Raw genomic sequence first — 56,409 nt, forward strand, 5'->3', positions numbered from 1 at the left:
GGGCGCGGCCGGGGCCGCGGGCGGGCGGGCGCGGGCGCGGGCGACCGCTAGCGGCGCGGAGTGCTCGCGCGCAGGACAACCTCGGCGCCGACCTGCGCCGTGCCGCCCCCGCCGAGCGCGAGGGCCACGGCGGCAGCGCCGGCGTGCTCGAGGTCGACGCGCACGGTCGTCAGCGCGGGGGTCACGTCGCGGGCGGTGGAGATGTCGTCGTACCCGGCGACCGCGATGCGCCCCGGCACGTCGATGCCGCGGTCGCGCAGCGCGGCGAGGGCCCCGATGGCCATGACATCGTTGACCGCGAAGACCAGGTCGATGCCGTCCAGTCCGCGGTCGATGAGCTCGAGCATCCCGGCGTAGCCCGCGTCTCGCGAGAAGGCGCCGTGCACCACCGCGACCGGGGCCGACGGAAGTGCCGCCGTGAACGCGGCGGCCCGGTCCTGCGCCGTGACGAGCGTCGCGGGGCCGGCCAGCACCGCGAACCCCCGGTAGCCGAGATCGACGAGGGATGCCGCGAGCGCCGCCGCGCCGCCCGTGTTGTCGATCACGACCGTGTCGAAAGAGAGCTGGTGCCTGCTGATCAGCACGACGTGCCCGCCCGACGCCGTGTACGAGTCGAGCTCGGCGGCGAGAGCGGCGTCCCCGCTCCCGTCGGTGAAGCGCGAGCCGGCGAGCACGAGGATGCGGGGCCGCTGCCCGCGCAGGAGCCGCACGAGGTCCAGCTCGCGCTGGGCGTCGCGCTCGGTCACAGCCATCGTGACGTTGAGGCCGTGCTCCTCGGACTCGCGGATCACGCCGGCGGCGATCGCCGAGAAGTACGGGTCGGCGATGTCGCTCACGAGCAGCGCGACTGTCGCCGAGCTGCCCCTGGCGACGGTCTGCGCGGAGACGTTCGGGGTGTAGCCGAGCTGCTCCGCCGCGGCGAGCACCCGCTGGCGGTACTCCTCGTTGACCTTGCGCGCGCTGCCGTTGAGCGACCGGGAGGCGGTCGCGAGCGAGACGCCCGCGGCACGAGCGACGTCGTAGAGCGTGGCATTTCCGGTCACGCAGCGAGCCTAGCCGCCGGGCACTCAGGGAACGCCCAAGGTTCTGACCTACTCTGGCCGGCGGCCTTCCGTGGCCCTACCGCTATGACACTCAGACACTCTCCGCGCCGCCGACTCGAGACGGCGAAGCCCTCCCTCCGCCTCCTGGTCGAATCCGCCCGGCCCCTGCCGCGCCGCTTCCTCGACGCCGTGCGCAGCTCTCCCCGCCGCCTGCTCGTCGGCGCCGGTGTGGGGGCCGTGGTCGTGGCCCTCATCGCCGTCACCATCGTCGCCGTGCCCAAGGGCCCGAGCGTCGACGAGCAGCTGAGCGCGTACATCGACGCGAACGCCCAGAGCCTGACGGTCTCGCCCAAGGCCGAGATCACCATCGTGCCGCGCGACGCGTACGCCGCGACCCCCGGCATCGACAGCCTCAAGGCGAGCGGCACGAACTACGACTTCGCCAAGCTGGTGATGCTCTACGCGGGCTGGCCCCAGAGCGAGAACAACATCACGGTCTTCACTCGTTGGATGCGCCAGGAGAACGGCGTCGACGACTGGTGGAACCGCAACAACCCCCTCAACAACGGCTGGGGCTCCGGTGGCGGCGGCGGAACCGGCACCTACGATTCGCTCGACATCGCGGCGCAGAACGCCGCGGAGGCACTGCTCCAGAACGGCGGGTACTCGGAGATCGCGGCGGCGTTCGCGTCGTCCGCCGAGACCAGCGTCACCGAGGCCGCGATCTGGGCGTCGCCCTGGGCCACCGGCCACTACGCCAACGGCGGCCACTGGTCGTACGCCGAAGTTCCCGTCGTGAAATCGCCCGACGGCACCTGGTGATCATGCGAGAATTGCCGCACCGATAACACATCGAGCAAGAGGACCTGCCCTGTCCGAGCTACCCGTGTACCGCACCCGCAAAGATCAGTGGGGAAACATCGTCGCGCTCGGGGGCGAGTTCGGCGTGATCGGCCATCCCGACGCCATCCTCAGCATCGAGCGCGGCATCGACCTGTACTACGTGCCGCTCGAGGGCGGCGCGGGCTCGATCGTCGAGGTCGCCAACGGGCCGCTCGGCAAGTACCTGCGCACCAACTGGGACGGCCAGGGCCGCAACAACCTCGTCGACCTGCCGGACTGTTGAGCTCCGTACCGTCAAAGCCGGAGCCCGTCAAGGCGTTCCGGGTGGGCCCGGGCATCCGTACCGTCGAAGTATGAAGCACGTCATGTACGCCGAGAAGTCGCTCCTGTTGGGCGACGATGTGGTCGACCTCATGATGGAGTACGCCGTGCTCCTGGCGAGGCAGAGCTCCGCCGACAGCGTGGATGTCGAGGCGATCGGCACCGACGGCGACCAGGTCACCGCCACGTTCCTCATCGGGCCCGCCACGATCATGGTGGCGGAGACCGCCCGCAGCCCGTTCCCGGAGCCGGACAACGACAGCGCCGAGACCTACCTCAAGGAGCAGATCGGCCTCATCAAGACGCCGCCGCTCGCGCACGGGCTCGACGACGTCGACCTGCAGGGGTACGAGGACGAGGTCTGACATGGGCTCCTTGATCTACGGGCATCCCTCGATCGATATCAAGCTGGAGGATCGCGTGCTCTCCCACCTGCAGGTGGTGTTCTCCGACAAGCTGCGGCGCAACGAGGGCTTCCACTTCAGCTGGGCCGACAGTGAGGTGCTCGGCGGTGGACGCAGCACGGTGTGGGTGCATCCGGCCATCCCGTTGTACTTCCGGTACGCCGGCAGCCGCGTGCCGTCGCTCAACCCGGCCTGGCTCGAGGAGATGACGCGGTCGATCAACAGCAGTGCCGGGCTGGTGCTGCGCGATGAGCCGCACGGGAACGGGAAGAACTGATGGGCACACTGGTCTACGGCTCGGGCAACCTCCGAGTGGAGTTCGACGACCGCGTCCTCGCGCACCTGCAGGCCGTCGTCGGGGTGAAGGTGCGGCGCAACGAGCGCTTCTTCCTGAGCTGGTTCGACACCAGGGCGGTGGGCGACGGTCGCAGCGCTGTCTGGATCGCGCCGGAGATCCCGCTCGCGTTCCGCTTCACCACTACCGCACCGCACCGGCTGAACCGCCCCTGGGTCGAGGCGATGATCCTCGCCGCGGGCAGCAGCGCCGGCCTCGTGCTCACTCAGGAGCCGGATACGGGGGAGCCCGTCGTCTCCGAGGACAACAGCGTGAAGCGCACCGAGCGCAGCTAGGCCTTCACGCTCTTCCGGGGCCACCAGAACCGCTCGCCGGTGATGAAGGCCAGCGACGGCACGATCACCGTGCGCACGAGCAGGGTGTCGAGCAGCACGCCGATGCACACGATGATGCCGATCTGCGTGAGGGTGATGAGCGGGAGCACGCCGAGCACGGCGAAGACGGCGGCGAGAAGGATGCCCGCGCTCGTGATCACGCCGCCCGTGGTCGAGAGCGCCCGCACCATTCCTGTTCGAGTGCCGTGGGCGACCGACTCCTCCCGCGCCCGCGTGACCAGGAAGATGTTGTAGTCCACGCCGAGGGCCACCAGGAACAGGAAGCTGAACAGCACCACGTTGGTGTCGATGGCGGGGAACCCGAAGACCGTCTGGAACAGCAGCCAGCTGGCGCCGAGGCTCGCGAAGAAGCTCGCGACCACGGTGAGCAGCAGCAGCACGGGCGCCACCAGCGCACGCAGCAGCAGCACGAGCACCAGGAACACGAGCGCGAGGATGAGCGGGATCACGAGGTCCTGATCGTGCGTCTGCGCCGCGGTGACGTCCAGTGACTGTGCGTCGAGGCCGCCAACGAGCGCGTCGGTGCTGTCCCTGAGGTCCTGCACGATCGCGAAGGAGCGGGGGGTCTCGGCCGCGGCATCGAGTGTGACGTTCAGCTGCGTCACGGTGCCGTCGGTCTCGCCCGGCACCACGGACACGACCCCGTCGACAGCCTTGAGCTCGGCGGTGACGCTGTCGACCCGGTCGTTGTCCGCGATCACGACCGCGGGCGAGCCGCTGCCCGCCGAGAACGCCTCCGCGAGGATGTCCTGTCCGCGCACGGCCTCGGGCACCGACGTGAACTTCTCGCTCTGCGAGAGACCGGTGCGGATGCCCGGCACTCCCGCCACGGCGAGGCCGCCGAGCAGCAGCGCGCCGATGATGACGACCACCACGGGGCGCTTCGCGACGAGGAGGCCGAGGCGGTGCCACACGCCCTTCTCGGCGCTGCCCTCGGTGCCGAAGCGCGGGATGTACGGCCAGAACAGGCCGCGGCCGAAGAGCACGAGGGCGGCGGGCAGCACCAGCAGCGCGAAGAGCATCGCGATGACGATCCCCGTCGCGCAGGCCAGGCCGAGGGCGCGGTTGCCCTCCAGTGTGGCGAAGAGCAGGGTGAGCAGCGAGAGGACGACCGTGCTGCCGCTCGCGATGATGGCCGGCCCCGCGCCGCGGAGCGCTGTCGCCATCGCCTCCCTGCGATCCTCGTGGGTGCGCAGCTCGTCCCGGTACCGCGCGATCAGCAGGAGGGCGTAGTTCGTCCCCGCCCCGAACACGAGCACGGAGAGGATGCCCGTGACCGAGGCATCCAGAGTGATGCCGGCCGCCGCGGCGATACGGGTGGCGACGATGCTCGCGAGGCCGTCCGCGAGGCCGACCACGGTGAGCGGCACCAGCCACAGCCACGGGCTGCGGTAGGTCACGAGCAGCAGGATCGCGACCACGACGACCGTGGTGAGCAGCAGTGTGAAGTCGGCGCCCTTGAAGACCGCCGCGACATCCACCGCGAAGCCCTCGGGGCCGGTGAGCAGCGCGGTGAGGCCCGCGGGGAGGTCCTCGTTGGCGGTGGTGCGGAGCTCGGCTGCGCGGTCGGCCTGCGCCGCGACGTCCGAGAGCTCGGGCAGCGGCACGACCACGAGCGCGGCGGTGCCGTCGTCGGACACGGAGGGCGGCGGCGGCACGAAGCCGTCGGTCGACAGGTCGGCGAGCCGGGATGCCGCGTCCGCCGCAGCCGCGACGTCGCTGTCGCTCAGGGCGTCGCCGTCCCGGCTGAACACCAGCAGCGCACTGGTGCCGTCGGCGTTCGGCAGGCCGTCCTGGGCGGCGGCGACCTGCGCCGACTCGGCGGAGGCCGGCAGGCCCACGCCGGGCGAGCTGTCGCCGTCGGCGCCGGAGCCGAGGGCGAAGATCGCCCCGGCGGCCAGCGCCGCGAGTACGAGGACGATCCACGAGGTGCGGCGAGCGGTGATGAAAGCGGTAAACCGGCGCATGGTCCCTGTACTTCACTAGGTGAACTATTAGTGTCGTGAATAAGTTAGTCGTAAACTGTTCCCCATGCAAAGCCCTCCACGTCCGCCGACCTACGCGCTGCAGGAGATCGTCCAGCTCAGCCGCGCGTTCGAGCGCCACCTGGGCCAGCAGCTGACGGTGAACGCCACGGACCTCGCGGCGATGGAGCACCTCATCAGAAGCGGCCCGCTCGGCCCGGGCGAGCTCGCGCGGCGGCTGGGGATCACCCCGCCCGCCGTCACCGCCGCGGTCGATCGCTTGGAGGACCTGGGGCACGTGACCAGGGAGCCGAATCCCGCTGACCGGCGCGCGATCGTGGTCACGCCGGCCCCGGAGTCCGCGGCGAAGGCGATGTCCATACTCATGCCGATGATCGGCGACATCGACTCGACCCTCGATGGGTTCGACACGGACGAGCAGGCGACCATCGCCGCCTACCTGGAGCGCGTGGTCGAGGCCTACCGCGCGCACATCCCGTCATGATCTCGCGCAGAGAGGCCGCGCTACGCCTCGACATCCCCCTCGAGATGGCCAACCGCCACGGCCTGCCCCGCACCATGAGCGAGCAGGAGCTGGAGGCGATGCGCGCCGATCCGCCGGCCTGGCTCGCGCAGTCCTGGGCGAACCGGACGGGCAAGAAGCCCGTGTGGGTTCAGCTCACGTGCGACATCTGCGGGTTCACAGAGGCCGCGCGGCCCAAGAAGTGGTGGCCGGCCTTCACCTGGCTGAGCTGCGAGGAGCACGCCGCCGCCGAACTGCCGGCGCTCGCCGAGGGCTTCGTCCGCTCCGAGATCGACGGCATCGGCAGCCGGTTCATCGGCATCGTCGACGAGCCCGCGACCGTCTAGTCCGACCGCGGCGGCCGTCCAGTCCGGACCGCAGCGACCGTCCAGTCCGGACCCCGGCGCTCCAGTTTTCGTCTCGCGCTACAGAAATTCTTGTAGCGCGACGTGAAACCTGTAGCGCGGTGAAAGCCTGGCCGCTGGCCGCTGGCCGCTACGGCGCGATCGACAGGAAGATGAACGCGCCGAACAGGACCAGGTGCACGCCGCCCTGCAGGCGCGTGGCGCGGCCCGGTGCGAGGGTGAGGATGCTCACCAGGACGGTCAGCAGGAGAAGCACGATCTGCGTGGAGCCGAGGCCGAGGACGAGCGGTCCGGTGAGGAAGATCGAGGCGACGGCGATCGCGGGGATGGTCAGGCCGATGCTCGCCATGGCGGAGCCGAGGGCGAGGTTGAGACTGGTCTGGATGCGGTCGGCGCGCGCCGCGCGGACCGCGGCGATACTCTCCGGGAGCAGCACGAGCAGCGCGATCACGACACCGACGAATGACGGCGGGAAGCCCACAGCCACCACGCCGGCCTCGATCGAGGGCGATTCGATCTTGGCGAGGCCCACGACGGAGACAAGGGCGACGATCAGCAGCGCGAGGCTGGTGAGCGCCGCACGGCGCGTGGGGGCCTCGGCGTGCTCGTCCGGCTCGACGGGCTTGCCGGCCTTGGTGACGGGCAGGAAGAAGTCGCGGTGCACCCGCGTCTGCGTGGCCACGAACATCGCGTACAGCGCGAGGGAGGCGACGGCCACGAAGGCCAGCTGACTGGGGGAGAACTGCTGGCCTGGTCCTGAGGTGAAGGTCGGCAGCACGAGGGTCAGAACCGCCAGGGCGGTGACGGTCGCGAGCAGGGCGCCCGCTCCCTCCGCGTTGAAGTTCACCATGCGGTGCCGCAGCGCGCCGACCAGGAGCGAGACGCCGACGATTCCGTTCGTCGTGATCATCACGGCCGCGAACACCGTGTCTCGCGCGAGCGTTGCCGCGTCCGGCCCGCCCGAGATCACGAGCGTGATGATGAGGGCGACTTCGATGACCGTGACCGCGACGGCCAGGATGAGCGAGCCGAACGGCTCCCCGACCTTGTGCGCGATGACCTCCGCGTGGTGCACCGCCACGAGCACGGTGCCGCCCAGCACGATGGCGATGAGGATGACGGCGAGGAGCGGCAGGTCCTTCACATTCCACGCGGCCGCGAGGACGATGATGGCGAGGATCGGCACGACGATGGGCGAGGTCTTGGTGAGGAATCCCAGGGCGCGCATCCCCACCAGTATTCCAGACGAGACTGGGAGACAGCGAGAGCCGCGGTGATACCGTGAAATTATGAGCGACGACGCCCGGTTCGATCCGAGGTTCGACCCCGCATTCCAGCCCGGCTACACCGGCCCGCTCGCGGAGTCGGTGCCAGCGCGGGCGAGGCCGACAGTCGGTGCTCCCGAGGCTCTCCCCGCGGTGCAGGCACCCGTCGAGCGCGAGGGGGAGCCGCTGTCCGAGTTCGAGGACGACCCGGCGCCCCGGCGCACGAACCCCTACGTCATCGCGATCGGCGTGGCGGCGCTCGTGCTCGTCGGCGGCGGCCTCTACCTGGTCTCGCGCCTGCGCGACCTCTTCTCCGACACGCAGTCGACCTCGGCCATCGACTACACGACACTTCAGGTGCTCATGTACGCGGCACCGCTCGTGCTCGTGCTGGGTCTCGCGACGGGAGTCGGGCTGCTCTTCCTGCTCGCGGTCCGGCGGGACCGCCGCTAGCGGTTCGCCACCCGCCACACGAGTTTGAGGCCCGACCAGTCCGCGTCGATGGCCGCGACCTTCACGTCCACGAGGCCGCGGGGCAGCGCGACATCCCGCAGCAGGTTCTCGGTGACGTCGCTCACGTGGCCGGCGGCCTTGCGGGGCCACGCGATCCACAGGGCGCCAGCGGGGCGGATGCGCGCCTCCTGCGCCTCCACGGCGGCCTGAACGTCGGCGGCGCTGCGGCAGAACGCGACGATCACGTCGGCGGGGGCATCCGGGGCCGCCTGATGCACGCCCTCGGGATCGGCCTCGAACCGCCAGCCCTCGGGCGCCCCGACCACGTCGAGCCGCACCCCCGGCACGATGCCGAGCTTCTTCAGCTGGGGCGTTCCCGAGTAGCCGCTCTCCACGCGATCAGGCTACTTCTGCTTCGGGTCGATCGGCTTGCCGTTGAGCAGCACGCCCGGCGACGGCTGGTTCGCCGCGGGCGGCGCCGGGGGAGCGGCCGGCGGCGCGACGGGCGCGGCAGCGGGGGCCGCCGCCTCGGGCGCGGCAGGGGCTCCGGGCGCTACAGGCGCTCCGGGTGCCACGCGGCTTCGCGGGCCGCGGATGGCGCTCACGATTGCGGCGGCCCCGATGCCGAGGCCGATGACCAGGGAGATGACACCGTCGGCGCTGGCGATCTGGTTGCCGACGGTGCGCAGGAAGGGCCCGGAGAAGATGCCGTCGTGGCCGAGGTAGCGGGCGTAGGCCAGCGCGATGATGCCGGTGAACGTCCCGACGATGACGGCCGCCCCTGCTACCGCGATGAACGGCCCCCAGCCCCTGCGGCTGATCGGGGCGCCCGCGCCGCGCGTGTAGAGGCTGATCGCGATGTACGGGACGACGATGGAGGCGATCCCCGCGAAGGTGAACTGCAGCACGCCGCCCACGATGATGAACACGAGGATGGCGGCGGGAATGGCGAGCAGTGCGAAGGCCGTACCGCGCCCCACATTCTCAGCGGGAGCGGCAGGGGCGGTGGTCTGGTCGGTCATGATTTCCACCATAGTCACCGATCAGCGGCACTCGCCCCACAGCCCGCCGAATCGGGCGGCGGCGCTCGAACCGGCGCGCATCACCGGCTGCCACAGGGCGTCGTTCGGCGGCATCTCCTCCGCGCGAACGAAGCCGTCGACGGCCAGCAGGTAGTTCACGTACCGCCCGTCGGGGGCCCACACGTTCATCAGCCACCGGCCGGCCTCGTCCTGCGCGACGGTGTCCGTCGCGACCCAGGCGATCGAGCCGACTGGCAGCAGCTCCTCGAGCCGGCCCTTGGCCTCCACCGCGTAGCACTCGGGCACGATGCCGTAGTTGGGCGAGTTGACGCTCAGCAGCTTCACGCTGATCGTGCCCCGGTCGCGCACCTGCGGCCCCGGCAGCTCGGACGAGAGCAGCAGGCTGTCGCCGCTCAGCACCTGGAGCACCGTCATCGGCTGTGCGTCGACGGGCTTCGCGGTGGCGGATGCCCCGGCCTCCGCCACGGGCCAGAGGGACACGACCACGTACGCCAGCACCGCGCCCACCGTGAGGCAGGCGCCCACGGCCCGCACCACAGCCCTGTTCATCGCTGGCAGTTCGGGCACCAGTAGGTGTCGCGCAGCTGGAGCGGGTTGTCGCCGAGCTCGCCGCGCAGCACTCGCGTGCCGCAGCGCAGGCACGGGCGGCCGTCCCGACCGTAGACCCAGGCGGTGTCGCCGCGCAGGTTGCCCGTCGTGGTGCGGGTGGAGCGGTCCTTGTTGGCGTCGATGAGCCTGTGGCCCAGCGCGACCATGCGCTCGAGGTCGGCGACCTCCGCCACCGGGGTGGTGGGGAGCACGCCGCGGAGGAAGCACAGCTCGGCGCGGTAGACGTTGCCGAGGCCGGCGAGGTTGCGCTGGTCGAGGAGGGCGAGGCCGATCGCCCGCTCGGGCGCGCGGCGGAGGTTGGCGACGGCCCGGACCGGGTCCCAGTCCGGGCCGAGGAGGTCGGGGCCGAGGTATCCCACGGCCTGGTCCTCGTCGGCGGTGCGCAGCACCTCGAACAGTCCCAGCTCGAAGCCGACCGCGGTCGACGCCTCGTTGGCGAGGATCGCGCGGGCCTTGAACTCCGGCTTCCGCCACCGCTCGCCCGGGCGGTAGAGCTGCCAGACCCCCTCCATCTTGAGATGGCTGTGGAGGGTGTATTCCCCCACGCGCATGAGCAGGTGCTTGCCGCGGCTGACCGTCTCGCGCACGGTCTCGCCGGTCAGGTCCACGGTCGCGAACGCCGGGACCCGGATGTCGCAGCGGGTGAGCACAGTGCCGTCGAACGCCGCCCCGAGCTGCCGCGCTGCGCGGTAGACGGTGTCGCCCTCAGGCACGCAGCCTCAGCCCCTGCGGCGTCGGCGCGAACCCGGCCTCGACCAGCAGCAGCCCGAGCGGCGAACCGACGGAGAACTCGCCGTCCACCCGCTCCACCCGCAGCTTGCCGAGCCGCGCCCGCACGGTGCTGGCGAGCGAGCCGGCGGCCGCACGGAGCACGGCTTCGTCGGCGCTGAAGGTGAGCACTGTCTTGCCGCCGCGCTCCACGTAGAGCACGAGCACCCCGTCGACCATCACGACGAGCGCGCCCGCCTTGCGCCCCGGGCGGTGGCCGCGCTTCTCCGGTGCGCTGGAGGTTCCCGGCTCGGGCTCGGGCGCGGGGGGCCAGGGCAGGGCCGCGCCGAACGGGCTGGCAGGGTCGGTGGCGGCGAGGGTGAGTGCGTCGAGGATGGGGGCGGCGTCGGCATCCCGGGCGAAACTGCGGAGACGGTCGACAGTCGCGCTCGTCGCGAACTGCGCGGCGCCCAGCCCCTCGACGAAGTACCCGCGGCGCGCGCGGCCCGTCTCCTCGAAGCCGCTCAGTACCTTGTAGGCAAGAGCAAAACCGCCCCGGATGCCCTCGCTGACGACCGCGCCGCGGGTGACCACCCCGTGCCGCTCGAGCAGGGACTCCGCCATGGCCTTCGCGCGGATAGTGGTGTCGCCCTCCGCGAGCGGGAGCAGCGACCACCTGCCGCCGCCGGTCGGGGGACCGCTCACCGCGACCCGCAGCGCGCTCGAGCGGCCGCGGTAGCTCCGCGCGCGGGGTGCCGCCGCCGGGCCGCCGAGGTAGCTCCGCAGCGGGGAGAACGTGTCGTTCGTGATGAGGCCGGCCCAGACGAGCTCCCACAGGGCGGCGTTGAGCGCCTTGTCGTCCTCGCTGCCGACCGCCTGGCCGAGCTGTCGGAAGAAGTAGGCGCCGCCGCCGGCCATCGCCTCGAGGATGCTCCGCTGCAGCTCTGTGGTCTCGTCGCCGCTCGGCTCGGGCAGGGTGAGCCGGGCGGTATCGGCGAGGTGGAAGCTCACCCAGCCGTCGCTGCCGGGGAGAACACCGTTGCCCGACCAGATCACCTCGCCCGTGGTGGTGAGCTCGTCGAGCCACGCCTGCGAGTAGTTCTGAAGCCGCGCGGGGAAGACCATCGTCTCCCACGCGCTCGCGGGCAGCGAGACCCCGGCCAGCTGGTCGATGACCTGGGCGAGGCCGTCGATGCCCCGGAGGGTTCCGCCCACCGACTGCCACGCGGGCAGGAACCTGCCGAGCGTACCGGCGTCGACCGGCTCGACCTCCTGCCGGAGCGCGGCGAGCGAGCGGCTGCGGAGGCGGCGGAGCACCTCGACCGAGCACCACTCGGTGCCGGTGGCGCCGGGGCGGAACTCGCCGTCCACCACCCGGCGGTCGGCGGCCAGGCGGCGGAGGGTGTCGGTGACGACGGCAGTTCCGAGGCCGAAGCGGGACGCGGAATCCTGCACGATGAAGGGCCCGTGGGTGCGGGCATAGCGGCTCACGAGGTCGCCGACCGGGTCGTCCACCGGCTCGATGAAGGCGGCGGGGACGCCGATCGGGAGCGGGACGCCGAGCGCGTCGCGCAGTCGCGCCGCATCCTCGACGGCGGCCCACTGCTGCGTACCGGCGATGGTGACGCGCAGCACGCGGTTGGCGTGCTGCAGCTGGTCGAGTAGGCCCCCCAGGGCCGTATCGAGGCCCGGTTCGGAGCGAGCAACAATCTCGTCCAGGGACAGCGGCCCGAGCATCCGGAGCAGGTCGGCGACACCCTCCGCGTCGCGGGCCCTCCGCTCGGGCGTGAGGCGCTGCAGCTCGAGCTCGGTCTGCTCGATGACCGCGGGGTCGAGCAGCTCGCGCAGCTCAGCGCGGCCGAGGAGCTCGGCGAGCAGGGTCGGGTCGAGCGAGAGCGCCGCCGCCCGCCGCTCGGCCAGCGGCGAGTCGCCCTCGTACACGAACGCGGCGACGTACCCGAACAGCAGCGAGCGGGCGAACGGCGAGGGCACCTCCGTCTCGGTCTCGACAATGCGGACCTTGCGCGCAGCGAGCTGGTCGGTGAGCGCCATGAGCGCGGGCAGGTCGTACACGTCCTGCAGCACTTCGCGCACGGTCTCCAGCACGATCGGGAAGGTCGGGTACCGGCGGGCGACATCCAGCAGCTGGGATGCCCGTTGCCGCTGCTGCCACAGCGGGGAGCGCCGCCCGGGGTCCCGTCGGGGCAGGAGCAGTGCCCGCGCCGCGCACTCGCGGAACCGTGCGGCGAAGAGGGCGGACCCGCCCACCTCCTCCGTGACGATCGCCTCCAGCTCCTCGCGCTCGAACGCGAAGAGATCGGCACCGGGCGGTTCGGCATCCGTGTCCGGGATCCGCACCACGATGCCGTCGTCGCCCGCCATCGCGGCGCCATCCACCCCGAGCCGGTCGCGCACGCGCGCCGTCACGGCGAGGGCCCACGGGGCGTGCACGGGCATGCCGTAGGGGGAGTGCAGCACGACCCGCCAGTCGCCGAGCTCGTCGCGGAACCGCTCGACGACGAGGGTGGTGTCGGTCGGTACCTGGCCGGTGGAGCGCTTCTGGTCGTCGACGAGGGCGACGAGGTTGTTCGCCGCCTTCTCGTCGAGCCCGATCTCCGCCAGGCGCGGGCGCACCTCGCCGCCCGTCGAGACCTCGCGCACGAACGCACCGATCGCGGCCCCCAGCTCGGCCGGCCGCCCCAGCCCGTCGCCCTTCCAGAACGGCACCTTGCCGGGCTGGCCGAACGCTGGGCTCACGAGAACCTGGTCGTGGGTGATCTCCTCGATGCGCCAGCTCGTCGTGCCGAGGGCGAAGACGTCGCCGACGCGCGACTCGTAGACCATCTCCTCGTCGAGCTCGCCGACGCGGCGGCCGGGTGCGCCGGGGTCGCCGCCGACCATGAACACGCCGAACAGCCCGCGGTCGGGGATGGTGCCGCCGGAGGTCACGGCGAGCCGCTGCGACCCGGGGCGGCCGGTGATCGTGCCGCCCACCCGGTCCCACACGATGCGCGGCCGCAGCTCGGCGAACTCGTCGCTCGGGTAGAGCCCGCTCAGCAGGTCGAGTGTCGCGTCGAATGCGCTGCGGGGCAGGGTCGCGAACGGCGCGCTGCGCCGCACGGTGTCGAACCACTCCTCTACGTCGATGCCCTCGAGCGCCGTGGCGGCCACGGTCTGCTGCGCGAGCACGTCGAGCGGGTTCGTGGGCACCGCGATCGCCTCGATCTGGCCCGACTTCATGCGCTCCACGGCGACCGTCGTGTGGATGAGGTCGGTGCGGTGCTTCGGGAAGAGCATCCCCTTGGATATCTCGCCGACCTGGTGGCCCGCGCGCCCGATGCGCTGGAGCCCGGATGCCACGGACGGCGGTGACTCGACCTGGATCACCAGATCGACCGCCCCCATGTCGATGCCGAGCTCGAGCGAGCTGGTCGCGACCACGCAGCGCAGGCGGCCGGACTTCAGGTCGTCCTCGATGGTGGCGCGCTGCTCCTTGGAGACGGAGCCGTGGTGGGCGCGGGCGAGCAGCGGCGGGGCGCCGGAGGTGGAGCCGGCCTGCGCCATGATCTGAGCAGGTTGAGCAGCGCGCTTGACGCGCGTATCGAAACCCTCGTTCGCGGACGTCAGGTCTCGATGCGCTCCTTCGTCGCTACTCGACCCGCTGAGCGCAAGCTCCGCCCGCTCCTCGTAGATCTCGTTGAGCCGCGATGTCAGCCGCTCGGCGAGCCGCCGCGAGTTCGCGAACACGATCGTCGACCGGTGCTCGAGGATCGCGTCCACGATCCGCTCCTCGACGTGCGGCCAGATCGACCCGGTGCCCTCGGCGGGCATGCCGGTGGGCGCTGCGCCCTCGCGCGGCACGAGCATCCCGGGCTCTGTCATGTCTTCGACGGGGACGACTACCGAGAGGTCGAAGGTCTTCGCCGCGGGCGGCTGCACGATGGTGACCGGCGCCCGGCCGCCGAGGAAGCGCGCGACCTCCTCGAGTGGGCGGACGGTGGCCGAGAGCCCGATGCGCTGCGCAGGGGTGGCGAGCAGGGCGTCCAGCCGCTCGAGGGAGAGGGCGAGGTGCGCACCGCGCTTGGTCGCCGCCACGGCGTGCACCTCGTCGACGATGATCGTGTCGACGCCGAGCAGCGTCTCGCGAGCCGCCGACGTGAGCATGAGGTACAGCGACTCGGGCGTGGTGATCAGGATGTCCGGGGGAGTGCGCGCCAGTAGCCGCCGGTCTGCCGGCGTGGTGTCGCCGGAGCGGACGCCGACGGTGACGGAGGGCACCTCGACCCCGAGGCGGCGCGCGGTCTGGGTGACGCCCACGAGCGGCGCGCGCAGGTTCCGCTCGACGTCGACGCCGAGGGCCTTGAGCGGGGAGATGTACAGCACGCGGGTGCGGTGTCGTGGATCCTCCGGCGCGGGCTTCGAGGCCAGCTGGTCGATCGCCCACAGGAACGCGGCGAGGGTCTTGCCCGAGCCGGTGGGAGCGACGACGAGTGCGTGCGCCCTGGAGGAGATCGCGTCCCACGCCCCGAGCTGTGCGGGCGTCGGCGCCGCGAAGGCGCCCTCGAACCACTCCCGGGTCGCGGGCGAGAAGCGGTCGAGCACCATCCGCCTATCTTCCCCCGCCCGACCGTCATCGCGCGGCGAGCGGTGGGTTGAGTAGGCCGCCCGCGGCCGTATCGAGACCCTGCGGGTTGAGTAGGCCGCCCGCGGCCGTATCGAAACCTGAGGTTCGCGAGGGGTGAGGTTTCGATACAGGCGCCAGAGCGCCTTACTCAACCTGCCGGGTTTCGATACAGGCGCCAGAGCGCCTTACTCAACCCGCCGGGTTTCGATACAGGCGCTAGAGCGCCTTACTCAACCCGCGTGCTCACGCAGGAACCTCACGAAGTCGATCAGCATGGGCGCGGAGATCGCGTGGCCGAGCTCCTCGTAGATGCGGATCGTCGCGTCCGCGTGCTCCGGCAGCCACTGCGCGGTGCGCGCCACCGCCTCGGCCGGGATCACCCTGTCCTCGGTGCCGCGGCCCCAGAACACCGCGGGCTTCACGACGGCGAGCTCGGCGTCGCCGGGATGGGCGCCGGATGCCACGAAGCCGGCGATCGCGACCGTGGCCGTGAAGCGCCCGGGCGCGTGGCGCAGGAGCTGCAGCGCGAGGGCAGCCCCCTGCGAGAAACCCACCAGCGAGACGCTCGTGTACTCGAGGGTGTCGAGCCACTCGATCACGGCGTTGGCCGCGGCGTCCACCCGGTCGGACTGCGGGTCGCCCGTGGGGCTGTCGGCGCGGCTCCACCACGCCCACCCGCCGTTCTCCGCGATCGGTGCGCGCAGTGACGCGACCACGGGCCCCAGCGGCAGGCCGGGCGACATGCCGAACAGGTCGCCCTCGTGCGATCCGTAGCCGTGCAGGAGCACGAGGAGCGGCCGGCCGGCCCGCTCGCGCTCGGGGGCTGACCAGAGGATTGCCGACGTGTCGAGCTGCATCGTCCCAGCCTAGGGAGCACGGCTGTAAGAATGGAGCATGAGCTCCGTCGGCACACCAGACCCAGACCCCAATCCCGGCTGGCTGTCTGAGGACGAGCTCGCCGAGACCCGCAAGCGCCTCCCCCTGCTCTATGTCGAGGCCGTTCCGGTGCGCGTCGACGGCCTCGGCCGTGTCATCGAGGTCGGGATGCTCCTGCGCGCCAATGACGGCGAGATCACCCGCACCCTGGTCTCCGGGCGGGTGATGTACGGCGAGACGCTGCGCGACGCGCTGTTCCGGCACCTCGAGAAAGACCTCGGGCCGATGGCGTTCCCGCTGCTGCCCGCGTCGCCGGTCCCGTTCTCCGTGGCCGAGTACTTCCCCTGGCCGGGCGAGAGCCAGTTCATGGACTCACGGCAGCACGCGGTATCCCTCGCCTATGTCGTGCCCATCACGGGCACCTGCGAGCCGCGCCAGGACGCACTCGAGGTGACCTGGATGCGCCCCGCCGAGGCCGCGTCGGAGTCCGTGACCGCCGACATGGAGGGCGGCCGCGGCGCGCTTCTCCGCGCCGCACTCGCGTCGGTGGGCGTTCTGCCCTAGTTCGTCCTGGGCCCCACAGAAGGCCGACGACCCCTTGAACACGCGCGCGTAACACAGGGTGCGGGCGGAGCGCCACCCCCTTCCGCCTGCCCGGACGGCCGACCTAGGGTGACTAAACCGGTTCAGAACCGGCGGTTCTCAAGGGGGAGGTCGGATGTCGTCGTCGAAGACCAACCGAACGACGATCGCCGATGTCGCGACCCGCGCCGGAGTCAGCAAGGGGCTCGTCTCGTTCGCGTTGAACGACCGCCCCGGCGTCTCGGCGGAGACCCGGCAGCGCATCCTCGCCGCCGCTGACGAGCTGGGCTGGCGCCCGAGCCTCCGCGGCAGGTCCCTCAGCTCCGACCGGGCCTTCGCGCTCGGGCTCGTGCTCGCGCGCGACCCCGACATCATCGCCGGCGACCCCTTCTTCCCCGCGTTCATCTCGGGAGTCGAGTCTGTGCTCGCCCCGGCCGGGCAGGCGCTCGTGCTCAGCATGGTGGAGACCGAGGAGGCCGAGTCGCGCACCTACCGCCAGCTCGCGGTCAACGGCCGTGTCGACGGCGTCATCATCTCCGACCTCCGTGCGGGCGACGCACGGATAGCCCTCGTCCGCGAGCTCGGGCTGAGCGCGGTCACGCTGGGCAGGCCCGACGTCGCGTCGCCATTCCCCGCCGTCACGGTCGACGATGCCGAGGGCATCCGCGCTTCCGTGGCCCACCTCGTGGGCCTCGGCCACACCAGGATCGCGCACGTCGGCGGCCCGGCGACGATGCTGCACGGCAGCCGCCGCCGTGACTCGTTCCGGCTCGCCATGAGAGAGTCCGGCCTCGCCGACGACCTCGTCGTCGAGACGGACTTCAGCGCCGCGCAGGGAGCGGCGGCGACCCTCCGTCTGCTCGCCCGCCGGGACCGCCCGACGGCGATCGTCTACTCGAACGACCCGATGGCGATCGCCGGACTCGGGATCGCGCAGCGCGCGGGCCTCGACGTGCCCGGCGAGCTCTCCATCACCGGATTCGACGGCAGCGATGTGGGCAAGTACCTGCATCCCTCGCTCACCACCGTCAGGACATCGGCGCGGGAGTGGGGCGAGGCCGCGGCCTCCGCGCTGCTCCTCTCGATCGACGGCCACGCACCAGACGACATCGAGCTCGAACCCGCACAGCTGGTCGTCGGTGGATCGACTGCCCAGCCCCGCACCGGCCATCGCGGCACTGACGCCGCACCAACACACGAAGGAGAACGACCATGAGAAGAAGGACTGCGTTAGCGACCTCGCTCCTCGCGGTCGGCGCGATCGCGCTGACCGCCTGCTCGGGAGGCGGAGGCGGCGGCTCGTCAGCGGGAACCGGCCGCGGTGACATCACGATCTGGTACTCGAACAACGAGCAGGAGGTCGAGTGGGGCAAGCAGATGGTCGAGGCGTGGAACGCCGACCACCCCGACGAGCAGATCAAGGGGCAGGAGATCCCCGCGGGCAAGAGCAGCGAAGAGGTGATCGGCGCAGCCATCACCGCCGGCAACGCTCCTTGCCTGATCTACAACACGGCGCCGTCGGCTGTCGGCCAGTTCGAGAAGCAGGGGGGACTCGTCGACCTGTCGAAGATCGAGGACGGCGCCTCCTACATCGAGGAGCGCAGCGGCGACGTCGCCCAGCAGTACCAGAACCCGGACGGCGACTACTTCCAGATGCCCTGGAAGTCGAACCCCGTCGTGATCTTCTACAACAAGGACCTCTTCGCGAAGGCCGGTCTCGACCCCGAGAACCCGAAGCTCTCGACCTACGACGACTTCCTGGCGACCTCGAAGACCCTCGTCGATGCGGGCGTCTCCGAGGTGGCCATCCAGCCGGCGCCCACGAGCGAGTTCTTCCAGACCCAGTTCGACTTCTACCCGCTGTACGCGGCCGCGACCGGCGGCAAGCAGATCGTCGAGGACGGCAAGGCGACCTTCGCCGACCAGGCAGGCTACGACGTCGCCGACTTCTGGGCGACCATGTACAAGGACAACTACTCGAGCAAGGAGCAGTTCCAGGGCGACTCCTTCGCGCAGGGCTACGCGGCGATGGCCATCGTCGGCCCGTGGGCGGTGTCGGTCTACAAGGATGTGAACTGGGGCTCGGTGCCGGTTCCGACCAAGGACGGTGCAGACCCGAAGGATGTCTGGACCTTCAGTGACGCGAAGAACATCGGCCTCTACTCCGCCTGCAAGAACCAGGCCACGGCGTGGGATGTCCTGAAGTTCTCGACGAGCGAGGAGCAGGACCAGAAGCTGCTCGAGATCACGGGCCAGATGCCGTTCCGCAAGGACCTGCAGACCACCTATGCGGATTACTTCGCGGCCAACCCGGCCTACCAGGCCTTCGGCGACCAGGCCTCGCGCACCGTCGAGGTGCCCCCGGGCCCGAACACCGTGCAGATGCTGCAGGCCTTCCGCGACGCGTGGTCTGAATCGGTGATCTTCGGCAAGGGCGACACCAAGACTGCCCTGGACGACGCGGCCAAGAAGATCGACACGATCGCGCAGCAGCCGTAGCCATGACTGACACCCTCTCGCCGCGAGCGGCAGCAGTGCCGCTCGCGGCCCCCGACGGCGGCCCTAACGGCCGTCGGCGGGGCCGCCTCCTCGGGAAGAACCCGCTGGGGCTGCTGTTCAGCTCCCCCTACCTGGTCTTCGTCATCGCGGTGTTCGCGTTCCCCATCGGGTACTCGGTCTACATCGCGTTCCACGACTTCTTCTTCGCGGCCCCGGGCGCACAGGTCGATCGCCCGTTCGTCGGGTTCGACAACTTCGTCACCGCGCTCACCGACCCCGCGGTCATCCGGTCGTTCGCCAATGTCGGCGTCTTCCTGCTGATCAACGTGCCCTTGACTGTCGTGCTGTCACTCGTGCTGGCGACTGCCCTGAACCGGATTACCCGGCTGCGCAGCTTCCTCCGCGTGAGCTACTACGTGCCGTACGTCACGGCCAGCGTCGCCGTCGTCGCGATCTGGCTGTTCCTCTTCAGCGGGAACGGCTTCGTGAACCAGGTGCTGGGCCCGCTCGCGCCAGACCCCTCGTGGCTCATCAACGAGCAGCTGGCGATGCCGACTATCGCGATCTTCGTCACCTGGAAGCAGCTCGGGTTCTACATCCTGCTGTACCTCGCGGCACTTCAGGCGGTGCCGAAGGAGCTGTACGAGTCGGCGTCGACCGACGGGGCAGGAGCCATCCGGAGCTTCTTCTCCGTCACCGTGCCGGGCGTGCGCTCGGCAACAGTGCTGGTGCTGCTCGTGTCGACGGTGACCGGGGCCAACCTGTTCACGGAGCCGTACCTGCTGACCGGGGGCGGCGGGCCCAACGGGGCCTCCGCGTCGCCGGTGCTGATCATGTACCAGCGCGGACTGCAGCAGGGGCAGCCGGATGTCGCGGCCGCCATCGGCATCGTCCTGGTGGTCGTCGTGCTGATCATCGCGTTCCTGCAGAACCGCTTCGTGGGAGGTGATGACCGATGACCGCCCAGGTGCTCCCTCGCCGCCGCCGCGTCTCCGGGCTGTCGCGCACCGGCACGATCGTCCGCGGGATCGTGCTCGGGCTCGGTGCCCTGCTGTTCCTCTTCCCGTTCTACTACATGGTGATCGGGTCGCTGCAGACGACGGTGGATCCGACCATCGCGGGCGCATTCCCCAACCCCGCCAATCTCACGCTCGACAACTACGCGGCGATCAACTCGCGGATCAACCTGCTCACCGGGCTGGTCAACTCGGGGATCTTCACCGGGGGCGTGCTGCTCGGCACCTTCGTGTTCGGGCTCCTCGCCGGGTACTCGCTCGCGATGCTGCAGTGGAGGGGGCGCTCGGCCACGTTCGCCCTCGCGCTGCTCGTGCAGGTGGTTCCGTTCCAGCTGCTGATGATCCCGCTCTACGTGCTGATCGCGAGGGACTTCGGGCTGGCCGACAACTACCTCGGGATGATCCTGCCGTTCTTCATCAACTCGACGGCGGTCATCATCTTCCGGGCGTACTTCCTGCAGCTGCCGAAAGAGCTGTTCGAGGCGGCCCGGATCGACGGGGCGTCGGAGTTCCGGCTGCTCTGGAGTGTGGCCATCCCCCTCGTGCGACCGGCGCTCGTGACCGTCGTGCTGCTGACCTTCATCGGCCCGTGGAACGAGTTCCTCTGGCCGTTCCTGGTCACCAAGGATGCGGCCCTGCAGCCCCTCGCGGTGTCGCTCGCGAACTACATCACCACCGTCTCGTCGTCGGCGGCCAACCCGTTCGGCGCGATCCTCGCGGGCGCCCTGGTACTGGCCGCCCCCGTGGTCGTGCTGTTCATCGTGTTCCAGCGCTACTTCACCTCAACAGACATCGGATCAGGAGTAAAAGGATGACCTTTCCCTACGCAGTGACACGGGTGGGAGTCGTTATGGCGCCCGAGCCGGGCAACGCCCTCGAGGTCGAGGGCGTGCTGAATCCCGGCTCGGGGCGGGATCGCGACGGCAACCTCTACCTGCTGCCGCGGATCGTCGCGTCGGGGAACGTCAGCCGGATCGGGCTCGCGCGGGTGGTGGTCGACGACGGTGTCCCCGTGGCGGTGGAGCGCGAGGGCGTCGTCCTCGAGCCCGACCGCGGATTCGAGAAGGGCGTCGGGCACGCCGGGGTCGAGGACCCCCGGGTCACGTTCATCCCGCTCCTCGGCCTGCACGTCATGACCTACGTCGCGTACGGGCCGCTCGGGCCGCGCACGGCGATCGCCACCTCGACCGACCTCCGGGAGTGGACCCGCCTCGGCCCGGCACTCTTCCGCTACGAGGAGAGCCTCGACATCGACCTCGGGCTGTTCCACAACAAGGACACGGTGTTCTTCCCGGAGCCGGTGACCGCCCCGGACGGCGTGCAGAGCTTTGCCGTACTCCACCGCCCGATGTGGGACATCGGCGAGACGGCTCCCGGGGAGGGCATCCGCCTGCCCGCCGGCGTGGAGGACCCGCGGCAGAGCATCTGGATCAGCTACATCCCGGTGGACCTCGTCCTGAGCGACATCCGCAACATCGTGCTCTGGGGGCAGCACCGCTTCGTCGCCGGCCCCGAGTTCCCGTTCGAGGCGCTCAAGATCGGCGGCGGCCCGCCTCCCCTCCGCGTTCCGGAGGGCTGGCTGGTGCTGCACCACGGCGTGACCGGGGTGATCGACAGTGCCTTCGACCAGCAGAAGAACGTGAACTACCGCGCGGGCGGGATGATCCTCGACGCGGACGACCCCTCCACCGTCGTCGATCGCACGGCCGAGCCGCTGCTGGAGGCCGAGACCGACGAGGAGCGCAGCGGCATCGTGCCCAACGTGGTGTTCCCCACCGCGATCGAGGAGGTCGACGGGCAGCTCTGGGTCTTCTACGGGATGGCCGACTCGAAGATCGGGGTCGCCCGCCTCGACCGGGTCGGCTAGCCGAGCTACAGCTCGGCCGGCACCGTCCGGCGGGTCACCGCACCATTCTGATGTCCGCGACGTTCTCCCAGTAGCTGAGCGTCCCGGTGTGGCCATCGGGCTCGAAGCCCATCCGGCGGTAGAAGCCGATAGTCCTGTCGTTGTCGCGGAGCACGTTCAGGTACGCGGGGCGGTCGCCGATCGCGGTCTCCACGAGCGCCCGCCCGATGCCGAGGCCCTGGTGGCTCTCGAGCAGGTAGAGCGACCAGAGCTCGAGCGGCCGGGGCGGGTCGTCATCCCGTGCGGGGCCGGCCGACGCGAAGCCCACGATGGTGCCGTTCGCGACCGCGACCCAGGTGTCCTCGGGCTGCGGCTCGGCGAGGATCCTGCGCCAGCGCGCGGTGCGCTCCCGGGCGGACACCCGGGCGATCCACCGAGGGGACATGATGCCCGCGTAGGCCTCGCGCCACGACTGCGCGTGCACGGCGCCGATGGCCGCGGCATCCCGGGCCACCGCCTGTCGGATCAGCAGCTCCACGGCTAGCCGGCGAGGTCGCTCGCCCGGCCGGGGATCGTGTCCTCGAAGATGGGCCACTCGCGCACGGTGAAGCGGCCGGGGGCCGGCTCGAGGTTGAGGGCCGTGATGTACAGCTGCAGCCCCTCGCGGAATATGCGGTCGGCGCTCACGATGTTCATCGAGCCCGCCATCGCCGCGGAGCCGACCGTGTACGACAGCAGCACGCCCACGAAGTCCATCGAGAGGTCGGGGGTGGGGGAGGCCTGCCGGAGCAGATCGCCGAGGTCGCGCCGCAGCCGGGCAAGCTCGGCGCTGCGGTTCGTGCGGTCGAGCAGGTGCGCGGCGAGGCCGGGGCGCGCGACGAGGCAGTTCCACAGGGCGCGCATCACGAGCTCGACCTTGTTCTGGCTCGTGCCGGCCTCGGGCATCGCGATGCGGGCGAGCTCCAGGTCGAGCACGGCGTCGGCGAGGTCTCCGCGGTCTTCGACGTGGCTGTAGAGCGTGTTGGGGGCGACCCCGAGCACCTCGGCGACCCGGCGCATGGTCACGGCGCTGAATCCCTCGAGCACCAGCAGGTCGTGCGCCGCCGTCGCCACATCGTCACGTACGAGCCCAGCCCGGGTTCCGCGCCCTCTTCCCATGCCGCCACCGTACGGTGTGCGACAGGTATCGCACGGTGTCCAATACGGCGTGTTGGGGGGATGCGCGGGCCGCCGCCGTGCCCGCGCGGAGGTTCCGGGTGGGAGTGCGCGTGCCGCCGCCGTGCCCGCGCGGAGGTTCCGGGTGGGATGCGCGGGCCGCCGCCGAGCCCGTGCGGAGGTTCCGGGTGGGAGTGCGCGTGCCGCCGCCGTGCCCGCGCGGAGGTTTCGGCACCATGCTGTCGCCGCGGCACCCGCCTCGTGTCGAAACCTCCGCACGGCTGTGGGGCGGCGCCACGGCTGCGGGTGCGTGGCGCGACCAGGTCCCTCGGCGGGGCGGCGCGCGACCCGGGGTCGTCGCGGGGCGGGCGCTGAGCTGAGGCGGAGCGCCCCCGACGCACGAACGGCGCCCCCGGAGGGACGCCGTTCGGAGGGGCTGAGGTCTAGCGGCCGCGGGTGTTCGCGCGCACGACCTGGCCGACGCGGATGGGTCCGCCGGTGGACTGGGCGCGGCCCTTGCCGCCGCGCGGGCGAGACGGGGCCTGCTCGGCGCGCGCGGGCTGCGCGTGGGAGGACTGGGCGTGCGGCTGGGTGGCGCGCGGCTCGGAGCTGCGGCGCTCGCCCGTCACGGCGGCGCGGCCGGAGCCGGCGGGGGCACCCGTGCGGCCGGAGCCGGAGCGGCCCGAGCCGGACGCGGCCGGGCGGCCCGACCCGGACGCGGCCGGGCGACCCGAGCGGTCGCGGCGGGGAGCGCCATCACGGGGAGCTCCGGCGCGCTTGCGCTGGGCGTTGGCGCCCTGCGACTGGCCGCGTCCGTGGTTCTCGGCGACGGCAGCGCGCGGGGCGGGCTTCACGTACGCGGCGACCTCGCCCACGAGGGCGGTGACGGCCGGCGACGACGCGGTGACGTGCTGCGGCGTGACGGTGATCTCGGCCTTGCGCAGGAGCGCGGCCGTGTCCTTGCGCTGGGCGGGCAGCACGATCGTGACGACCTCGCCCTCCTTGCCCGCGCGGGCGGTGCGGCCCGAGCGGTGCAGGTACGCCTTGTGCTCGGCCGGCGGGTCGACGTGGATCACGAGCTCGATGTCGTCCACGTGCACGCCACGGGCGGCGACGTCGGTGGCGACGAGGACGCGGGTCTCGCCCGAGGCGAAGGACGCGAGGTTGCGGTCGCGGGCGACCTGCGAGAGGTTGCCGTGCAGGTCGACGGAGGGGATCCCGGCGTCGGTGAGCTGCTTGGCCAGCTTCTTCGCGTGGTGCTTGGTGCGCATGAACAGGATGCGGCGGCCGGTGCCCGAGGCGAGCATCCGGACCAGTTCGCTCTTCTCGTCGACGCCGGCGACCTCGAAGACGTGGTGGGTCATCGCCGCGACGTGGCTGTTCGCCTCGTCGACGGAGTGGAGCACCTCGTTGTGGAGGTAGCGGCGCACGAGCTTGTCGACGCCGTTGTCGAGCGTCGCGCTGAAGAGCAGGCGCTGGCCGGTCTGCGGGGTCTTGTCCATGATGCGGGTGACGACCGGCAGGAAGCCTAGGTCGGCCATGTGGTCGGCCTCGTCGAGCACGGTGATCTCGATCGCGTCGAGGTGGGCGAAGCCCTGCTTCATGAGGTCCTCGAGGCGGCCGGGGCAGGCCACGACGATGTCGACGCCCGACTTGAGGGCAGCGACCTGGCGGTTCTGCGAGACGCCGCCGAAGATCGTCGTGACGGTGAGGCCGTACGCGGTGGCGAGCGGCTCCATGGCGGCGGTGATCTGCGTGGCGAGCTCGCGGGTCGGGGCGAGCACGAGGCCGAGCGGGCGGCCGGAGCGGCGCTTGCCGCCGGCGAGCGCGCCGCCGAGGCGGGCGACCATCGGGATCGCGAAGGCGAGGGTCTTGCCCGAGCCGGTCTTGCCGCGGCCGAGCACGTCCTTGCCGGCGAGGGTGTCGGGGAGCGTGTCCACCTGGATGGGGAAGGGCTCGGTGATGCCGTTCGCGCTGAGCGCGGCGACGACGGGGGCGGGCACGCCGAGCGTGCTGAAGATGTTTTCTGACATGGGTGATTTCTTGAGAAGCGCAGTCGCGTGCTCGTGAAGTGCACAGGACTGCTGAATGGCGAAGGCGGGAAAGCCGCACTCGTTCGCCGGAGAAGTTATTGAACCAGGGGCTCAAGGGAAGCGTTCTACGACGCAGGGAGACCGTCGTGGTCTCGCAAGTACTACCACCCTAGCAGAGGCCCCGATATACCGAACGTGTACCCCCCGAGATGGGCGGACCCCTTCTGGGGCGTGTACCCCTTTCTGTCCTCCGAATAGCGTGAGGACTTGTCACCCGGCATTCTGCCGACCGTGACTCTCTGGGGGAGTACATCACCGTGTCATTCGTGCACCATGGCGCGCGCCGGCGGGGACTGGCCGGCGCGCTCGCCGCGCTCGTCGTCGCCGTCGTCGGACTGTCGACCATCGCGCCCGTCGCGGCGCACGCCGACCCGGGCTCCCTGTTCACGATCACCAAGTCGGTCGACAAGGCCGTGGTGCTCCCGGGGCAGACCTTCACCTACACGATCACCGTCGACTGCTCGCCCGAGGACTGCCCGGATGCCCGGCTCGTCGACGACCTCCCCGACGAGTTCGCCGCCCTCACCCTGAACACCAACGTCATCGTCACGGGCGGACCCTCCACCGCGAGCTGGGGCGGCTCGGACGGCCGCACGCTCACTGTCGACTTTCAGAAGCCGCTCACGGACGGCGGCGTCGGCATCGCGAGCGGCTCCGGCTACTCCGTCCAGGTCGCGCTGAGCGTGCCCGCCGGCCTCTCGCCGGACTGGGCCTACAACGGCGTTCCCATCGCGAACACCGCCCGCGCGAGCTCGGTGAACGCCCCGGACGCCGACGCGTCCCGAGACGTGACCATCACCGTTCCGGTCACCGTCGCCACGACTGCCGGTGCGGACTGGACTCCCGCGTCGACGCGCTTCAAGGTCGGCGAGACCTCCACGCTCGTGCTCAAGACCCGCAACACGTCCAACGCCAAGGCGACGAGCCTCACGATCGCGGTGCCGACAGATCCCTCCGCGCCGACGAACCCGTTCGAGGCCGTGGACTTCTCCGACTTCGGAGCGGTGACGCTCCCCGGCGGCGCGGACCGCGTGCAGGTGGACGCGTACGTCGGCGGCGCCTGGGTGGCGGGAAGCCCCGACACCGTGCCGGTGCTGCCCGACGGGGTTGCCGGGTCGAGCATCCGGGGCCTGCGCTTCATCTTCACGTCCACGGCCGGCTCTGAGCTCACGGCGGGCGGCGCCGAGGGCTCGGTCGCGGTGAAGCTCGTGCAGCGGGCGACGTTCCGCACCGGCGGCGCCTCGCTCGTGACCGGCACCACCGCGGTCGCGAACGTCACGGGAACCGTGGTGGTCCCCGGCCAGCCCGCGAAGGACGCGGTCACGAGCGATAGCTACGTGATCGACTCGCTCGACTCGAAGGTCACCGGCTCGACGGTGTTCGCGCCCGCGCGCATCCCGGCCGGCACCGAGTCGCTCGTCACCGTCACCGGCCAGAACGCATCGAAGGGCACCCTAGACACCCTGACGATCACCGAGCCGGCCACGGGCCTGCTCGCGGACACCCGCCTCACGTTCGACGGCTTCCGCCCCGCGGGCTCCGCCTGGCCGAGCGGCGCGACCTCCGCCACGGTGACGTGGGCAGTCGACGGCGGAACGGCTCCCGCCCCGCAGACCTTCACGTCGGGCGTGCCGTCCACTCCGGCCCTCTCCGGCGGCCAGCGCATCATCGGCTTCTCGATCGAGTACTCGGGCGACATCGCGGTCAGCGCAGTGGCGAAGGCGGCATTCGCTGTGGACGTCGACGGCCAGGCAGCGGGCGCCGGCACGAGCGTCATTCTCACGGATGCCCCGAGCATCGGCGGCGCGAACGACGCCGGCTCGGCCACCCCCGCGACCCCGACCGCAGCCCTCGAAGTGCTCGCCCCGGCCGTCGCGGTCACGCTCGACAAGACGATCACCCCGGTGTCGGCCGCCGTGCCCGCGGGAGGCCGCTCGCTCGTCCAGCTCACGGCCCGCACCAGCTCGGACACGGGCTACGTGGCACCCGGCACGATCACCGTCGTCGACGAGTGGACGGGCACCGCCACCGACTACTGGGCGGGCTTCGACGCCGTCGCCATCAGCTCGACCGCCGTGTCGGTCGGCTCCACCCTCGTTGTGAGCTACAAGACGACCGGCGGCTGGGTCGAGCTCGACACGGTCGATGCGACCGCGAGCGCCCAGACCTACCGCCGCGCACTGCCCTCGCCGGCGTCGATCACCGGCCTCAAGTTCGTCTTCACGAAGCCCGGCGGCTACGCCCTCGGCTCGGTCGTGCGGCCCACGATCAGCTTCCAGGCGCGCGCGGAGGTGCGCGGAACCTCCGACCCGACGGCGGCCGACGGCACGCCCGTCACCTACACGAACGCGGCCTCGGCCGTGGCATCCGGCTCGATCGTCGTCGCGGGCGTCGCGACCGCTGTCGACTCGACAGCCACCGACACCGCGACGGGCGCCATCAAGGCGATCACCCCGGGCGCGGGCGGCGCGCTGTTCGACAAGACCTGGCAGGCGGTCAGCGGCTCGACAGCCGTGGACTCGCAGTCGGGCCAGTCCCGTGTCGCGCGCCTCTCGTGGGGCAGCGAGGTCACGGGCTACGACAGCGCGACCGTGCAGGACCCGGTGTCGACCGCGACCCCGGTCGCCCAGACGGTCTACCAGGCGTTCAACCTGACCCAGATCAAGGCCATCACGACCACGACCGACCCGCAGATCGCGTGGGACGAGGTCACGGCCGTCGAGCTCTTCAACAAGAACACGCAGGCGTGGGAGCCGATCGGCTCGTGCACCCCGGCGCACCCGTGCGAGGGCGGGATGCCCGTGCAGAACCTGAGCGCCGCCCAGCAGGAGTCGACCATCGGCGTGCGCGTCACGTTCGCCCCGAACGACGACGCCCGCACCACAGACCCGCTCGCGCCGCCCGTCGGCTCCGGCGTGGCCAGCGGCCCGGATGCCCGCACCCTCGACCTCGTGTTCCAGGTGCGCAACCAGCTCAGGGACACGACGGGCACGCCCTCCGCGCCCTGGGTCACCCAGTTCCGCCCGTACAACAACACGGACGACGGCTCCGTGCTCAACACCGCCTCGCTCGCCCTCGTCGCGGGCGGGTCCACGACCTCCGCCTCCGACTCGGACGCGATCATGGTCCTCGACGACCTGCCCCAGGTGGCGATGACGAAGACCGCGGCGAACGGCACGCTCGTCATCCCGAACCCGGACGACGTGGCGGTCGGCTCCTACCCGACGAGCTCGTTCACCGTGCGCGCCACCAACACCTCGAACGCCCGCGCGTGGTTCCTGCGCGTCGCCGACGTCATGCCCGCCACCACCGCGGTGGGCTCCGTTCACAACACCGACGCCGGCACCAACGGCTACGACGTGGCGCCCTACGCCACCGCCGTCTACGACCCCGCGACGAACCCGTTCGAGCGGCTCCTCGTCACCAAGGTCGTGCTCACGCCGAACGGCAGCGGCATCGACCTCTCCAAGTCGCTCGTGACCCGCTTGCTCTACAACGGCGGCAACCCGATCGCGACCACGCAGATCGGCGGCGTGCCGTTCTACGCGAACAACACCACCGCGCTCAACTCGGCGTCGACCTGGACCGACGTCATCGGCGTCAGCGTGCTCTACACCGGCACCGATACGTCCGGCGGCGGAACGATCGCGAGCGGCGCCTACGTCGACATGCGCATCGATGTGCGCGTGCGGCAGATGCTGCGCAGCCAGCCGACCACGCTCGTGACCGCCGGCACCGTGCGCAACACGTCCTTCACGCAGGTGTGGGACAACGTGCTCGACGACGACAGCCGCTACGACTCGAAGTACGCCGACATCTCGCTCGTCGCGGCGGTGCTCAAGGTCTCGGCCACGAAGTCGCTGTCGGCGGCGAGCATCCTCGAGTCCAACCGCGCCAGCGATCTGACGGCCACCGTGTCGGCGGCCCACAACGGCTCGACCGCAGCGAGTCGGCAGGTCGTCATCGAGGACACCGGCTCCGCCTTCTGGGACGCCTTCGCCCTGCGCTCGCTGGGCACCGTGACCAAGCCCGCCGGCGCGGACCGCGTGCGCGTCGATGTGCAGCTGGACGGCTCGACCACGTGGACGCTCGGCACCTCGTCCGCCACGGCGGCGCTGCCGGCCGGCACCTCCGTGTCGCACGTCACGGGCATCCGCTTCGTCTTCACCAAGAACGGCGGGGGCATCTTCTCGACGAACGCGCCTGCCGACACCTGGTCGGCCTCCGCCGCGTACGTGGTGCGCCTCCGCGACACCGTGCGCAGCACGGGCGCGGCGATCCCGTTCCCGTCGACCGTGAGCGCGCCCGTCGCGGCGAGCTCGTCGAACGACGACTACCCGGACGCGACGGCGGCGGGCGGCACGAGCATCCTGCTCGACACCGGCACGTTCCGCGTGGATGTGGAGAAGCGCCCCTCGGTCAGCACCACTCCGGCCGGCGAGACCGTCACCTTCTCGCTCATCATGACCAACACCGGCACGGGCTACCTCGACAACCCCGTCGTCGTCGACTCGCTGCCCATCGACGCGGGCCTGCGCACCGGCGGCCCGCTGCTCTTCGACCCGACCTCGGAGCTCACCTTCTCGACCTCCACCGGCGGCATCCTGCCGACCACGGGCGCGACGGTCTCCTACGACGGCACCGCCCGCACGATCAGGGTCGCCTGGCCCGCCGGCTCGCGGCTCGCGCCCGGGGAGAAGTACACGATAGTGGTGCCCCTCCAGGTCGCGCCCGGCCTCACCTCGGGCTACGGCGCCGCGACCAACACCATGACCGTCTCGAGCGACCGCACTCTCGCGGCCTGCACGAACACCTCCGGCAACGGCCGCGGCGCGAGCCTGGGCAGCGCGAGCACGGCGTGCACCACCACGAACTCGGTGAGCACGATCTCCGCGTCGGCGATCAGCTCGTTCAAGGGCGTCAAGGGCGATGTGGATGCCGACGGCCTGTCCACCCGCGGAGCCACCAACGTCACCAGCGCGTCGACGCCCTGCGTGTCCGACGCGGGCGGCTTCTACCGCAGCCCGTGCGCCGCGAACACGGTGATCGGCGGCACCGACCTCTGGAAGCTGCAGTTCACGAACGGCGGAAACATCCCCGCCCAAACGGCGACCGTCGTCGACGTGCTGCCGAAGTCCGGCGACACCTACCTCCGCACCGGGGCGACCCGCGCCACGACGTACGCGCCCGTGTTCGCGGGCGGGCTGCAGCTCACCACCGACGACCTCTCGGCGGGCACCACGTACACCTGGCAGGTCACCACCAACGCCAGCCCGTGCCCGAACTTCGCGACGAGCGACTCGACGTGCTCCACCGGCGTCACCTGGCTTGACGGGCCGAGCTACCCGACCTCGGGCTACGCGTCCGTCAAGGCGATCCGGGTGGTCTTCGACTTCACCGCCATCGACCCGATCGAGGACACGCTGCCGCCGGCCGCGACCCTCGCCCTGACGTACAAGACGGTCAACACCCCGAGCACGACCGCCGGCGACGGCCGCGCGCCGGTCACCGTCCCCGTGGCGAACGCTCGCGCGTGGAACAGCTTCGGCGTCTATGCGACCTTCGGCGCGGGCAACGCGTCGCGCGCTGTCGAGCCGCTCAAGGCGGGCGTGCAGCTCGCCACGGGCCCGATCCAGGTCGCGAAGGCGATCTCCGGGGATGCCGCGGCCTTCGCCCCCACCTCGTACCAGGTCACTGTCAGCTGCGCTGTCGCCGGCGCGACGGTCACGATGCCCGCCGCGGGCAGGCTCACGCTCGCGGCCGGGAACGCCGTGCCCTACACCTCCCGGATCGACGGGATCCCCGTCGGCGCCGAGTGCAGCACCGTCGAGAACACCGGCGGCGCGAGCTCGACGAGCTACTCGCCGTCGAACGCGGGCGGCACGGCGGCGGCCATCGTGATCGGCACTGCCGCGGCATCCGGAGCGCCCGTACCGGCCGACCAGCGGGCGACCGTCACGAACAGCTACGGCACGACGAGCCTGCGGGTCGGCAAGACCGTGACGACCGACTCGACAGTCGGGGAGTTCGGGCCCTTCGACTTCACCCTCGCGTGCTCGGCCGACACCGGGGCGAGCACGGTGACGGTGCCGCTCGCGGCCGGGGACGCGGCATTCACGCTCGCCGACGGCGAGGAGCGGGTCATCACCGGCCTGCCCGTCACGGCGACCTGCGTGCTGCGCGAGTCCGACGCGGACGGCGCGACCACCATCACCGCGAGGGTCAACGGCGGCGCGGGGGCGACTGTCGTGCAGAACCAGACAGTCACCGTGCCGCTCGGCACGGGCGCCGAGTACACCGCGGCGATCACCAACCACTACGCGGGCGGCCAGCTCGCCGTCACGAAGACGATCGCGGGCGACTCGAGCTACGCCGACGGCCCGTTCACGATCGACATCACGTGCACCTACGACGGCCAGACGCTCCACGACGGCGACCTCGTGATCCTGGGCGGGGAGACGAAGACGCTCTCCGAGGTATTCCCGGTCGGCACCTCGTGCGCGCTCGACGAGACCGACGCGGGCGGCGCGACCTCCCACACGGCGGCCTCGAGCGTGACGATCGTCGCGGGCACCACGTCCGCGGGCATCACGAACACCTTCACCACCGGCACGCTGCGGGTCGAGAAGGCCTTCACGGGCCCGGGCAAGGACGACTACGGCGTCGGCCCGTTCGAGGCGCAGGTCGACTGCACCTGGGCGAAGTCGCCGGGCGGCACCGCGCTGACCATCCCGCTGCCCGACTCCGGCATCGTCGAGCTCACCTCGGCGAACGGCTACGCGGCCTCCGTCACCGGCCTCATCGCCGGCGCGGACTGCACGGTCACCGAGACGAAGACCGGCGGCGCGACCACGTCGACCGTCGGAGCGGTCTCGGCCGTGCCCGCCGGCGGCACGTCGACAGTGACTATCACGAACGACTTCCAGACCGGCTCGCTCGAGATCGACAAGGAGCGCATCGGCGCCGGCGCGAGCCGCTTCGGCGCGGGTCCCTTCGAGGTCTCCGTCGAGTGCGAGTACCCGAGCAACGGCAGCATGGTGCCGATCGACCTCGGTGCTGACGCCGTGCAGGTGCTGCAGGCCGACGCCGACCCGTCGAAGGACTACCGCGCGACCGTCGGCGGCCTGCTTGCCGGTGCGGTGTGCTCGGTGGAGGAGACAGACGCCGGCCTCGCCGTGTCGAGCACGCTCACCCCTGCCGACGGCACGGGCACGATCGCAGCATCCGGAACCGCCGTCGTCACCGTGACCAACACCTTCCTGGTCGGCCAGCTCGAGATCACCAAGACGGCCTCGATGCCCGTGGTGCAGGGTGACACCGACTACGACTACGAGCTCGCCGTCACCAACTCCGGCGTGATCCCGGCTGCGGGCGTCACCGTCACGGACGCGATCCCGACGACGCTCAAGGTCACCGCGATCACGGCCGATCCGGCGCTCTGGACCAGCTGCGCCGTGACCAACAAGGACATCGACGGATACGGCGGCGACCTCGAGTGCGTCTACGCGCCCGTTCTCGCGGCCGGCGACTCGGCCGATCCGATCACGCTCAGTGTGCGCGTGCTGCCCGAGATCGCGCAGGACCAGATCGACAACACGGCAGCCGTCACCTCGACGACCCCGGTGGTCGACGGCGACACCGACGACGAGACCGTGGACGTGAAGTGGCTCGACGTGGTCGCCACCCCGACCTGCATCAAGGACGCGCCGTGGCTCGACTACACGGTCGACGCCCACAACGTGGCGGTCTCCGGCCGGACCCTGACCGTCGCCTGGGCGGACGCCCTCGGCACGGTCATCCACACCGACTCCGTGCCGATCGCCGCGAACGGCACCGTCACGGGCTCCCTCCTGTGGCCCGGCGCCGCCGTGAACGCGGACGGCGAGGGCATCGCGTGGCCCGGCTGGCGCGACGCGCTGCCCGGCGAGACCCCGGACTGGGAGAACCTCGTGCTCGACCCCGCCGCCTACGGCTACGGCCTGCGCTCGGGCGCCCAGGTAACACTGGCGATCAACCCGCACACCACGATCGCGGTGCAGTACCCGCCGGCGACCGCGAGCTGCGCCGAGACGCCCGACGGCCGCGACTCCGACATCTGGTTCACCAAGAAGGCTCTGGTCTCCAGCATCGATGCGGGCAAGCCGTTCGACTACCGCATGACGATGGGCAACGCCGGGCTCGGCGCCGTCGACAACGTCATCCTCGTCGACAACCTGCCCTCGACGCTCAAGATTCTGAGCGTCGCCCCGCAGACGGCCGCCGCCGGCTCCGCGCAGTGGGTATCGTGCGACATCACCGGCCGAGGCAGGAACGGCTACGGCGGCACGGTCACCTGCGAGCTCGACCGGCCGCTCGGCTACCAGCAGGTGACTCCGGATGTGCTCCTCACGGCAGAGCTCAACCCGGCAGCGCCGGCCGGCGCGATCGTGAACACCGCCGGGGTCACGGCGCGGGACACCCCGCACCTGGGCGGCCGCGGCGGGGGCGCCGGCCCGCTGCCGACGCTCGCGCGGCAGGACTCCGCGATGGTGCTGTCCGCCGGCAGGCTCGCCTTCACGGGCAGCCAGGTCGGGGTGGCGCTCCAGCTCGGCGCGCTGCTGCTGCTCCTCGGCGGCATCCTGGTCGTCTGGCGGCGGATGCCCCGGCACCGCCGGTAGGCGCGCCCGGTCCTGCCCCGTCCCGCTGCCCGGTCCCGTCCCGTCCCGCCGCCCCGTCCCGCCCATGCGGAGGTTTCGGCACCATGCGGCCCCCACGGCAGCAGCCTCGTGTCAGAACCTCCGCACGGGCATCCCGCCGCGACCGTTCCCGGCGCTAGTAGGCCCCCGAGTACCGCTCCCCGACCGGGATCTCGACCGCCACCGTGTTGCCCGGCTGCGCTAGCGGGCACGCCCACATCGGGTCGTACGCGCAGGAGGGGTTGTAGGCGAAGTTGAAGTCGAGCACGAGCGAGTCCGGCTCGCGCCCCGGGCCCAGGTCCGCGCCCTTCACGGTGTCGAGGAGGTAGCGGCCGCCGCCGTACGTGCCGCCGTGCTGCCCGTGCAGGGCATCCTTCACGGGCACGAAGATGCCGCCGCCGTAGGAGGCGAGGCGCCAGACGTCGAGCGTGCCGACCCCCGGAACGTCGGCGATGCCGATGAGCTCGAACGGGACCACGCCGTCGGTGCCCGTCTCGACCTCCATCCGGCGCTCCACGGCGGGGGCGAGAGCCACCTCGAACCGCCACGCCGGGTCGTACGGCCGCACCGGCAGCCCGGTGAACTCCGCGCGGTCCTCCGGCAGCAGCGGGGTGGACGGGTGGTTCGCGAACAGGTCGTCGCGCTCGCGGCGCCACAGGTCGTGCGCGGCGAACAGGTCGTCGGCCTCCCGCACGCGCTCGTAGACGGAGAACACGCGGCGGCGCCAGTCGGCGACCTGGAGGGCTGTCATGGCTCCACGCTAGTCCTGGCCGGCCCGCCACAAAGTTCGAGAAATTCTCTGTAAGGATGTGCCTGCCTCCGGAAATAGACAGGGTGAGAGGCCGTTCGGCCTCCCGCACTTTCGAGCTAAGGAGAACTTCATGAACATCAGACGCGTCGTTGTCGGAGGAGTCTTGTCTCTCGGCCTGGCTTTGGGGGGCGGCACTGCCGCCCTTGCTACGACGGTCTATCCGGCCGAGGGCGGTACCTGGAACTACGGAGTCGTCGCCGGCGTCCACCTCTACTCGGACTACTTCCACCAGACCCAGTGCCACGGGTCGTCCACCCGAAACGACTGGGGCCTCTCGTCGTCGCCGAACGTCGCGGGCGGGGTCTGGTCCAACAACTCGCAGCCGACCACGGTCAACCAGAACAACCGGGCGTACTACCGCGTCTGCTAGTCCCTCGCACTGTGCGGCGCCACGTCCGCGGGGTGGCGCCGCACCAGGATCCGTAGTCGACAGGGTTGTGAATGCTCAAAGTTCTCGTACGTGTGGCAGGTGTTGCCATTGCGGCTCTTGTCGCGCTCCTCGCCGGCGTCTACGCGGCCGCGGCGGACCTCGACGCCCTGCCTGATGCCGACCACGTGGCCTCGCTGCGGTTCGACGACAGCCCCCTCACGCGGGCTGAGATCATCGACCGGCTCGACGCCTATGCCGACTCCTCGGGCGTGGGGATCGTCCGGGTGGCCAGCGCCCCTGACGACTTCCTCAACGAGCGGCTCGCATTCAGGTTCGGCAGCGCCAGCGCTGGTGCTGCGCGGGAGATCGAGTGGTTCTCGCCGACCATGAAGGGCTCACTGGCCGGATCGGCCGACCTCGGCTTCACCGGCCTGAACGGCGTCTACGCCCTCTACGCGACAGATGCGCAGGCGTCTGCGTTCGAGAGCTGGGCGAAGAGGGAGCTCGGCGCCGAGGCGGCGGTGAGCGCGAAGACCCCGCAGGCGCTGCTCACCTACGCCCTCCTGACCGTGGGGGCGTGGGTTCCTGCCGCTGCGGCACTCCTGCTGCTGTGCGCGACCATCCTCTCCTGGTACACGTTGCGCGCCCGCGCTCGAGAGCTCAGCATGCTCGCGGGCATGCGGCTCTCCCTGATCGTCCTCACCGACCTCCGCTCCCTCCTCGCTGCTCTCGCGCTTCCGGCCGCGGCCACAGTCGTCGCGGCGCTCCTCGTGGTCCTGGTCGGCGGATTCGGGCGGATCGCGTTCTACCTCGCGACGGTCGGCGCCTTCATGGGCGTCCTCGCCGCGGTCGCGGTGGCTGCCGCACTGCTGATGGCGGCGCTCACTCTGCCCGATGTGCGCCGGATCGCCGCCAGGAAGCCCCCCGAGGGAGCGTCCTGGGCTCTGGGCGAAGTTCTCAAAGCGATCTCAGTCGTGCTGGTAGCGGCGATCGTGCCGGGCTCGATTGCCCTGATCACCGCGGCCTCGACGGCGACAGCGCTCGGCGCGACCTGGGCGTCCCTGGGCGACGGGGTGACGGTGCGCATCGGCAGCGCTGAGCTCGGGGCGGCGGAGAACGCCGCGTTCGGCGGGCTCGCCGGGGCGGCCGCCCGCGACGGCACCCTACTGTTCTCCATGTCCCTGAGCTCCGACTCGGTCAGCCTCGTCGATGCCACAAGCGCCGCCGCACTCGACGACCTCGGGTACGACGGCGTGGTCATCGCCGATCGGGAGTACCTCTCCGCGATCGGAGCCGCGATGGAGCCGGTCGCGGGAGGCCTCGGGGCCCTGCCGTCGTCGGTCACCGGCCTGCTCCTGCCCACGCTGCAGTTGTGGACGGACTCGGGCCAGCCGCCCGAGCTGAAGCTCTACCGATCGACCGCCGACATCCCGTTCCCGGTCTTCGGCGCGATGGCCGGAACCTTCGACACGCACCAGCGCCCCCTGATCCTCGTGGTCGACGCCGACCAGCTCAACGACGAGTTCCTGTCGTCGGCGGTCAGCCGCGGGAACGCGGTGTTCGACGACCCGGACTGGGTGGCTGCCGAGGTCGAGGCGCGCGGCATGACCGACGATGTCCTGTCGATCGACAGGGTGGCCGACCTCGGGCTCTACGACGCGCAGTCGAAGCAGCGCAACGCCCAGCTCGCCGCGCTGGCGGTGGCGCTCGCAGTGCTGGCGCTGCTCATGAGCCTCGCGGTGACGGCCTGGATCCTTGCCCTCCTGCGCCGCCGCCGCTGGTTCGTGCAGCGCACGGCCGGGCGCTCCTGGGCCGCGATCCTCGTGCCGCGGATGCTGTGGGAGGCCGCCGTCGCGGCGGTCTTCGGCGCAGCCCTGGCCAGTGCATTCCTGGCCCTCGCGCCCGGCAGCGTCGGCCTCGCCCCGCTCGCCGCCGTGGGCTACCTGGCGACCAGCTGGTTCACGCACCTCTGGGCCGGCACCGCGACATTCCGCAGCACCCTGGCCCGGAGAGGATGACCCCATGCAGCTGAGCGCGAACCGCGTCTCCCTGGAGATCGACAACAAGACGGTGCTGCACGAGGCATCGCTGGACGCGCGGCCCGGCCGCATGCTGGTGCTTGCCGGCCGCAGCGGGAGCGGCAAGACCACGCTCCTCAACATTCTCGGGCTGCTGCGCCGGATCGACTCGGGCGCCGTGACGGTCGGCGGGGCCGACGCGACGAGGTGGGGCGACGGCCGTCGCCGGCGCTTCTGGCGAGACCACGTGGCGTTCATCTTCCAGGACTACGGCCTGATCGAGGAGGCCAGCGTGGAGTACAACGTGACGGTGGGAAGGCGCACGCTCTTCGGGATCAGGCGGAGGGACCGTGCGCGCGTCGACGAGGTACTCGCGCACGTGCTCCTGGCCGGGCGCAACAAGGAGCAGACGGCTCGGCTGAGCGGCGGCGAGAAGCAGCGCGTGGGTCTCGCCCGGGCGATGTTCCGCCAGGCCGACGTCGTGCTCGCCGACGAGCCCACCGCGTCGCTCGACCGGGCCAATCGCGAACTCGTCACGAACTTCCTCGTGGAGGAGGCCCGCCGCGGGGCCACAGTGGTCGTCGCGACCCACGACGAGGATCTCATCGCCGCGGGGGACGACGTTGTGCGGCTGGGCGAGCCCTAGCTGTAGCAGACGAGAGCGGTGAGAGTCGCCCCGTTCGCGGAGTTCCCCGTGCCCGCCGACATCGAGTAGATCACCGAGCTGCCGTTGACCGCTCTGACCGTGCCCGACGTGCGGGCGTTGGCGCTCGACCGCACGAGGCCGCTCAGCAGCGCGACGCTGCTCGACGTCCCGCCGGACGAGCACGCCGTGAAAGTCAGCTTCGTCCCCGTGTATCCCGTACCGCTCCAGGCACAGTACTGACCGGTGAGGCACGTCCCCACCGACTGCGGGCTCACGGCGCCGTCCAGTGTCAGGGTCACAGCGCCCTTCTCCCAGGCGATGACGCCGGGGGCGAGCTCGACGCCTCCGGGGTGGGCCGCGATGATCGCGGAGGTCCGGGCCTCGAGACTGGATTCCGACGCCGCAACGGCGGGGGCGATGGGCAGTGCTGCGATCGCGGCTGCTGCCACCAGGGCTGCGGCCGTACGGCGGATTCCGGTCATCATGGGGTGTCCTTCCAGGCGGTGTAGTCGAGCACAGTGGGACTGTCGAGATCGATGCCCGGGATGCCGCCCAGGTACACCTGCTCGGCGGAGAGCAGCGCGCCGGTCTGGCGGTCGAAGACGAGCAGGTCGCGGAAGGCGCCGTCGCCGCGGGTCTCGGTCGCGATCGCCACACCGGTGCGCCCGAGCCGGTCGGTGACCTCGCCCGCGACGGTGACGCCGGGAAGGCCGTTGACGAGCTCGAGAACCGCGGCGGTCTGCGGGCCCGTCAGAGCCCACTCGTTGCGCAGGTCGGCTATCGCGCGGAACAGGTCGCCCGCGGTCGTGCTCCGATCGGTGCCGAGGTAGGCCGCCACGTAGGCGGCGAGCTCCGTGGCGCTGTCGGGGGGCGCCTGCGCGAAGAGGAGGGGGAACTCGCCCGCGGCGAAGGTCTGCCGCTCGAGCTCGGTGCCGGGCGAGGGCGCTCGGTATCCGGCTGGCACGCTGCCCCACCGCACCTCGCCCGCGTAGACGGTGATCTCGCCCGCGAGGTCGGCGGCGCGCGACCGCACGACCTCGCGCGGCTGGACGAACACCGACCGGGCGGCCGCCGTGACGTCGGCCGACCAGGTCTCCGCGACGATCAGGCCGGAGGGGCGGGAGGTGGAGTCGGTGCGTGCATTCATGGCGAGCCTCTCCAGCACCGCGTGAGCGCTGGCCGACACCGGGGCCGCCTCGAGGAGCGGGGGAGCCGCGACAGCAGCGCGCGGGGCGAGTACGGATGCGGCGAGGGCTATCGCGATCACGAGGGCCGCCGCGGCGCTGGAGATCAGGAGGGGAGTGCGCCACCGCGGCACCCGCGGTGTGCGGGGCTCCGCGAGCAGTACCGCGAGCTCGCGGGTCGCCCGCTCGCTCAAAGGATCGGTGCGGCGGACGGCGTGGGGGTTCGCATCGCGGATGCGGCGCTCGAGCTCATCCACGGCGGGCCGCCTCGCTCGGAGAAGCCGCCTGCAGGGTCTTTCTCAGCGCGTCGCGGGCGCGGGTCAGCCGGACCCATACCGCGGGGGCGGAGACGCCCGTGATGCTCCCGATCTCCTGGGCGGTCAACCCCTCCCAGTAGGCCATGTAGAGCAGCTCGCGATCTGCGGGCTTGAGAGTGCTCATCGCTGCCCGCACGTCGAGCGCATCTGTTGGATCCTGGGCGTCGTCCGGCGGCTCGATCCGAGCGTGCGCGGAGTCAGACCTCCCGGTGCGCCGGTACTCGTTGCCGATGACGTTCCTCGCCGTCGCGTAGAGCCATGCAATCGTCAGCTCCTCCTCGGAGTGCTGCCAGGCGATGCGGAACACCTCGTGGGTAGCGTCTTCGGCAGCTGCTCGGCTTCCCAGTCGTCGGGTGCAGGTGGTCAGGATCAGTGGGTAGTACTCGCGATAGAGGGCGCCGAACCGCGCAGCGGCGTCCTCATCTCGCATCACGGCGCATCCCCCAGAAGATCGGCCCTTGCACTGTCTATTTCCGCAGCGCGGAGAACCTTACAGACCAGATTCCCAGGTCGGCGCCAGCCGCTTGATCTGCAGCGCCCGCCACTGCCAGAACGCCCAGATCCCGGGCCAGACCGCGAGGCTCACGGGCTCCGCGTCGAACAGCAGCCGGTCGCGGAACAGCGTGCGCCCGTCCTTCGTCGGCGACACCGCCATCGTGTGGTGCCAGTAGCTCACGATCGACAGGGCGCCGGACGTCGCCTCCCCCGTGTCGTGCACGAACCGCACGTCGCCGCGCTGCGTGTAGGTGAGGTCGATGATCTGCTCGCCGACCGGGATCACCCCGAACAAGCGGGCGGTGACGGGATGCTCGCCCTGCGTCCACGTGGCGCCCAGTTCCTCCTCCGACGTGAAGGCCAGGAGCGGGCCGGCGACGGCGCGGAACACCTCGGGGCTGCGGATCGCGCGCCACGCCGCATCCGGTTCGCAGTCGAGGACCTGCTTGAGCATCACGTGCATATGTCCATCATCGGGGGTGTGGGCTAGGAATGGGCCATGAAGAACTGGTTGTGCGTCGTCCAGCGCGAGCACGTCCTCCGGGGCGTGGCCCTCGGCATCGTCCAGACGAACCACGGTGTGCGCTCCGGCATCCAGCGGATGTCGCCCGGCGACGGCCTCGTGTTCTACTCGCCGAAGACCGCCTACCCCGACGGCGACCCGCTGCGCGAGTTCACCGGCATCGGCGTGGTCGCGGACGGCGAGCCGTGGCAGGAGGACGAGGGCGAGTTCAGGCCCTGGCGCCGCAGGGTGCACTTCGAGAAGGCCGCGGTCGCGACGCCCATCGCGCCCCTGCTCGAGGTGCTGGAGCTCACGCGCGGCACGAGCAACTGGGGGCTCATCATGCGGCGCGGCCAGGTCGAGATCTCGCAGCACGACTTCGACGTGATCGCGCGCGAGATGGAGGCCGGTAGCCTCGTACGGTGAGTTCGCCCCGCAACCAGCCGCAGTACCAGGTCCGTTTCGACTGGGGAGTCGAGGGCGCCAACGCGATCTCGCCCGGTGCCCACATCGTCGTATGGGCGGACGCGCTCGGCGGCACCCAGCCCGATCTCGAGCACGACAACGCGATCATCACCGGCAGTGTGGGCTCCAGAGCGGCGATCGCCGACTGGGTGCTGGCGCGCCAGGTGGAGCTCGGCGACCGCGCGACAGTGGCGGTCGTGGCGGCCGGCGGCCCCGAGGGGCGGTTCGCCGTGGAGGACCTGCTCGCCGCGGGCGCCGTGATCGACGCGCTCGCCGAGGTCGGGATCGACTACATCTCGCCCGAGGCGGCGGCCGCGGTCGGCGCCTACACGGGCCTTCGGAACGCGACCGGCCACGTGCTCTCCGCGAGCGTCACCGGCCAGGAGATCATCGCCGCCGAGGGGCGCGAGCCGATCGAGGCGGCCCGCAAGCACAACGACAGCGCGGAGTTCACGGTGCTCAAGGAATTCCGCCTCCCGGCGTAGCGTTGTGGTGAGAAGGACCACCTACGGAGGAACATCATGAAGGCAGTACTCGGCGACACCGTCATCGCGGAAGCGCCCAAGGAAGATCTCATCTCCATCGAGGGCAACTGGTACTTCCCGCCGTCGAGCGTGAAGAGCGACCTCCTCGTCGAGAGCGCCACCCCCTACACCTGCCCGTGGAAGGGCGAGTGCCAGTACTTCTCGGTGAAGGACGGCGACGCGCTCCTGCAGGACCGCGCGTGGAGCTACCCCACTCCGTACCCGACCGCGTTCGACCGCGTCGGCAAGGACTTCTCGAACTACGTGGCCTTCTGGAAGGAAGTCCAGGTCGTCGAGTAGCCCGTACGGGTCAGACGACCGCGACCGCCTCGATGCCCACCAGGGCGTCCGGGCGGCCCATCGCGTGCACCTGGAGCACGGTGATCGCCGTGGGGTAGTCGCCCCACGCCTCGCCGGAGGCTTCGAAGATCGGGTCGAGTGGCGTCTCCTTTGAGAAGTAGACGGTGAGGCGCACGACGTTCGACTGGTCGGCGCCGACCTCCGCGAGGACCTTCTTCACCTGGTCGAGCGCTGCGAGAGCCTGCGCCTTCGCACCGCCCGGAACGATCGCGCCCGCGGCGTCGATGCCGTTCTGCTCGCCGATGTAGAGCGTGCGACCGCCCTCCACGAGGACCGCCTGCGAGAAGTAGGGGTTCCTGTGCATGGTGCCGGGGTTGATGTGCGTAATGGTCATTCGTCCTCCTTGCTAGTCCGACTTCGTCCTGTGCTTGCGCACCTTCGCCCGGTTGCCGCAGCGCTGCATGGAGCACCAGCGCCGGTTGTTCGAGCGGGACTCGTCGTAGAACACGATCGCGCAGTCCGAGGCGGCGCACTCACGGATGCGCTCGCGCTCCTCGGACGAGAACAGCTCGACGGCCTCCCGTGCCATCGCGGAGAGGGTCTGCCCGACCCGGGCGCGCCCGCGTCCCGCTTGCCGGCGGCCGCCGGGGAGGACCGGCGGAATGTCGGGGGTAGCGGCGAACAGGTTGATGATGTCGACGTCGTCGGCCGCGGCATCCTCACCGCGACTGAACGCGGTGGCGGTGCGGGCGATGGATGCGCGCAGCGCGAGCGCATCGGTGAGCTCGCGGTCGGAGGCGGAGGTGTCGACGTCGTCGAAGCGCTCGTCGATCCACGCGCTCAGGTCGGAGGGGGAGTGCAGCGTCTCCCACGCGGGGTTGTCGCCCATCGCTCCCGTGTAGGCGAAGTCGAGTGCGAGCGCGCCCGAGTCGAACCACCAGCGGTGGCCGTCGCCGGAGGTGAACCACTGGCCCGTCGGGTGGGCGTCTGTTGAGTGTCGCACGGTAACCACTATAGTTGGTTACATGGACGACACAACAGGACTGACCAAGGACGCCGGCTGGGAGATGGGCGTGCGCCAGACGGTGGCCGCGCCGCTGCCGGCGGTGTGGGACTTCCTGCTCGGGGAGGGGCTTCCCGTGTGGCTCGGCGAGATCGACGCGCTGCCGACCGAGAAGGGCGCGGCCTACGCCACAGCGGACGGCGTGCGAGGAGTCATCCGGAGCTACACCGAGCGGTACCGCGTGCGGCTCGGCTGGCAGCCCGACGACTGGCCCCACGACACCACGCTGCAGATCACGCTCAAGGAGTCGCCGACGGGCACGACCATCGGGTTCCACCACGAGAAGCTCGCCGACCGCGAGGAGCGGAAGATGATGCTCGGCCACTGGAAGAACGTGGCGGCGGTCATCGAGAAGCACTTCGCCTGACGGCGCGCTGCTCCCATCGGATCGCGTTCGCGGGGCTGAACGACTTCGAGCACTTCCCGCACGACAGGGCGCGCGCGGGCTTGCGGTACCGGTAATGCAGGTGGCCGGCCGGGCAGGTGCCCACCCACGGCGCGAACTCGTTGGCGATCTCGCCGTCGTGCAGGCGCTTGCCCTCGTAGCCGAGCTCCTTCGCGACGGCCTTCCACTTCGGGCCGTGGCCCGCTCGCGTGCCGGCGACAGCGTGCGCGACCTCGTGCAGGAGCACCTGGTGGATCTCGTCGTCCTCGTACCGGGCCGCCAGGTACTTCGACACGGAGATGCGCTTGTCGGTGTAGTTGCACAGCCCCGCGCGGGTCTTCGCGTTGTCGAAGCCGAACGTCCAGCTGCGGTCGAGGTGCAGGTCGATGAGGGCGTTCGCCCACGTCGTCACCCTGCTGAGGTCTGCCACCCGTCGAGGTTAACCCCTCAGTAGGACATCGGCCGGCACCTGCAGGATGCGGTCGTCGCCGGCTCGGGCATCCCCCCGCCCGTCCGTGTTGTTGGTGAGGATCCAGACCGTGCCGTCGGGCCCGGAGACCACGTCGCGCAGCCGCCCGTAGGTGCCCACGAGGGCTGCCGTCGCGGTCGAGCCGTCGATCACCCAGAGGCGCTCGCCGCGCAGCGACGCGAGGTAGAACTTCCCGTCGGCGTACGCCAGGCCGCTCGGGCTCGCCTCGTCGGTGTGCCACTGGATGACCGGGTCGATGTAGTCCGGGTCGCCGGCGACGCCCTCCACGACCGGCCAGCCGTAGTTGCTGCCCGCCTCGATGCGGTTGAACTCGTCCCAGGTGTTCTGCCCGAACTCGGCGGCCCAGAGCTGGCCGTCCGCGTCCCAGGCGATGCCCTGCGGGTTGCGGTGCCCGTACGAGTAGACGGGCGAGCCCGGGAAGGGGTTGTCGGCGGGGATGCTGCCGTCCGGCGCTATCCGGAGGATCTTCCCGTTGTTGCTGCCGAGGTCCTGTGCCCGACCGGGGTCGCCCGCGTCGCCGACGGTCACGTAGAGGTCGCCGTCGGGGCCGAGCTTGATCCGGCCGCCGTCGTGGTTTCCCGCCTTCGCCAGACCGTCGAGGATGACCTCGCCGCCGCCCAGACGGTAGCTGCCGGCATCCCCCTCGAGGTCGAAGCGCTCGACCCGGTTGTCGTCAGCCGCCGTGTAGTACGCGAACAGTGTCTGCCCGTCGACCTCGAGGCCGAGGAGCCCGCCCTCGCCGCCGGGCACGACGCCGTCGATCGTGGCGACGTCGCGCACGGTGCCGTCGGCCTCCAGCTCCTTCACCGTGGCGCTGTCGCGCTCGGAGATCAGGGTCGAGCCGCTCTCGAGCCGCACCATCGACCACGGGGCCGCGAGCCCCGTGACGACGTCGGTCGTCTCCGTGGGGGCGGGGGAGGGCGCCGGAGCGGGGGAGGCGGCGCATCCGGCCAGCAGCAGCACGGCGGCAGCGATCGCGAGGGGTCTCATGAACCCATCCTGCCCGCTACCGCAGCAGGACCACAGGGAACTCGCGCTGACCTTCGACTCCGTTGACGTGGCTGGCGCCGTGAACCACGCCCACCTCGCGCGGCCCGACATTCGCGCTGCGGAAGTAGACGATGATCGCCTCGTCCGAGGCGTTGATGTGGTCCGCCTCGTAGTCGACATGGGCGTCGCTCTCGCTGTCCCACGTGTACGCGGAGGGGCTGGGAAACTTCACCCCGAACCGCTTGCCCCCCTTGCCGTCGAGGTCGGTGCACGCGACCTCGTATCCGAAGTGCAGAACAGTGGACGCGGGCACGAGGTCGCCGAGCTTCCACGTGATGACTACCCCGACCTCCGTCTCCTCGACTAGTACGGACGTCAGGTAGCGGGGAAGGTATTCGACATACATGGTCGCACCGTAGGGCGACCGGGTTAACTGGCGGTGCCGGTCAACCAGCGCCCGGGCGCACCTGGAAGATGTTCTTCGTGGGCGGCGGGGACGGGATCGCCGTGTGGTCCGTGACCACGGGGGCGCCCGCGATGAACTCGCGCAGCTCCGGCCCCATCACGACCTTCGACGGGTGCGGGCCCGCGGCCAGGAGGCGGGGCATCCACTCGAAGGGCAGCTCGGACGCCGACCCGACCATCACCAGGTTGCCGAACCGCTTGCCCTTCAGGATCTGCGTCTCGGCGAGCACGGCGACCGAGGGGAGGACTGCGGACAGTGTGGCTGCGGCGGAGCGCGCGAAGGCGAGCCCGGGTCCGTCGGCGACGTTCGCGAGGATGATCCCGCGCGGCGAGAGCAGGGCGACGGCGAGCCGGTAGAACTCGATGCTGGTGACGTGCGCGGGGGTGCGGGCGCCGCTGAACACGTCGACGACGACGAGGTCGACCGTGCCGTGGAGGCCCGGCGGGAGTTTGCCGAGCACCTCCCGGGCGTCGCCGTGGCGCACCCGGATCGAGGCCTTCTTCGACCAGGGCAGCTCGGCGCGCACGAAGTCCACGAGGTCGGACTCCAGCTCGACGACCTGCTGCCGCGAGCCGGGCCTGGTGGCCTCGACGTAGCGGGGCAGCGTGAGCGCCCCCGCGCCGAGGTGCACCGCCGTGATCGGCTCGCCGGGCATCCCGAGCTGGTCGATCACGTGGCCCATGCGCTGCACGTACTCGAAGAACAGGTCGGCGGGGTCGTCGAGGTTCACGTGGGACTGCGGTGTTCCGTCGACCGTGAGCGTGAAGGCGCCGGGCACCCAGCGGTCGGGGGTGATGGTGGCGAGGAGCCCACTGCCCGACAACACGATCTCGCTCATGGGTTCGAGGCTAGCCGACCTAGGTAACCGTGCCGGCGGGAATGAGTAGTCGCTGCCCATCCGCGCGCGGGCCGTGGCCGGGAGCCTGTACTTACCGGCCACGAAGGCCCCCAACACCACCAAGGAGAACCATGAAGAAGACCATCACGATCGCGGCGTTCCTGCTCGTCGCCAGTGCCGCCCTCACGGGCTGCAGCACCATCAAGGACGTCATCGACGTCGCCGGCCCCGTCGTCGACGCGGTGGGCGAGGAGGACACCTGGATCACCGTCGGCGACTGCTTCAACGAGACCGACGACGAGATCGTCTCGGACGTCCCCACCGTCGACTGCGCCCAGCCGCACGACTACGAGGTCTACGCCTCGGTGCAGCTCGACAAGGCCGTGTGGCCCGGCGACGACGAGATCTTCTCGCTCGCGGATGACGCGTGCTACGCCCCGTTCACGACGTGGGTCGGTATCCCGTTCGAGAACTCGACGCTCGACTACACCTACTACGTGCCCACCGAGGACGGCTGGAACAACTACGACGACCGCGAGGTCTCGTGCATCATGTTCGACCCGGCCGGCAAGACGACCGGTACGTTCCTCGCGTCTGCCCGTTGATCGCGCGGGGCTTCCCCCCGGGTACTACGACCCGGGGGTGAAGCTCAGCAGCGCCTGCACGATGGTCGCCCCGCCGCCGATGGTGTCGGGGACTTCCGTGCGTACCGGGCCGACCCCGTCGGCGAGCCACGTCATGGCGTTGACGGTGAGCCCCTGCACCCCGAGGTCGGGCAGTGAGATGACGAGCGCCTGGGCCAGCTTGCGGGCCGAGTAGCTGCCGGCGGGAACAGTCACGTCCTCCACGCCGGCGCCGCTGATCGAGAAGTCCACAGTCTCCGCGTACGTCTGGCCGGAGGTCTCCACCGTGGCTTGGATCGTGCCGGTCTTGGCCGTGCCCGCTTCGAACTCGGCGTTGGTGGGCCACAGCATCGTGCCGCTCTGCACGGTCACGGTGCTGCCGCCGGCGGACGGGATCGACTGGAACGGCACCGAGAGCGAGCCGTCGCTGGCGAACACGAAGTCGACGCTGTCCTTGAGGTCGGGCTGCGAGCCGTCGTCCCAGACGAACGTGCGCTCGATGGTCACGCGAGCTCCATCGCCCTCGGGCACGACCTTCGTCATCACCTCGGTGTCGGTGACGGTCGAGCCCGACCCGTAGTCGATGGAGTACACCCACGTGTTGCCCTCGGCGACCGGGTAGTAGATGCTCTCGACGGCCGAGGGCGGCGCGTCCGCCGCGGGGGAGCCGCTCGGGCCCGCGGTCGGGGCGGGCGCCGCGGTGCATCCGGCGAGCAGGGCGAGGCTGACGAGGGCGAGCGCGCTGGGCTTCATGCCCTCAGGCTAACCTCGGCTCCCGTCAGGCGAGGGTAGGGAAATGGCGGGACAGCAGCTCGTCGACGGCGGCGATGCTGGCCGCGAGGCGCTCCTCCCGCGACCCGGTGATGAGCGCCCAGGGCTCGCCCCGCGAGGTCAGCTCCTCCACGAACCAGCGCTGCATCTCCTCGCGGTAGCTCTCGCCGTCGCGGATGCCGTCCTGCTCGAACGGGACACCGGCGAGGTCGGCGAGGAGGTAGAGGCCGCGCGGGGGCGAGACCGGCACCGCGTCCAGTGCCGCCGTGGAGCCCTCGCCGAGATAGCGCCGCTCCCAGAGCTGGGTCGCGAAGGCGTCGGTGTCGCAGAACAGCACGGGCGAGCCGGATGCCGCGGCCGCATCCTCGAGGCGCTGCTGCTCCTTCGCGATCACCGCGAAGTCCTCCGCAGTCCAGGCGGCGGAGTGGACCTCGGCGTCGGGGTCGGCGTCGCGGACCCCCTGCCGGTCGAGGAGCACCTCCGTGTACTCGCGGCCGTACTCGGCCACCCACCGGGTGTCGGCCCAGATGCCGCCGATGCCGCGGAAGTGGGCGACGAGCTCGCGCGCGAGGGTGGTCTTGCCGGTGGACTCGGAGCCCACGATGACGACGCGCTGGGTGAGGGCGGCGCGCTCGCCGGCGGTGAGTGTCAGCCAGTCCATCAGCGCTTATAGCCCATTCTCAGAATCAGGTCAAGAAATAAGTTGCATAGGCGTGTTGTTACGTCCTATAGTTGATCCTTGCGCTCCCAGACAACTCATGCCGTCATATTGTGGACAGCTGGCGCGCCCCGAGTATAGCGGCGGGGCAGATCTCTCTTGGGTTCTGGTGAGCATTTCATTACCGACAGTTATGGCCTAGTCCTAGGCCCACGGAGGTTGTTTCCTTGGCTGCTGCGCGCACTGCGTCCACCAAAAAGTCCCCCAAGAACGGCCGCGCAGCTTCGCGGCTCTCGTTCGCCAAGATCACCGACACCCTGACGGTTCCCGATCTGCTCGCACTGCAGACCGAGAGCTTCGACTGGCTCGTCGGCAACGAGATCTGGAAGAAGCGCGTGGAGGAGGGTGTGGCCCAGGGTCGCACCGACCTGCCCTCGCGCAGCGGTCTGGACGAGATCTTCGAGGAGATCTCCCCGATCGAAGACCTCGGCGAGACCATGCAGCTCTCGTTCACGGGCCCCGAGCTCGAAGAGCCGAAGTACTCCATCGACGAGTGCAAGGAGCGCGGCAAGACGTTCGCCGCGCCGCTCTACGTGAACGCCGAGTTCATGAACCACCTCACCGGTGAGATCAAGACCCAGACGGTGTTCATGGGCGACTTCCCGCTCATGACGGAGAAGGGCACGTTCATCATCAACGGCACCGAGCGTGTCGTCGTGTCCCAGCTGGTGCGCTCGCCCGGTGTCTACTTCGACCGCACCCCCGAGAAGCTGTCCGACAAGGACATCTACTCCGCCCGCATCATCCCGAGCCGCGGTGCCTGGCTCGAGTTCGAGATCGACAAGCGCGACCAGGTCGGCGTGCGCATCGACCGCAAGCGCAAGCAGAGCGTCACCGTGTTCCTCAAGGCCCTCGGCCTGACGAGCGAGCAGATCCTCGAGGAGTTCAAGGGCTTCCCGTCGATCGAGCTCACCCTCGAGAAGGACTCCATCCTCACCAAGGAAGAGGCCCTCAAGGACATCTACCGCAAGCTCCGCCCGGGCGAGCAGGTTGCTGCCGAGGCCGCTCGCGCGCTCCTCGACAACTTCTACTTCAACTCGAAGCGCTACGACCTCGCGAAGGTCGGCCGCTACAAGATCAACCGCAAGCTGGGCCTCGACACCGACATCAAGCAGTCGGTGCTCACCATCGAGGACATCATCGCGACGATCAAGTACCTGGTCGCCCTGCACGACACCTCGTCGTCGTACGTCACCACGCACGACAACAACTTCCAGACCATCAAGGGCCTCCGCGATGGCAAGAAGGTCGACGTGCGCCTCGATGTCGACGACATCGACCACTTCGGCAACCGCCGTATCCGCGCCGTGGGCGAGCTCATCCAGAACCAGGTGCGCACCGGCCTCTCCCGCATGGAGCGCGTCGTCCGCGAGCGCATGACCACGCAGGACATCGAGGCGATCACCCCGCAGACCCTGATCAACGTGCGCCCCGTCGTCGCCGCGATCAAGGAGTTCTTCGGAACGTCGCAGCTGTCGCAGTTCATGGACCAGAACAACCCGCTCGCGGGTCTGACCCACAAGCGCCGCCTCTCGGCCCTCGGCCCCGGCGGTCTGTCCCGTGAGCGCGCAGGCGTCGAGGTCCGTGACGTCCACCCGTCGCACTACGGCCGCATGTGCCCGATCGAGACCCCTGAGGGCCCGAACATCGGCCTCATCGGCTCGCTCGCGTCGTTCGCGCGCATCAACGCGTTCGGGTTCATCGAGACCCCGTACCGCCGCGTCGTGGGCGGCAAGGTGACCGACAAGATCGACTACCTCACCGCATCCGAGGAGGACGACTACGTCGTCGCACAGGCGAACGCACCGCTCACGAGCGACGCGCACTTCGCCGAGCCCCGCGTGCTCGCCCGCAAGAAGGGCGGCGAGGTCGACCTGATCCCGACCGAGCAGATCGGCTACATGGATGTCTCGCCGCGCCAGATGGTGTCGGTGGCAACGTCCCTCATCCCGTTCCTCGAGCACGACGACGCCAACCGCGCCCTCATGGGTGCGAACATGCAGCGCCAGGCAGTTCCGCTGCTGCGCTCGGAGAGCCCGCTCGTCGGTACCGGCATGGAGGGCTTCGCGGCCATCGACGCCGGCGACGTGATCACGGCCGACAAGGCCGGTGTCGTCTCGGAGCTCTCCGCCGACGTCATCACGATCCAGCTCGACGAGGGCGGCACGCAGGACTACTACCTGCGCAAGTTCGACCGCTCCAACCAGGGCACGAGCTACAACAACCGCGTCATCGTCAGTGCGGGCGACCGCATCGAGGCCGGCCAGGTTCTCGCTGACGGGCCCGCGACGGAGAACGGCGAGCTCGCGCTCGGCAAGAACCTCCTCGTGGCGTTCATGCCGTGGGAGGGCCACAACTTCGAGGACGCGATCATCCTGAGCCAGAACCTGGTGAAGGACGACACCCTCTCGTCGATCCACATCGAGGAGTACGAGGTGGATGCCCGCGACACGAAGCTCGGCAAGGAGGAGATCACTCGCGACCTCCCCAACGTCAGCCCGGAGCTGCTCGCCGACCTCGACGAGCGCGGCATCATCCGCATCGGCGCCGAGGTCCGCCCCGGCGACATCCTCGTCGGCAAGGTCACGCCGAAGGGCGAGACCGAGCTGAGCGCCGAGGAGCGCCTGCTGCGCGCGATCTTCAACGAGAAGAGCCGCGAGGTGCGCGACACCTCGCTCAAGGTTCCGCACGGTGAAGAGGGCACGATCATCGCGGTCAAGGAGTTCAACGCGGACAACGACGACGAGCTCGGCTCGGGCGTCAACCAGCGCGTTGTCGTCTACATCGCCCAGAAGCGCAAGATCACCGCGGGCGACAAGCTCGCCGGTCGTCACGGCAACAAGGGCGTCATCTCGAAGATCCTGCCGGTGGAGGACATGCCGTTCCTCGCCGACGGAACCCCGGTGGACGTCATCCTGAACCCCCTCGGTATCCCCGGCCGCATGAACTTCGGCCAGGTGCTCGAGACCCACCTCGGCTGGGTCGCCAAGCAGGGCTGGGAGGTCGACGGGTCCCCGAAGTGGGCTGACACGCTGCCCGACCACGCCCGCAGCGCGGCTCCCGGCACGAAGGTCGCGACCCCGGTGTTCGACGGTGCGCTCGAGACCGAGATCGAGGGGCTCCTCGAGTCCACGATCCCGACTCGGGACGGCGAGCGCCTCATCGGCGCGAGCGGAAAGGCCCGTCTGTTCGACGGCCGTTCCGGCGAGCCGTTCCCCGAGCCCGTCTCGGTCGGCTACATGTACATCCTGAAGCTCCACCACCTGGTGGACGACAAGATCCACGCCCGCTCCACCGGCCCCTACTCCATGATCACGCAGCAGCCGCTGGGTGGTAAGGCGCAGTTCGGCGGACAGCGATTCGGCGAGATGGAGGTCTGGGCGCTCGAGGCATACGGTGCCGCGTACGCGCTCCAGGAGCTCCTCACGATCAAGTCGGATGACATCCTCGGCCGAGTGAAGGTGTACGAGGCCATCGTCAAGGGCGAGAACATCCAGGAGCCGGGTATCCCCGAGAGCTTCAAGGTGCTCATCAAGGAGATGCAGTCGCTGTGCCTGAACGTGGAGGTGCTGTCTGCTGACGGCTCCACGGTCAACCTGCGCGACACGGACGACGAGGTCTTCCGCGCGGCGGAGGAGCTGGGCATCAACATCTCCACGCGCTTCGAGTCCTCGTCGATCGACGAGATCTAAGCCCTCCCCGACTCCTACTCGATTTCATAAGAGAGAAGAACAGACATTGCTCGACGTTCACGCGTTTGACGAAATCAAGATCGGCCTTGCGACCGCGGATGACATCCGCAAGTGGTCGCACGGCGAGGTGAAGAAGCCCGAGACGATCAACTACCGCACCCTCAAGCCCGAGAAGGACGGCCTCTTCGGAGAGCAGATCTTCGGCCCGAGCCGTGACTGGGAGTGCTCGTGCGGCAAGTACAAGCGAGTCCGCTTCAAGGGCATCGTGTGCGAGCGCTGCGGCGTGGAGGTCACCAAGTCCTCCGTGCGCCGTGAGCGCATGGGCCACATCGAGCTCGCCGCGCCGGTCACGCACATCTGGTACTTCAAGGGTGTGCCCAGCCGCCTCGGCTACCTGCTCGACATGGCTCCGAAGGACCTCGAGAAGGTCATCTACTTCGCCGCCTACATGATCATCTCCGTCGACGAGGATGGCCGCCACAGCGACCTGCCCGGCCTGGAGAACGAGATCCGTCTCGAGATCAAGACGCTCGAGGGCCAGCGCGACGCCCGCATCGCGGACCGTCTCGCCAAGCTCGAGGAGGACCTCGCGGCCCTCGAGGCCGAGGGCGCCAAGAGCGACCAGAAGCGCCGCGTCAAGGACGGCGCCGAGAAGGAGATGGGACAGGCCCGCAAGTCGTTCGACGAGCAGATCGCCCAGCTCGAGCGCGTGTGGGACGACTTCCGCAACCTCAAGGTCGGCGACCTGAAGCCCGAGGACTCGGTGTTCCAGGAGCTGCAGGACCGCTTCGGCATGTACTTCGAGGCCTACATGGGCGCCGAGGCCATCCAGAAGCGCCTGCAGGCCTTCGACCTGGAGAACGAGAGCGTCGAGCTCCACGACCAGATCGCCAACGGCAAGGGCCAGAAGAAGATCCGCGCGATCAAGCGACTGCGCGTCGTCAACTCCTTCCTGCAGACCGGCAACTCGCCGGCCGCCATGGTGCTCGAGGTCGTCCCGGTCATCCCGCCGGAGCTGCGCCCGATGGTGCAGCTCGACGGTGGCCGCTTCGCGACCTCCGACCTCAACGACCTCTACCGTCGTGTGATCAACCGCAACAACCGCCTGCGTCGCCTGCTCGACCTCGGTGCTCCCGAGATCATCGTGAACAACGAGAAGCGCATGCTGCAGGAGGCCGTTGACGCGCTGTTCGACAACGGCCGTCGTGGACGCCCCGTCACAGGTACCGGCAACCGCGCCCTCAAGTCCCTGAGCGACATGCTCAAGGGCAAGCAGGGTCGCTTCCGCCAGAACCTGCTCGGAAAGCGCGTCGACTACTCCGGTCGTTCGGTCATCATCGTCGGCCCGCAGCTCAAGCTCCACCAGTGCGGCCTGCCCAAGCAGATGGCACTCGAGCTGTTCAAGCCGTTCGTGATCAAGCGCCTCATCGACCTCAGCCACGCTCAGAACATCAAGAGCGCCAAGCGGATGGTCGAGCGCTCGCGCCCGCAGGTGTGGGACGTGCTCGAGGAGATCATCCGCGAGCGCCCCGTGCTGCTGAACCGCGCACCCACCCTCCACCGCCTGGGCATCCAGGCCTTCGAGCCCCAGCTCGTCGAGGGCAAGGCGATCCAGCTCCACCCGCTCGTGTGCGCCGCGTTCAACGCCGACTTCGACGGCGACCAGATGGCAGTCCACCTGCCGCTGTCCGTCGAGGCGCAGGCCGAGGCGCGCGTGCTCATGCTCGCGTCGAACAACATCCTCAAGCCGTCTGACGGCCGACCGGTGACCCTGCCCACGCAGGACATGATCATCGGCCTGCACCACCTGACGACGCTCAAGGAGGGTGCGACCGGTGAGGGCCGTGCGTTCTCGTCGATCGCCGAGGCGATCCTCGCGTTCGACCAGCACACGCTCGACCTGAACGCCAAGGTCCGCATCCGCCTGGAGAACATCTGGTTCGCCGAGGGCGAGGCTCCTGAGGGCTTCGTCCAGGGCAAGACGGTGCTGCAGAACACCACGCTGGGCCGCGCGATCTTCAACGAGACGCTGCCGACCGACTACCCGTACATCGAGGCAGTCGCCGACAAGGGCCAGATCTCCGCGATCGTCAACGACCTCGCCGAGCGCTACCCGAAGGTGGAGGTCGCGGCGGCGCTCGACCGCATCAAGGACGCCGGTTTCCACTGGGCTACCCGCTCCGGTGTGACCGTCGCGCTCTCGGACATCGTCACCCCGCCCTCGAAGCCGGAGATCATCGCCGGATACGAGAAGCAGGCCGCGAAGGTCCAGGACCAGTTCGACAAGGGCCTCACGACCGACGCCGAGCGTCGCCAGGAGCTCATCGAGATCTGGAACAAGGCCACCGCCGAGGTCGCCACCGCCATGCAGGACAACTTCACGACCGACAACAACATCAACCGCATGGTGTCGTCCGGTGCTCGTGGTAACTGGATGCAGGTGCGTCAGATCGCCGGTATGCGCGGCCTGGTGTCGAACCCGAAGGGCGAGATCATCCCCCGCCCGATCGTGCACTCCTACAAGGAGGGCCTGACCGTGGCCGAGTACTTCATCTCGACCCACGGTGCCCGCAAGGGCCTGGCCGACACCGCACTGCGCACCGCTGACTCGGGCTACCTCACGCGCCGTCTCGTGGACGTCTCGCAGGATGTGATCATCCGCGAGGACGACTGCGGCACGACCAAGGGCCTCGACATGCCGATCGCAGCGCAGGACGCGTCCGGAAACTGGGTGCTCGACTCCAACGTCGAGAACTCGGTCTACGCCCGCAGCCTCGCGGCCGACGCGGTCGACGAGAAGGGCAAGGTCATCGCGGCCGCCGGCGCTGACGTCGGCGACGTGCTGCTCGAGACCCTGCTCGCCGCCGGTGTGCACAACATCAAGGTCCGCTCCGTGCTCACGTGCGAGTCGGCTGTCGGTGTGTGCGCGGTCTGCTACGGCCGCTCGCTCGCGACCGGCCTTCTCGTGGACATCGGCGAGGCCGTCGGCATCATCGCGGCCCAGTCGATCGGCGAGCCCGGAACGCAGCTCACGATGCGCACCTTCCACACCGGTGGTGTGGCCTCCGCGGACGACATCACGCAGGGTCTTCCCCGCGTGACCGAGCTCTTCGAGGCTCGTACGCCCAAGGGTGCTTCGCCCATCGCGGAGGCTGCCGGCCGCGTCACCATCGAGGACACGGATCGCGCTCGCCGCATCATCCTGACCCCCGACAACGGTGACGAGCCGATCGCCTACCCGGTGCTCCGCCGTGCAACCCTCCTCGTCGAGGACGGCCAGCACGTCGAGCTGGGCCAGAAGTTCCACGTCGGCAACGTCGACCCGAAGGAAGTCCTCCGAGTCAAGGGCGTCCGCGCTGTGCAGCTCGAGATCGTGGACGGCGTGCAGGGCGTGTACCGCTCTCAGGGCGTCCCGATCCACGACAAGCACATCGAGGTCATCGTCCGCCAGATGCTCCGCAAGGTGACGGTAGTCGACCACGGCGACACCGGGCTGCTGCCCGGCGAGCTGGTCGACCGGCTCAAGTACAACGAGCTCAACCGTGCCGCGCTCACCGAGGGCAAGCAGACGGCGTCGGCCCGCCAGGAGGTCATGGGTATCACCAAGGCGTCCCTCGCGACCGAGTCGTGGCTGTCGGCCGCGTCGTTCCAGGAGACCACGCGTGTTCTCACGCAGGCCGCCATGGAGGGCAAGTCCGACCCGCTGATGGGCCTCAAGGAGAACGTCATCATCGGAAAGCTCATCCCGGCCGGCACGGGTCTCCCGCGCTACCGCGATGTGTCTGTCGAGGCCACCGAGGAGGCGAAGGCCGAGCGCTACCCGAACCGCATCTTCACGGATGAGTCGGTGTTCAGCGAGTCGGACCTGAGCTTCGTCGACTTCGACAGCTTCAACTCCGACGACTACACGCCCGGCACCTACAACTAGGCAGTAGTTCTCACGGATGGCCCTCGCCGGCAGGCGGGGGCCATCCCTCGTTAACGGGCGCGACGAGACGAGAGAATCTCGCTGCTATGGTGTGGTCTGTGTTCGCATACTCACCGTCCCCGAGCGATGACGGCGGTTTCGCCGTTGTCACGGATCGCTTCGTGTGCCTGCTGAGCGGCGACGCCACCGTCGAGGTCGCGAGGTCGGTGTTCTGGCTGCTCGACGGCGAGGACGCGCAGCTCGAGGACGCCCTCGGCCAACTCGCGCACGTCGAGGTCGTGGAGCGCTTCGCCATCGTCGAGATGCTCGATGCCGTGGCGCGCAGCATGCACGTCGCGGTGCGCGGCCAGGTCTCCGTGGGCATCGAGGGCACGACGGCGACGCGGCTCTCCGGGCCCGGCGAGGCGACCTGGATCACCGGCGAGGCGCGCGGCGTGAGCTCGCTCTGGCTCTCGCTGGACGAGCAGCGGCCGGAGGGCGAGGTGCTGCCGCTCGGCCGCGGAGTGGTTCGCGCGAGCGCGATTGTCGCGGACGCGGTGCCCGAGACCCTGTTCCCGTTCGCGGCGGAGTCCGTGCCCGCGGCGGTGGCGCCGGCGGAGGACCTGCACGAGGAGCTGCCGGAGGCCGAGCTGGAGCCCGAGGCCGAACGGGAGGCCGAGCTCGAGCCCGACGCCGAACTCGAGCCCGTCGGCATCCCGACCACGCTGCGCGTCGATCTGAACGAGTGGATGAACGATGAGGGCAGTCCGCGCTGGATACTGCGCCTGCCCGACGGCAACGAGCTGGACGCCGACGGCACGATCGTGATCGGCCGCAAGTCCTGGGAGTCGGAGGTCGACGAGCACTCGATCAAGCACGTCTCGGCACCCTCCCCGATGAAGCAGATCTCGGGCACGCACCTCGAGCTCGCGCTCGTCGACGGCGAGCTCGTTGCGCGCGACCTCGACTCGACGAACGGTACAATCGTTCTCACCCCGGAACGGCCGCCGCGGCTCCTTCACGGAGGGCGTACAACGTCCCTCCAAACAGGAGATATCCTCGATCTCGGAGAGAGTTTCCGCATCGTGGTGAGCAGCAAGAACTAGCGCGCGAGCCCGCTGAACTTACCCGCAAGCATTTACGAGTCTGTCCAGGGAGGGGAGGGAGCAGCGCCATGGTCACACGAGTCACATCGACGCCGCCGGTCCTCCCGGGATTCACCTACGTGCGCCCGCTC

General features: G+C 70.2%; 52 protein-coding genes (1 of these 52 only partly in view). 27 read left to right on the forward strand and 25 right to left on the reverse strand.

Translation table 11 applies throughout. The features are described 5' to 3' along the window. Positions 1-47: 47 nt before the first annotated feature. The gene (locus tag AC1RTC_RS13890; protein WP_493156659.1) at positions 48-1,043 is read right to left on the reverse strand and encodes a LacI family DNA-binding transcriptional regulator; all 996 of its coding nucleotides are present in this window, start codon (positions 1,041-1,043) and stop codon (positions 48-50) included. 84 nt (positions 1,044-1,127) lie between these two features. On the opposite strand from AC1RTC_RS13890, the gene AC1RTC_RS13895 reads away from it, so the two are divergent. From AC1RTC_RS13895 to AC1RTC_RS13915, 5 genes are all read left to right on the forward strand, one after another. Continuing rightward, the gene (locus tag AC1RTC_RS13895) at positions 1,128-1,865 is read left to right on the forward strand and encodes a hypothetical protein (protein WP_493156661.1); all 738 of its coding nucleotides are present in this window, start codon (positions 1,128-1,130) and stop codon (positions 1,863-1,865) included. 64 nt (positions 1,866-1,929) lie between these two features. After that, the gene (locus AC1RTC_RS13900; RefSeq protein ID WP_493156663.1) at positions 1,930-2,169 is read left to right on the forward strand and encodes a DUF3892 domain-containing protein; all 240 of its coding nucleotides are present in this window, start codon (positions 1,930-1,932) and stop codon (positions 2,167-2,169) included. A gap of 70 nt (positions 2,170-2,239) precedes the next feature. Then, entirely contained in the window at positions 2,240-2,572 is a 333-nt protein-coding gene (locus tag AC1RTC_RS13905) for a hypothetical protein (RefSeq protein ID WP_493156665.1), read from the forward strand. A 1-nt stretch (position 2,573) separates the two neighbouring features. Continuing rightward, the gene (locus AC1RTC_RS13910; protein WP_493156667.1) at positions 2,574-2,888 is read left to right on the forward strand and encodes a DUF7882 family protein; all 315 of its coding nucleotides are present in this window, start codon (positions 2,574-2,576) and stop codon (positions 2,886-2,888) included. Next, positions 2,888-3,241 carry a DUF7882 family protein gene (locus AC1RTC_RS13915; protein ID WP_493156668.1) on the forward strand — a complete coding sequence of 118 codons (354 nt, stop codon included), beginning with the start codon at positions 2,888-2,890 and terminating at the stop codon, positions 3,239-3,241. Before AC1RTC_RS13910 ends, AC1RTC_RS13915 begins: the two co-directional genes overlap by 1 nt. Here the strand turns inward: AC1RTC_RS13915 and AC1RTC_RS13920 are convergent. Further along, on the reverse strand, positions 3,238-5,268 hold the full coding sequence (locus AC1RTC_RS13920; RefSeq protein ID WP_493156670.1) for an MMPL family transporter: 2,031 nt from the start codon (positions 5,266-5,268) through the stop codon (positions 3,238-3,240). The two genes, AC1RTC_RS13915 and AC1RTC_RS13920, sit on opposite strands and share 4 nt — an antisense overlap. Positions 5,269-5,332: 64 nt before the next feature. On the opposite strand from AC1RTC_RS13920, the gene AC1RTC_RS13925 reads away from it, so the two are divergent. Next, positions 5,333-5,770 carry a MarR family winged helix-turn-helix transcriptional regulator gene (locus AC1RTC_RS13925; protein WP_493156672.1) on the forward strand — a complete coding sequence of 146 codons (438 nt, stop codon included), beginning with the start codon at positions 5,333-5,335 and terminating at the stop codon, positions 5,768-5,770. After that, positions 5,767-6,135: a hypothetical protein gene (locus tag AC1RTC_RS13930; protein WP_493156673.1), complete on the forward strand. Its 369-nt coding sequence runs from the start codon at positions 5,767-5,769 to the stop codon at positions 6,133-6,135. Before AC1RTC_RS13925 ends, AC1RTC_RS13930 begins: the two co-directional genes overlap by 4 nt. 148 nt (positions 6,136-6,283) lie before the next feature. Here the strand turns inward: AC1RTC_RS13930 and AC1RTC_RS13935 are convergent, their stop codons facing one another. After that, entirely contained in the window at positions 6,284-7,381 is a 1,098-nt protein-coding gene (locus AC1RTC_RS13935) for a calcium:cation antiporter (protein ID WP_493156675.1), read from the reverse strand. A gap of 61 nt (positions 7,382-7,442) precedes the next feature. Here AC1RTC_RS13935 and AC1RTC_RS13940 point away from each other — a divergent pair, with 61 nt between their 5' ends. Continuing rightward, entirely contained in the window at positions 7,443-7,871 is a 429-nt protein-coding gene (locus AC1RTC_RS13940; RefSeq protein ID WP_493156677.1) for a hypothetical protein, read from the forward strand. On the opposite strand, the gene AC1RTC_RS13945 is transcribed toward AC1RTC_RS13940, so the two are convergent. From AC1RTC_RS13945 to AC1RTC_RS13970, 6 genes are all read right to left on the reverse strand, one after another. Next, positions 7,868-8,266: a DUF3052 family protein gene (locus AC1RTC_RS13945; RefSeq protein ID WP_493156679.1), complete on the reverse strand. Its 399-nt coding sequence runs from the start codon at positions 8,264-8,266 to the stop codon at positions 7,868-7,870. The genes AC1RTC_RS13940 and AC1RTC_RS13945 overlap by 4 nt on opposite strands. A 9-nt stretch (positions 8,267-8,275) precedes the next feature. Further along, positions 8,276-8,893 carry a hypothetical protein gene (locus AC1RTC_RS13950; protein ID WP_493156681.1) on the reverse strand — a complete coding sequence of 206 codons (618 nt, stop codon included), beginning with the start codon at positions 8,891-8,893 and terminating at the stop codon, positions 8,276-8,278. A 21-nt stretch (positions 8,894-8,914) separates the two neighbouring features. After that, positions 8,915-9,463 carry a hypothetical protein gene (locus AC1RTC_RS13955; RefSeq protein ID WP_493156682.1) on the reverse strand — a complete coding sequence of 183 codons (549 nt, stop codon included), beginning with the start codon at positions 9,461-9,463 and terminating at the stop codon, positions 8,915-8,917. Then, a complete protein-coding gene (locus AC1RTC_RS13960; protein ID WP_493156684.1) occupies positions 9,460-10,236 on the reverse strand; it encodes a DNA-formamidopyrimidine glycosylase family protein in 777 nt (258 codons plus the stop codon). Before AC1RTC_RS13960 ends, AC1RTC_RS13955 begins: the two co-directional genes overlap by 4 nt. Further along, a complete protein-coding gene (locus AC1RTC_RS13965; RefSeq protein WP_493156686.1) occupies positions 10,229-14,836 on the reverse strand; it encodes an ATP-dependent helicase in 4,608 nt (1,535 codons plus the stop codon). The genes AC1RTC_RS13960 and AC1RTC_RS13965 overlap by 8 nt, the downstream gene beginning before the upstream one ends. Before the next feature lie 249 nt (positions 14,837-15,085). Further along, positions 15,086-15,712 (reverse strand): alpha/beta hydrolase, encoded by a 627-nt coding sequence (locus AC1RTC_RS13970; RefSeq protein ID WP_493156688.1) that lies wholly within the window; start codon positions 15,710-15,712, stop codon positions 15,086-15,088. 37 nt (positions 15,713-15,749) lie between these two features. Here AC1RTC_RS13970 and AC1RTC_RS13975 point away from each other — a divergent pair, with 37 nt between their 5' ends. The 6 genes from AC1RTC_RS13975 to AC1RTC_RS14000 all read left to right on the forward strand — a co-directional run bounded on the left by AC1RTC_RS13975 (position 15,750) and on the right by AC1RTC_RS14000 (position 21,695). Beyond that, positions 15,750-16,295: an NUDIX hydrolase family protein gene (locus AC1RTC_RS13975; protein ID WP_493156690.1), complete on the forward strand. Its 546-nt coding sequence runs from the start codon at positions 15,750-15,752 to the stop codon at positions 16,293-16,295. A gap of 154 nt (positions 16,296-16,449) precedes the next feature. After that, positions 16,450-17,529, forward strand: coding sequence for a LacI family DNA-binding transcriptional regulator (locus AC1RTC_RS13980; protein ID WP_493156692.1), 1,080 nt, complete (start codon positions 16,450-16,452; stop codon positions 17,527-17,529). After that, a complete protein-coding gene (locus tag AC1RTC_RS13985; RefSeq protein WP_493156694.1) occupies positions 17,526-18,812 on the forward strand; it encodes an extracellular solute-binding protein in 1,287 nt (428 codons plus the stop codon). Before AC1RTC_RS13980 ends, AC1RTC_RS13985 begins: the two co-directional genes overlap by 4 nt. A gap of 2 nt (positions 18,813-18,814) precedes the next feature. Continuing rightward, positions 18,815-19,771, forward strand: a complete 957-nt coding sequence (locus AC1RTC_RS13990) for a carbohydrate ABC transporter permease (protein WP_493156696.1) — start codon at positions 18,815-18,817, stop codon at positions 19,769-19,771. Then, positions 19,768-20,643 carry a carbohydrate ABC transporter permease gene (locus tag AC1RTC_RS13995; RefSeq protein WP_493156698.1) on the forward strand — a complete coding sequence of 292 codons (876 nt, stop codon included), beginning with the start codon at positions 19,768-19,770 and terminating at the stop codon, positions 20,641-20,643. The genes AC1RTC_RS13990 and AC1RTC_RS13995 overlap by 4 nt, the downstream gene beginning before the upstream one ends. After that, entirely contained in the window at positions 20,640-21,695 is a 1,056-nt protein-coding gene (locus AC1RTC_RS14000) for a glycoside hydrolase family 130 protein (protein WP_493156700.1), read from the forward strand. Before AC1RTC_RS13995 ends, AC1RTC_RS14000 begins: the two co-directional genes overlap by 4 nt. Positions 21,696-21,729: 34 nt before the next feature. Here AC1RTC_RS14000 and AC1RTC_RS14005 read toward each other — a convergent pair whose 3' ends face one another. The 3 genes from AC1RTC_RS14005 to AC1RTC_RS14015 all read right to left on the reverse strand — a co-directional run bounded on the left by AC1RTC_RS14005 (position 21,730) and on the right by AC1RTC_RS14015 (position 24,862). After that, positions 21,730-22,212: a GNAT family N-acetyltransferase gene (locus AC1RTC_RS14005; RefSeq protein WP_493156701.1), complete on the reverse strand. Its 483-nt coding sequence runs from the start codon at positions 22,210-22,212 to the stop codon at positions 21,730-21,732. Between the two features lie 2 nt (positions 22,213-22,214). Further along, positions 22,215-22,787 carry a TetR/AcrR family transcriptional regulator gene (locus tag AC1RTC_RS14010; protein WP_493156703.1) on the reverse strand — a complete coding sequence of 191 codons (573 nt, stop codon included), beginning with the start codon at positions 22,785-22,787 and terminating at the stop codon, positions 22,215-22,217. A gap of 485 nt (positions 22,788-23,272) precedes the next feature. After that, entirely contained in the window at positions 23,273-24,862 is a 1,590-nt protein-coding gene (locus tag AC1RTC_RS14015) for a DEAD/DEAH box helicase (protein WP_493156704.1), read from the reverse strand. Between the two features lie 317 nt (positions 24,863-25,179). Between AC1RTC_RS14015 and AC1RTC_RS14020 the strand changes: the two genes are divergently transcribed. Then, positions 25,180-33,579 carry a beta strand repeat-containing protein gene (locus AC1RTC_RS14020; protein WP_493156706.1) on the forward strand — a complete coding sequence of 2,800 codons (8,400 nt, stop codon included), beginning with the start codon at positions 25,180-25,182 and terminating at the stop codon, positions 33,577-33,579. 154 nt (positions 33,580-33,733) lie between these two features. Here AC1RTC_RS14020 and AC1RTC_RS14025 read toward each other — a convergent pair whose 3' ends face one another. Then, positions 33,734-34,348 carry a DUF1684 domain-containing protein gene (locus AC1RTC_RS14025; protein ID WP_493156708.1) on the reverse strand — a complete coding sequence of 205 codons (615 nt, stop codon included), beginning with the start codon at positions 34,346-34,348 and terminating at the stop codon, positions 33,734-33,736. 130 nt (positions 34,349-34,478) lie between these two features. Between AC1RTC_RS14025 and AC1RTC_RS14030 the strand changes: the two genes are divergently transcribed. From AC1RTC_RS14030 to AC1RTC_RS14040, 3 genes are all read left to right on the forward strand, one after another. Next, positions 34,479-34,778: a lactococcin 972 family bacteriocin gene (locus AC1RTC_RS14030; protein WP_493156710.1), complete on the forward strand. Its 300-nt coding sequence runs from the start codon at positions 34,479-34,481 to the stop codon at positions 34,776-34,778. A gap of 71 nt (positions 34,779-34,849) precedes the next feature. Beyond that, positions 34,850-36,796, forward strand: a complete 1,947-nt coding sequence (locus tag AC1RTC_RS14035; RefSeq protein WP_493156712.1) for a hypothetical protein — start codon at positions 34,850-34,852, stop codon at positions 36,794-36,796. A gap of 4 nt (positions 36,797-36,800) precedes the next feature. Continuing rightward, on the forward strand, positions 36,801-37,442 hold the full coding sequence (locus tag AC1RTC_RS14040; RefSeq protein ID WP_493156713.1) for an ABC transporter ATP-binding protein: 642 nt from the start codon (positions 36,801-36,803) through the stop codon (positions 37,440-37,442). On the opposite strand, the gene AC1RTC_RS14045 is transcribed toward AC1RTC_RS14040, so the two are convergent. From AC1RTC_RS14045 to AC1RTC_RS14060, 4 genes are read right to left on the reverse strand one after another with little or no spacing between them, the layout of a single operon-like run. Then, positions 37,439-37,927 (reverse strand): peptidase inhibitor family I36 protein, encoded by a 489-nt coding sequence (locus tag AC1RTC_RS14045; RefSeq protein WP_493156715.1) that lies wholly within the window; start codon positions 37,925-37,927, stop codon positions 37,439-37,441. The two genes, AC1RTC_RS14040 and AC1RTC_RS14045, sit on opposite strands and share 4 nt — an antisense overlap. Continuing rightward, complete coding sequence (locus AC1RTC_RS14050; protein ID WP_493156717.1) at positions 37,924-38,883, reverse strand: hypothetical protein; 960 nt, start codon at positions 38,881-38,883, stop codon at positions 37,924-37,926. Before AC1RTC_RS14050 ends, AC1RTC_RS14045 begins: the two co-directional genes overlap by 4 nt. Next, positions 38,876-39,373 (reverse strand): RNA polymerase sigma factor, encoded by a 498-nt coding sequence (locus AC1RTC_RS14055; RefSeq protein ID WP_493156964.1) that lies wholly within the window; start codon positions 39,371-39,373, stop codon positions 38,876-38,878. Before AC1RTC_RS14055 ends, AC1RTC_RS14050 begins: the two co-directional genes overlap by 8 nt. Before the next feature lie 60 nt (positions 39,374-39,433). Continuing rightward, positions 39,434-39,901 (reverse strand): hypothetical protein, encoded by a 468-nt coding sequence (locus tag AC1RTC_RS14060; protein ID WP_493156719.1) that lies wholly within the window; start codon positions 39,899-39,901, stop codon positions 39,434-39,436. 36 nt (positions 39,902-39,937) lie between these two features. Between AC1RTC_RS14060 and AC1RTC_RS14065 the strand changes: the two genes are divergently transcribed. The 3 genes from AC1RTC_RS14065 to AC1RTC_RS14075 are packed head-to-tail and all read left to right on the forward strand — an operon-like array spanning position 39,938 to position 41,229. Further along, entirely contained in the window at positions 39,938-40,366 is a 429-nt protein-coding gene (locus AC1RTC_RS14065) for an EVE domain-containing protein (RefSeq protein WP_493156721.1), read from the forward strand. Further along, positions 40,363-40,890, forward strand: coding sequence for a 2-phosphosulfolactate phosphatase (locus AC1RTC_RS14070; RefSeq protein ID WP_493156723.1), 528 nt, complete (start codon positions 40,363-40,365; stop codon positions 40,888-40,890). Before AC1RTC_RS14065 ends, AC1RTC_RS14070 begins: the two co-directional genes overlap by 4 nt. 36 nt (positions 40,891-40,926) lie before the next feature. After that, a complete protein-coding gene (locus AC1RTC_RS14075; protein ID WP_493156725.1) occupies positions 40,927-41,229 on the forward strand; it encodes a DUF427 domain-containing protein in 303 nt (100 codons plus the stop codon). A gap of 10 nt (positions 41,230-41,239) precedes the next feature. Here AC1RTC_RS14075 and AC1RTC_RS14080 read toward each other — a convergent pair whose 3' ends face one another. Both AC1RTC_RS14080 and AC1RTC_RS14085 read right to left on the reverse strand, forming a co-directional pair. Then, positions 41,240-41,623: a RidA family protein gene (locus AC1RTC_RS14080; protein ID WP_493156727.1), complete on the reverse strand. Its 384-nt coding sequence runs from the start codon at positions 41,621-41,623 to the stop codon at positions 41,240-41,242. Between the two features lie 12 nt (positions 41,624-41,635). Next, positions 41,636-42,232, reverse strand: coding sequence for a CGNR zinc finger domain-containing protein (locus AC1RTC_RS14085; RefSeq protein WP_493156729.1), 597 nt, complete (start codon positions 42,230-42,232; stop codon positions 41,636-41,638). Between the two features lie 22 nt (positions 42,233-42,254). Between AC1RTC_RS14085 and AC1RTC_RS14090 the strand changes: the two genes are divergently transcribed. Further along, a complete protein-coding gene (locus tag AC1RTC_RS14090) occupies positions 42,255-42,659 on the forward strand; it encodes an SRPBCC domain-containing protein (protein WP_493156730.1) in 405 nt (134 codons plus the stop codon). Here AC1RTC_RS14090 and AC1RTC_RS14095 read toward each other — a convergent pair. Genes AC1RTC_RS14095 through AC1RTC_RS14110 form a run of 4 tightly spaced genes read right to left on the reverse strand, consistent with a single transcriptional unit; the run spans position 42,637 to position 45,461 of the window. After that, entirely contained in the window at positions 42,637-43,107 is a 471-nt protein-coding gene (locus AC1RTC_RS14095; protein ID WP_493156732.1) for a SprT-like domain-containing protein, read from the reverse strand. The two genes, AC1RTC_RS14090 and AC1RTC_RS14095, sit on opposite strands and share 23 nt — an antisense overlap. Positions 43,108-43,116: 9 nt before the next feature. Then, the gene (locus AC1RTC_RS14100) at positions 43,117-44,157 is read right to left on the reverse strand and encodes a PQQ-dependent sugar dehydrogenase (protein ID WP_493156734.1); all 1,041 of its coding nucleotides are present in this window, start codon (positions 44,155-44,157) and stop codon (positions 43,117-43,119) included. Between the two features lie 16 nt (positions 44,158-44,173). Then, positions 44,174-44,563: a hypothetical protein gene (locus AC1RTC_RS14105; RefSeq protein ID WP_493156736.1), complete on the reverse strand. Its 390-nt coding sequence runs from the start codon at positions 44,561-44,563 to the stop codon at positions 44,174-44,176. A 40-nt stretch (positions 44,564-44,603) separates the two neighbouring features. Continuing rightward, positions 44,604-45,461, reverse strand: coding sequence for a spermidine synthase (locus AC1RTC_RS14110; protein WP_493156738.1), 858 nt, complete (start codon positions 45,459-45,461; stop codon positions 44,604-44,606). 131 nt (positions 45,462-45,592) lie between these two features. Here AC1RTC_RS14110 and AC1RTC_RS14115 point away from each other — a divergent pair, with 131 nt between their 5' ends. Continuing rightward, positions 45,593-46,066, forward strand: a complete 474-nt coding sequence (locus AC1RTC_RS14115) for a septum formation family protein (RefSeq protein ID WP_493156740.1) — start codon at positions 45,593-45,595, stop codon at positions 46,064-46,066. 24 nt (positions 46,067-46,090) lie between these two features. Here the strand turns inward: AC1RTC_RS14115 and AC1RTC_RS14120 are convergent, their stop codons facing one another. Continuing rightward, entirely contained in the window at positions 46,091-46,837 is a 747-nt protein-coding gene (locus AC1RTC_RS14120) for a TapB family protein (RefSeq protein ID WP_493156742.1), read from the reverse strand. Between the two features lie 25 nt (positions 46,838-46,862). Then, positions 46,863-47,516, reverse strand: a complete 654-nt coding sequence (locus tag AC1RTC_RS14125) for an AAA family ATPase (RefSeq protein WP_493156744.1) — start codon at positions 47,514-47,516, stop codon at positions 46,863-46,865. A gap of 224 nt (positions 47,517-47,740) precedes the next feature. On the opposite strand from AC1RTC_RS14125, the gene rpoB reads away from it, so the two are divergent. The 4 genes from rpoB to AC1RTC_RS14145 form a co-directional block, all read left to right on the forward strand. Then, the gene (rpoB, locus tag AC1RTC_RS14130) at positions 47,741-51,265 is read left to right on the forward strand and encodes a DNA-directed RNA polymerase subunit beta (protein WP_493156746.1); all 3,525 of its coding nucleotides are present in this window, start codon (positions 47,741-47,743) and stop codon (positions 51,263-51,265) included. A 46-nt stretch (positions 51,266-51,311) separates the two neighbouring features. Continuing rightward, positions 51,312-55,193 carry a DNA-directed RNA polymerase subunit beta' gene (locus AC1RTC_RS14135; RefSeq protein ID WP_493156748.1) on the forward strand — a complete coding sequence of 1,294 codons (3,882 nt, stop codon included), beginning with the start codon at positions 51,312-51,314 and terminating at the stop codon, positions 55,191-55,193. A 98-nt stretch (positions 55,194-55,291) separates the two neighbouring features. Next, a complete protein-coding gene (locus AC1RTC_RS14140; protein WP_493156750.1) occupies positions 55,292-56,278 on the forward strand; it encodes an FHA domain-containing protein in 987 nt (328 codons plus the stop codon). Between the two features lie 68 nt (positions 56,279-56,346). Then, positions 56,347-56,409, forward strand: the 5' portion of a protein-coding gene (locus AC1RTC_RS14145) for a serine/threonine-protein kinase (RefSeq protein WP_493156752.1). The gene runs 1,071 nt beyond the window's last position; 63 of the gene's 1,134 nt are visible here — the first part of the coding sequence; its start codon is at positions 56,347-56,349; its stop codon lies beyond the right edge, outside the window.

The organism is Rhodoglobus sp. GW821-FHT12B09 (genome assembly GCF_058809925.1).

Excerpts from the sequence above, each read along its gene's own strand:
- AC1RTC_RS13895 (WP_493156661.1), top strand. The coding sequence starts at position 1,128 with ATGACACTCAGACACTCTCCGCGCCGCCGACTCGAGACGGCGAAGCCC.
- AC1RTC_RS13905 (WP_493156665.1), top strand. The coding sequence starts at position 2,240 with ATGAAGCACGTCATGTACGCCGAGAAGTCGCTCCTGTTGGGCGACGAT.
- AC1RTC_RS13910 (WP_493156667.1), top strand. The coding sequence starts at position 2,574 with ATGGGCTCCTTGATCTACGGGCATCCCTCGATCGATATCAAGCTGGAG.
- AC1RTC_RS13915 (WP_493156668.1), top strand. The coding sequence starts at position 2,888 with ATGGGCACACTGGTCTACGGCTCGGGCAACCTCCGAGTGGAGTTCGAC.
- AC1RTC_RS13920 (WP_493156670.1), bottom strand. The coding sequence starts at position 5,268 with ATGCGCCGGTTTACCGCTTTCATCACCGCTCGCCGCACCTCGTGGATC.
- AC1RTC_RS13925 (WP_493156672.1), top strand. The coding sequence starts at position 5,333 with ATGCAAAGCCCTCCACGTCCGCCGACCTACGCGCTGCAGGAGATCGTC.
- AC1RTC_RS13930 (WP_493156673.1), top strand. The coding sequence starts at position 5,767 with ATGATCTCGCGCAGAGAGGCCGCGCTACGCCTCGACATCCCCCTCGAG.
- AC1RTC_RS13935 (WP_493156675.1), bottom strand. The coding sequence starts at position 7,381 with ATGCGCGCCCTGGGATTCCTCACCAAGACCTCGCCCATCGTCGTGCCG.
- AC1RTC_RS13940 (WP_493156677.1), top strand. The coding sequence starts at position 7,443 with ATGAGCGACGACGCCCGGTTCGATCCGAGGTTCGACCCCGCATTCCAG.
- AC1RTC_RS13950 (WP_493156681.1), bottom strand. The coding sequence starts at position 8,893 with ATGACCGACCAGACCACCGCCCCTGCCGCTCCCGCTGAGAATGTGGGG.
- AC1RTC_RS13955 (WP_493156682.1), bottom strand. The coding sequence starts at position 9,463 with ATGAACAGGGCTGTGGTGCGGGCCGTGGGCGCCTGCCTCACGGTGGGC.
- AC1RTC_RS13965 (WP_493156686.1), bottom strand. The coding sequence starts at position 14,836 with ATGGTGCTCGACCGCTTCTCGCCCGCGACCCGGGAGTGGTTCGAGGGC.
- AC1RTC_RS13970 (WP_493156688.1), bottom strand. The coding sequence starts at position 15,712 with ATGCAGCTCGACACGTCGGCAATCCTCTGGTCAGCCCCCGAGCGCGAG.
- AC1RTC_RS13975 (WP_493156690.1), top strand. The coding sequence starts at position 15,750 with ATGAGCTCCGTCGGCACACCAGACCCAGACCCCAATCCCGGCTGGCTG.
- AC1RTC_RS13980 (WP_493156692.1), top strand. The coding sequence starts at position 16,450 with ATGTCGTCGTCGAAGACCAACCGAACGACGATCGCCGATGTCGCGACC.
- AC1RTC_RS13985 (WP_493156694.1), top strand. The coding sequence starts at position 17,526 with ATGAGAAGAAGGACTGCGTTAGCGACCTCGCTCCTCGCGGTCGGCGCG.
- AC1RTC_RS13990 (WP_493156696.1), top strand. The coding sequence starts at position 18,815 with ATGACTGACACCCTCTCGCCGCGAGCGGCAGCAGTGCCGCTCGCGGCC.
- AC1RTC_RS13995 (WP_493156698.1), top strand. The coding sequence starts at position 19,768 with ATGACCGCCCAGGTGCTCCCTCGCCGCCGCCGCGTCTCCGGGCTGTCG.
- AC1RTC_RS14000 (WP_493156700.1), top strand. The coding sequence starts at position 20,640 with ATGACCTTTCCCTACGCAGTGACACGGGTGGGAGTCGTTATGGCGCCC.
- AC1RTC_RS14015 (WP_493156704.1), bottom strand. The coding sequence starts at position 24,862 with ATGTCAGAAAACATCTTCAGCACGCTCGGCGTGCCCGCCCCCGTCGTC.
- AC1RTC_RS14025 (WP_493156708.1), bottom strand. The coding sequence starts at position 34,348 with ATGACAGCCCTCCAGGTCGCCGACTGGCGCCGCCGCGTGTTCTCCGTC.
- AC1RTC_RS14030 (WP_493156710.1), top strand. The coding sequence starts at position 34,479 with ATGAACATCAGACGCGTCGTTGTCGGAGGAGTCTTGTCTCTCGGCCTG.
- AC1RTC_RS14035 (WP_493156712.1), top strand. The coding sequence starts at position 34,850 with ATGCTCAAAGTTCTCGTACGTGTGGCAGGTGTTGCCATTGCGGCTCTT.
- AC1RTC_RS14040 (WP_493156713.1), top strand. The coding sequence starts at position 36,801 with ATGCAGCTGAGCGCGAACCGCGTCTCCCTGGAGATCGACAACAAGACG.
- AC1RTC_RS14045 (WP_493156715.1), bottom strand. The coding sequence starts at position 37,927 with ATGATGACCGGAATCCGCCGTACGGCCGCAGCCCTGGTGGCAGCAGCC.
- AC1RTC_RS14055 (WP_493156964.1), bottom strand. The coding sequence starts at position 39,373 with ATGCGAGATGAGGACGCCGCTGCGCGGTTCGGCGCCCTCTATCGCGAG.
- AC1RTC_RS14060 (WP_493156719.1), bottom strand. The coding sequence starts at position 39,901 with ATGCACGTGATGCTCAAGCAGGTCCTCGACTGCGAACCGGATGCGGCG.
- AC1RTC_RS14065 (WP_493156721.1), top strand. The coding sequence starts at position 39,938 with ATGAAGAACTGGTTGTGCGTCGTCCAGCGCGAGCACGTCCTCCGGGGC.
- AC1RTC_RS14075 (WP_493156725.1), top strand. The coding sequence starts at position 40,927 with ATGAAGGCAGTACTCGGCGACACCGTCATCGCGGAAGCGCCCAAGGAA.
- AC1RTC_RS14080 (WP_493156727.1), bottom strand. The coding sequence starts at position 41,623 with ATGACCATTACGCACATCAACCCCGGCACCATGCACAGGAACCCCTAC.
- AC1RTC_RS14090 (WP_493156730.1), top strand. The coding sequence starts at position 42,255 with ATGGACGACACAACAGGACTGACCAAGGACGCCGGCTGGGAGATGGGC.
- AC1RTC_RS14100 (WP_493156734.1), bottom strand. The coding sequence starts at position 44,157 with ATGAGACCCCTCGCGATCGCTGCCGCCGTGCTGCTGCTGGCCGGATGC.
- AC1RTC_RS14105 (WP_493156736.1), bottom strand. The coding sequence starts at position 44,563 with ATGTATGTCGAATACCTTCCCCGCTACCTGACGTCCGTACTAGTCGAG.
- AC1RTC_RS14110 (WP_493156738.1), bottom strand. The coding sequence starts at position 45,461 with ATGAGCGAGATCGTGTTGTCGGGCAGTGGGCTCCTCGCCACCATCACC.
- AC1RTC_RS14115 (WP_493156740.1), top strand. The coding sequence starts at position 45,593 with ATGAAGAAGACCATCACGATCGCGGCGTTCCTGCTCGTCGCCAGTGCC.
- AC1RTC_RS14120 (WP_493156742.1), bottom strand. The coding sequence starts at position 46,837 with ATGAAGCCCAGCGCGCTCGCCCTCGTCAGCCTCGCCCTGCTCGCCGGA.
- AC1RTC_RS14125 (WP_493156744.1), bottom strand. The coding sequence starts at position 47,516 with ATGGACTGGCTGACACTCACCGCCGGCGAGCGCGCCGCCCTCACCCAG.